At 41.9% G+C, this 48,598-nt stretch carries 53 protein-coding genes, 1 tRNA gene and 2 pseudogenes; 35 read left to right on the top strand and 21 right to left on the bottom strand.

Features of this window, described 5'->3' with window-relative positions:
• A partial coding sequence (locus NF859_RS00645; RefSeq protein WP_252742557.1) for an Ig-like domain-containing protein occupies positions 1-2,848 on the top strand: 2,848 nt, incomplete at its 5' end.
• Between the two features lie 81 nt (positions 2,849-2,929).
• Here the strand turns inward: NF859_RS00645 and NF859_RS00640 are convergent.
• Entirely contained in the window at positions 2,930-3,976 is a 1,047-nt protein-coding gene (locus tag NF859_RS00640) for a M42 family metallopeptidase (RefSeq protein WP_252742556.1), read from the bottom strand.
• An 84-nt stretch (positions 3,977-4,060) separates the two neighbouring features.
• Between NF859_RS00640 and sfsA the strand changes: the two genes are divergently transcribed.
• The 3 genes from sfsA to xerA all read left to right on the top strand — a co-directional run bounded on the left by sfsA (position 4,061) and on the right by xerA (position 6,527).
• Positions 4,061-4,753: a DNA/RNA nuclease SfsA gene (gene sfsA / locus NF859_RS00635; protein WP_252742555.1), complete on the top strand. Its 693-nt coding sequence runs from the start codon at positions 4,061-4,063 to the stop codon at positions 4,751-4,753.
• 66 nt (positions 4,754-4,819) lie between these two features.
• Positions 4,820-5,662: a toprim domain-containing protein gene (locus NF859_RS00630; protein ID WP_252742554.1), complete on the top strand. Its 843-nt coding sequence runs from the start codon at positions 4,820-4,822 to the stop codon at positions 5,660-5,662.
• Between the two features lie 28 nt (positions 5,663-5,690).
• Positions 5,691-6,527 (top strand): site-specific tyrosine recombinase/integron integrase, encoded by an 837-nt coding sequence (gene xerA / locus NF859_RS00625; protein WP_252742553.1) that lies wholly within the window; start codon positions 5,691-5,693, stop codon positions 6,525-6,527.
• A 3-nt stretch (positions 6,528-6,530) separates the two neighbouring features.
• On the opposite strand, the gene pfkC is transcribed toward xerA, so the two are convergent.
• Both pfkC and NF859_RS00615 read right to left on the bottom strand, forming a co-directional pair.
• Positions 6,531-7,910 (bottom strand): ADP-specific phosphofructokinase, encoded by a 1,380-nt coding sequence (gene pfkC, locus NF859_RS00620; protein ID WP_252742552.1) that lies wholly within the window; start codon positions 7,908-7,910, stop codon positions 6,531-6,533.
• A gap of 86 nt (positions 7,911-7,996) precedes the next feature.
• Entirely contained in the window at positions 7,997-8,710 is a 714-nt protein-coding gene (locus NF859_RS00615; protein WP_252742551.1) for a maleate cis-trans isomerase family protein, read from the bottom strand.
• A 95-nt stretch (positions 8,711-8,805) separates the two neighbouring features.
• Between NF859_RS00615 and NF859_RS00610 the strand changes: the two genes are divergently transcribed.
• From NF859_RS00610 to NF859_RS00540, 15 genes are all read left to right on the top strand, one after another.
• Entirely contained in the window at positions 8,806-9,684 is an 879-nt protein-coding gene (locus NF859_RS00610; protein ID WP_252742566.1) for an MEMO1 family protein, read from the top strand.
• 38 nt (positions 9,685-9,722) lie between these two features.
• Complete coding sequence (locus tag NF859_RS00605) at positions 9,723-10,145, top strand: hypothetical protein (RefSeq protein WP_252742550.1); 423 nt, start codon at positions 9,723-9,725, stop codon at positions 10,143-10,145.
• Between the two features lie 54 nt (positions 10,146-10,199).
• On the top strand, positions 10,200-10,364 hold the full coding sequence (locus tag NF859_RS10740) for a hypothetical protein (protein ID WP_435371993.1): 165 nt from the start codon (positions 10,200-10,202) through the stop codon (positions 10,362-10,364).
• A 1-nt stretch (position 10,365) separates the two neighbouring features.
• Positions 10,366-10,659 carry a nucleotidyltransferase family protein gene (locus NF859_RS00595; RefSeq protein WP_252742549.1) on the top strand — a complete coding sequence of 98 codons (294 nt, stop codon included), beginning with the start codon at positions 10,366-10,368 and terminating at the stop codon, positions 10,657-10,659.
• Positions 10,656-10,994: a HepT-like ribonuclease domain-containing protein gene (locus tag NF859_RS00590; protein ID WP_252742548.1), complete on the top strand. Its 339-nt coding sequence runs from the start codon at positions 10,656-10,658 to the stop codon at positions 10,992-10,994. Before NF859_RS00595 ends, NF859_RS00590 begins: the two co-directional genes overlap by 4 nt.
• A gap of 2 nt (positions 10,995-10,996) precedes the next feature.
• The gene (locus NF859_RS00585; protein WP_252742547.1) at positions 10,997-11,998 is read left to right on the top strand and encodes a mevalonate kinase; all 1,002 of its coding nucleotides are present in this window, start codon (positions 10,997-10,999) and stop codon (positions 11,996-11,998) included.
• Entirely contained in the window at positions 11,995-12,777 is a 783-nt protein-coding gene (locus NF859_RS00580) for an isopentenyl phosphate kinase (protein WP_252742546.1), read from the top strand. Before NF859_RS00585 ends, NF859_RS00580 begins: the two co-directional genes overlap by 4 nt.
• Positions 12,771-13,895, top strand: a complete 1,125-nt coding sequence (gene fni / locus NF859_RS00575; protein ID WP_252742545.1) for a type 2 isopentenyl-diphosphate Delta-isomerase — start codon at positions 12,771-12,773, stop codon at positions 13,893-13,895. The genes NF859_RS00580 and fni overlap by 7 nt, the downstream gene beginning before the upstream one ends.
• A gap of 152 nt (positions 13,896-14,047) precedes the next feature.
• Positions 14,048-17,740: a CARDB domain-containing protein gene (locus tag NF859_RS00570; RefSeq protein WP_252742544.1), complete on the top strand. Its 3,693-nt coding sequence runs from the start codon at positions 14,048-14,050 to the stop codon at positions 17,738-17,740.
• A gap of 204 nt (positions 17,741-17,944) precedes the next feature.
• The gene (locus NF859_RS00565) at positions 17,945-19,267 is read left to right on the top strand and encodes an RNase J family beta-CASP ribonuclease (RefSeq protein WP_252742543.1); all 1,323 of its coding nucleotides are present in this window, start codon (positions 17,945-17,947) and stop codon (positions 19,265-19,267) included.
• A gap of 4 nt (positions 19,268-19,271) precedes the next feature.
• A complete protein-coding gene (locus NF859_RS00560) occupies positions 19,272-20,297 on the top strand; it encodes a polyprenyl synthetase family protein (protein ID WP_252742542.1) in 1,026 nt (341 codons plus the stop codon).
• An 80-nt stretch (positions 20,298-20,377) separates the two neighbouring features.
• Positions 20,378-20,454, top strand: a tRNA-Thr gene (locus NF859_RS00555).
• A gap of 70 nt (positions 20,455-20,524) precedes the next feature.
• A complete protein-coding gene (locus NF859_RS00550) occupies positions 20,525-21,037 on the top strand; it encodes a winged helix-turn-helix transcriptional regulator (RefSeq protein WP_252742564.1) in 513 nt (170 codons plus the stop codon).
• Entirely contained in the window at positions 21,034-21,306 is a 273-nt protein-coding gene (locus NF859_RS00545) for a hypothetical protein (protein ID WP_252742541.1), read from the top strand. Before NF859_RS00550 ends, NF859_RS00545 begins: the two co-directional genes overlap by 4 nt.
• 1 nt (position 21,307) lies before the next feature.
• Complete coding sequence (locus tag NF859_RS00540) at positions 21,308-21,538, top strand: Lrp/AsnC family transcriptional regulator (RefSeq protein WP_252742540.1); 231 nt, start codon at positions 21,308-21,310, stop codon at positions 21,536-21,538.
• Here the strand turns inward: NF859_RS00540 and NF859_RS00535 are convergent.
• From NF859_RS00535 to NF859_RS00525, 3 genes are read right to left on the bottom strand one after another with little or no spacing between them, the layout of a single operon-like run.
• Positions 21,535-21,984: a universal stress protein gene (locus NF859_RS00535; RefSeq protein WP_252742539.1), complete on the bottom strand. Its 450-nt coding sequence runs from the start codon at positions 21,982-21,984 to the stop codon at positions 21,535-21,537. The two genes, NF859_RS00540 and NF859_RS00535, sit on opposite strands and share 4 nt — an antisense overlap.
• A gap of 3 nt (positions 21,985-21,987) precedes the next feature.
• A complete protein-coding gene (locus NF859_RS00530; protein ID WP_252742538.1) occupies positions 21,988-23,268 on the bottom strand; it encodes an ArsB/NhaD family transporter in 1,281 nt (426 codons plus the stop codon).
• Between the two features lie 11 nt (positions 23,269-23,279).
• Positions 23,280-23,822 (bottom strand): universal stress protein, encoded by a 543-nt coding sequence (locus NF859_RS00525; protein ID WP_252742537.1) that lies wholly within the window; start codon positions 23,820-23,822, stop codon positions 23,280-23,282.
• 126 nt (positions 23,823-23,948) lie between these two features.
• Between NF859_RS00525 and NF859_RS00520 the strand changes: the two genes are divergently transcribed.
• The 8 genes from NF859_RS00520 (at position 23,949) to NF859_RS00485 (ending at position 32,335) form a co-directional block, all read left to right on the top strand.
• Positions 23,949-25,853, top strand: a complete 1,905-nt coding sequence (locus NF859_RS00520; protein ID WP_252742536.1) for a S16 family serine protease — start codon at positions 23,949-23,951, stop codon at positions 25,851-25,853.
• A 56-nt stretch (positions 25,854-25,909) separates the two neighbouring features.
• Entirely contained in the window at positions 25,910-26,605 is a 696-nt protein-coding gene (locus tag NF859_RS00515) for a SagB/ThcOx family dehydrogenase (RefSeq protein ID WP_252742535.1), read from the top strand.
• 1 nt (position 26,606) lies between these two features.
• On the top strand, positions 26,607-26,786 hold the full coding sequence (locus tag NF859_RS00510) for a hypothetical protein (RefSeq protein WP_252742534.1): 180 nt from the start codon (positions 26,607-26,609) through the stop codon (positions 26,784-26,786).
• A gap of 40 nt (positions 26,787-26,826) precedes the next feature.
• Positions 26,827-27,198, top strand: a complete 372-nt coding sequence (locus NF859_RS00505; RefSeq protein ID WP_004069913.1) for a cupin domain-containing protein — start codon at positions 26,827-26,829, stop codon at positions 27,196-27,198.
• A 112-nt stretch (positions 27,199-27,310) separates the two neighbouring features.
• Positions 27,311-28,594 carry a uracil-xanthine permease family protein gene (locus NF859_RS00500; RefSeq protein WP_252742533.1) on the top strand — a complete coding sequence of 428 codons (1,284 nt, stop codon included), beginning with the start codon at positions 27,311-27,313 and terminating at the stop codon, positions 28,592-28,594.
• A 5-nt stretch (positions 28,595-28,599) separates the two neighbouring features.
• On the top strand, positions 28,600-29,298 hold the full coding sequence (upp, locus tag NF859_RS00495; RefSeq protein ID WP_004069915.1) for a uracil phosphoribosyltransferase: 699 nt from the start codon (positions 28,600-28,602) through the stop codon (positions 29,296-29,298).
• Positions 29,299-29,339: 41 nt separating this feature from the next.
• The gene (locus tag NF859_RS00490; protein WP_252742563.1) at positions 29,340-29,822 is read left to right on the top strand and encodes an Lrp/AsnC family transcriptional regulator; all 483 of its coding nucleotides are present in this window, start codon (positions 29,340-29,342) and stop codon (positions 29,820-29,822) included.
• A 5-nt stretch (positions 29,823-29,827) separates the two neighbouring features.
• The gene (locus NF859_RS00485) at positions 29,828-32,335 is read left to right on the top strand and encodes a DEAD/DEAH box helicase (RefSeq protein ID WP_252742532.1); all 2,508 of its coding nucleotides are present in this window, start codon (positions 29,828-29,830) and stop codon (positions 32,333-32,335) included.
• Between the two features lie 15 nt (positions 32,336-32,350).
• Here the strand turns inward: NF859_RS00485 and NF859_RS00480 are convergent, their stop codons facing one another.
• Positions 32,351-32,602, bottom strand: a complete 252-nt coding sequence (locus tag NF859_RS00480; protein ID WP_252742531.1) for a hypothetical protein — start codon at positions 32,600-32,602, stop codon at positions 32,351-32,353.
• Between the two features lie 33 nt (positions 32,603-32,635).
• The gene (locus tag NF859_RS00475) at positions 32,636-34,321 is read right to left on the bottom strand and encodes a M1 family aminopeptidase (protein ID WP_252742530.1); all 1,686 of its coding nucleotides are present in this window, start codon (positions 34,319-34,321) and stop codon (positions 32,636-32,638) included.
• 287 nt (positions 34,322-34,608) lie between these two features.
• Between NF859_RS00475 and NF859_RS10615 the strand changes: the two are divergent.
• A pseudogene (locus NF859_RS10615) lies at positions 34,609-35,637 on the top strand (ABC transporter ATP-binding protein).
• 7 nt (positions 35,638-35,644) lie between these two features.
• On the opposite strand, the gene NF859_RS00460 reads toward NF859_RS10615, so the two are convergent.
• The gene (locus tag NF859_RS00460) at positions 35,645-36,433 is read right to left on the bottom strand and encodes a DUF63 family protein (protein WP_252742529.1); all 789 of its coding nucleotides are present in this window, start codon (positions 36,431-36,433) and stop codon (positions 35,645-35,647) included.
• Positions 36,434-36,537: 104 nt separating this feature from the next.
• On the opposite strand from NF859_RS00460, the gene NF859_RS00455 reads away from it, so the two are divergent.
• Positions 36,538-36,912 (top strand): hypothetical protein, encoded by a 375-nt coding sequence (locus tag NF859_RS00455; protein WP_252742561.1) that lies wholly within the window; start codon positions 36,538-36,540, stop codon positions 36,910-36,912.
• Positions 36,913-36,941: 29 nt separating this feature from the next.
• On the opposite strand, the gene NF859_RS00450 is transcribed toward NF859_RS00455, so the two are convergent.
• The 8 genes from NF859_RS00450 to NF859_RS00415 form a co-directional block, all read right to left on the bottom strand.
• A complete protein-coding gene (locus NF859_RS00450) occupies positions 36,942-37,967 on the bottom strand; it encodes a DUF5305 family protein (RefSeq protein ID WP_252742528.1) in 1,026 nt (341 codons plus the stop codon).
• Positions 37,968-37,987: 20 nt separating this feature from the next.
• Complete coding sequence (locus NF859_RS00445; protein ID WP_252742527.1) at positions 37,988-38,932, bottom strand: hypothetical protein; 945 nt, start codon at positions 38,930-38,932, stop codon at positions 37,988-37,990.
• Positions 38,929-39,996, bottom strand: a complete 1,068-nt coding sequence (locus NF859_RS00440; protein WP_252742526.1) for a signal peptidase I — start codon at positions 39,994-39,996, stop codon at positions 38,929-38,931. Before NF859_RS00440 ends, NF859_RS00445 begins: the two co-directional genes overlap by 4 nt.
• Positions 39,993-40,499, bottom strand: a complete 507-nt coding sequence (locus NF859_RS00435; protein ID WP_252742525.1) for a DUF1102 domain-containing protein — start codon at positions 40,497-40,499, stop codon at positions 39,993-39,995. Before NF859_RS00435 ends, NF859_RS00440 begins: the two co-directional genes overlap by 4 nt.
• A gap of 93 nt (positions 40,500-40,592) precedes the next feature.
• A complete protein-coding gene (locus NF859_RS00430; protein ID WP_252742524.1) occupies positions 40,593-41,171 on the bottom strand; it encodes a DUF1102 domain-containing protein in 579 nt (192 codons plus the stop codon).
• A complete protein-coding gene (locus NF859_RS00425) occupies positions 41,168-41,770 on the bottom strand; it encodes a DUF1102 domain-containing protein (RefSeq protein ID WP_353936086.1) in 603 nt (200 codons plus the stop codon). Before NF859_RS00425 ends, NF859_RS00430 begins: the two co-directional genes overlap by 4 nt.
• Before the next feature lie 174 nt (positions 41,771-41,944).
• Positions 41,945-42,445: a DUF7344 domain-containing protein gene (locus tag NF859_RS00420; protein ID WP_252742522.1), complete on the bottom strand. Its 501-nt coding sequence runs from the start codon at positions 42,443-42,445 to the stop codon at positions 41,945-41,947.
• A complete protein-coding gene (locus NF859_RS00415; RefSeq protein ID WP_252742560.1) occupies positions 42,445-42,657 on the bottom strand; it encodes a hypothetical protein in 213 nt (70 codons plus the stop codon). The genes NF859_RS00420 and NF859_RS00415 overlap by 1 nt, the downstream gene beginning before the upstream one ends.
• Positions 42,658-43,098: 441 nt before the next feature.
• Between NF859_RS00415 and NF859_RS00410 the strand changes: the two genes are divergently transcribed.
• A complete protein-coding gene (locus NF859_RS00410; protein WP_252742521.1) occupies positions 43,099-43,749 on the top strand; it encodes a hypothetical protein in 651 nt (216 codons plus the stop codon).
• Here the strand turns inward: NF859_RS00410 and NF859_RS00405 are convergent.
• Complete coding sequence (locus NF859_RS00405) at positions 43,741-44,499, bottom strand: energy-coupling factor transporter transmembrane component T family protein (protein WP_252742520.1); 759 nt, start codon at positions 44,497-44,499, stop codon at positions 43,741-43,743. The genes NF859_RS00410 and NF859_RS00405 overlap by 9 nt on opposite strands.
• Entirely contained in the window at positions 44,496-45,284 is a 789-nt protein-coding gene (locus tag NF859_RS00400; protein ID WP_252742519.1) for an energy-coupling factor ABC transporter ATP-binding protein, read from the bottom strand. The genes NF859_RS00405 and NF859_RS00400 overlap by 4 nt, the downstream gene beginning before the upstream one ends.
• An 86-nt stretch (positions 45,285-45,370) precedes the next feature.
• Here NF859_RS00400 and NF859_RS00395 point away from each other — a divergent pair, with 86 nt between their 5' ends.
• Positions 45,371-45,886 carry a biotin transporter BioY gene (locus NF859_RS00395; RefSeq protein ID WP_252742518.1) on the top strand — a complete coding sequence of 172 codons (516 nt, stop codon included), beginning with the start codon at positions 45,371-45,373 and terminating at the stop codon, positions 45,884-45,886.
• On the opposite strand, the gene mobA is transcribed toward NF859_RS00395, so the two are convergent.
• Positions 45,883-46,476 (bottom strand): molybdenum cofactor guanylyltransferase, encoded by a 594-nt coding sequence (gene mobA, locus NF859_RS00390; protein WP_252742517.1) that lies wholly within the window; start codon positions 46,474-46,476, stop codon positions 45,883-45,885. The genes NF859_RS00395 and mobA overlap by 4 nt on opposite strands.
• Positions 46,477-46,534: 58 nt before the next feature.
• On the opposite strand from mobA, the gene NF859_RS00385 reads away from it, so the two are divergent.
• The 4 genes from NF859_RS00385 (at position 46,535) to NF859_RS00370 (ending at position 48,297) form a co-directional block, all read left to right on the top strand.
• Positions 46,535-47,176 carry a hypothetical protein gene (locus NF859_RS00385; protein ID WP_252742559.1) on the top strand — a complete coding sequence of 214 codons (642 nt, stop codon included), beginning with the start codon at positions 46,535-46,537 and terminating at the stop codon, positions 47,174-47,176.
• On the top strand, positions 47,160-47,528 hold the full coding sequence (locus tag NF859_RS00380; RefSeq protein WP_252742516.1) for a Mov34/MPN/PAD-1 family protein: 369 nt from the start codon (positions 47,160-47,162) through the stop codon (positions 47,526-47,528). Before NF859_RS00385 ends, NF859_RS00380 begins: the two co-directional genes overlap by 17 nt.
• A 63-nt stretch (positions 47,529-47,591) precedes the next feature.
• Entirely contained in the window at positions 47,592-47,969 is a 378-nt protein-coding gene (locus tag NF859_RS00375) for an ArsR/SmtB family transcription factor (RefSeq protein ID WP_004068631.1), read from the top strand.
• 25 nt (positions 47,970-47,994) lie between these two features.
• On the top strand, positions 47,995-48,297 hold the full coding sequence (locus NF859_RS00370) for a MazG nucleotide pyrophosphohydrolase domain-containing protein (protein ID WP_252742558.1): 303 nt from the start codon (positions 47,995-47,997) through the stop codon (positions 48,295-48,297).
• Positions 48,298-48,324: 27 nt separating this feature from the next.
• On the opposite strand, the pseudogene NF859_RS00365 reads toward NF859_RS00370, so the two are convergent.
• Positions 48,325-48,598, bottom strand: a pseudogene (locus NF859_RS00365) (IS6 family transposase); the annotation flags it as partial.

Genomic DNA, 48,598 nt, shown 5'->3' with positions numbered 1-48,598 from the left:
GGTTTCAACAGTAAACGTCAAGTGGCCAGATGATTATACAGCATGGTGGTATGCCAGCTGGTACGGATGGCTTCCATCAGCAGTTGGATGGGAAGTTCCAGAGGAAGAATTAATAACAGTAAAAGAACTTGTTGACGAGCTCGGCGGTCCAGAATCTGCAATAGCCTCACTACAATTGAAGTACTACAATACAACAGAAAAGCTGAGTGAACTGTACAACATGACTGTAGAGGAGATTACCAAGATTCTTGTCTTTGGTAGCATTGAGTTTAACGGCAAGACTTACGAGATGGAGGAAGGTAACGTTGACCAGTACTGGGACCTCCAGAAGATTTCAATGGCTTTAGGTGTAAGGGACTCACAAAAAGTATTCCTTACAGAAGTTCAAGAATTCTTTGCAACTAACAAAGAGAGAGTCCTTAACATTGCTGCAGATGTTTCCTCAGGATTGTGGACAAGATGGAGCCTAATCACAGCAGAAACCCCAGACAAAGTACTAAGAGTTGCTGAATATTCTTCCCAGAATACACTCTTTATGGATGCTTTTAATCCAATCGGTGGTATTAGCGACGTTTACAGTGCAGTAGTTTGGAGAGTAATTTACGACTCCCCCATGTATACTGATTTGACAACTGGAACATATATTCCGGTTAGGTGTGATTACACTGTCGAAAGGGGCAATATTACAGTGCCAAGTGATGCTGTTATTTACAACTCAACTATTGACCAGTGGGTTGCCGCTCATGCTGGAGAGCCCGTCAAGGCGAGAATAATTTACAACTGCAAACTCAGCAACTGGCATGATGGTCATCCAATGACAATGGCCGACGTTAAGTATGCCGCTGCCTTCACCTGGGAGTGGTCAACCAAGGATGGTGATAATGATCCATACTACGATGACAAGCTTGCATCTGCCGCAGAGAGCCTTGCAAAGATCAAGGGTATTGAGTGGGTTGACGAGGACACCTACGTTGTTTATACTGACCTAACACACCCAGTTGCTGATGACGTTACAGCTAACATGAACGTCTTCTGGGCTTCACAACCATGGCAACTCCTCTATGCAGAAAGCGAACTCGTTGCCAAGGGAGACGAATACGGCGCATCACAGAAATACTCCTTCAGCGAAGAAGCAGAAGGTGTCGCACAACTCGACCTTCTCGTGAAGGACCACGTTGCCGACTTGAAGAAGGTTCTTGAGGCCTTGAAGGCTAAGAATGCCGTTCCATCCGCAATTGCCGATGATGTAAGCGACCCAAGCGAGGGCTACACCAAGATAATTGACTGGATCAACAGCAAGGGACATGCGGTAATAAGCAATGGTCCATTTTATTTAGACTATTATGATCCTGACTCCATAGTTATCGAGCTTAGAGCCTTTAGAGATCCAACTTATCCCTTCACAATAGATGAAATTAAGCAGATGATTGGCCTTGGAGATTACAACCCACCAACAGTGCTTAACTTCGAAATTAACCCAACTACGGTGGAGGTGGGCAATACAACAACAATCTCCTGGGCAGTCGCTGATGAGAGCGAGGTAACAGAAGTCAGCCTTATAATAGACCAACCTAACGGAACTACAATCACGGAAACCTTTGACCCATCATTGGGCGTTTACTCCTACGAGTACACAGTTCTCGACACTGGCACTTACACTGCAACTGTTAGGGCAGTGGACAAGTGGGGCAATGTTAACGAAGTTTCAATGGAATTCTACGGAAAGAAGACCATCGTTGAAACCGTTACAGTGAATGAAACTACAAGCAACGTGACTGTCCAGGAAGAGGATTTAGAACTTGGTATTGACGTTAACGAGACTGCAGTTTCGAATGAGACGCAGATCATCATTAACGCTACAGTAACGACAAACGAAGAAGAAATCATACAGGAGAACGCTAGTAGCCTTGCCGTTGCTCCAGTAGTGAGCAACACGACTGATAACGAGACACAAGCCGTAGCTCCGATAAAATATGTGGTAGTTGACGTAACCACAGCAAACGAGAACACGACCGCTGAAGATGTAGTGGAGAAATACACTCTAAAGATAAAGTACGATGAGGCCGAACTTGGCACTATTGACGAGAGCACGCTGAGCCTCTACTACTGGAATGGAAGCGCCTGGATTAGAGTTGCCGATTACGTGAACAAAACGATTCCCAACGGGCCGTTCGTGTACGATGCTGGCGTTAATACTGTGGAGAACTACGTGTGGGCGGTTGTTAATCACTTCAGCGTCTACGCTCTTGGTGGGGTAAGCAAGCCCGTACTGACAATACTCTCCCCAGAGGATGGGGCAGAATTCTATACCAACACTACCGCAAATGTTACAGTAAAATGGACGGCTGAGGATGAGTTAGGCATTGATCATTATGAGGTTAAACTCAATGATGGCCCGTGGATAAAGACCGGTAATACTGAATATACGTTCTATGACCTGCCCGAAGGCGAGTATACTGTATATGTGAGAGCAGTGAACTTGGGCGGAGAATACAGTGAAGCAACAATCACATTCAAAGTTGTAAAGCCCGAACTCAATGGAGGAAGAGAAAAAGCTAAAGGAAGGAACCCAATTGTCATGTTCTGGCTTATGTATAAGATTCAGAGGCCTAAATTTGACCAGCTGTATGCGACTGCTGTAGATATGGGAGTTGATAATGAAACATTAAGCCAAGCAATGAATTACATTGAGACTGCAGACAAGTACTATGAAGAGGGCATGAAAATTGGACACCCCTTACAGAAATTCAGTCCCAAACAGTTGAGACCATTTAGACTAGCATACGTTAACCTATCAAAAGCCATAAAACTCTTAGAAAAAGCCATAAATGAGTTAGAAAAAAGTTAGTCTCCGGCTGCGCTCTTTTTCTTTTATTATTGTTAAAACACAAAAAATAAAGATGCCAAAGAAATTCTGAAAACTTTTCACTCAGATCTCAAGCTCGTGTATGTGCTCAAGGATCTTTACCATGAGCTTAACGCTTGCATCTACGTCCCTCTCATCAACGACTTCAGCGTTTGAGTGTATGTACCTTGAGGGAATGCTTATTGCCCCAGTTGGAACACCCGCCTTGTTGAGGTGTATTGCACCAGCATCAGTTCCTCCGCCGAGGAGGATGTCCCACTGGTAGGGTATCTCGTACTTCTTGGCAAGCTCTTCCATCCATCTGACTATCTTTGGATGGCATATGACTGAGCGATCCATTATCTTTATTGCCGTTCCCTTGCCGAGCTGAGTAACTTGCTTGTGTTCCGGAGTGCCCGGAACGTCAGCTGCTATTGTAACATCTATGGCAAATCCATAATCTGGATCGATGCCAAAGGCACTTGTCTTTGCTCCTCTAAGCCCCACTTCTTCCTGAACTGTTGCCACAAAGTATATGTCGGCGTTTGACTCTTTAAGCTGCCTTGCAGTCTCAACGAGAGTGTAGACAGCTATTCTGTCGTCAAATGCAATGCTAACAAAGCGGTGCTTGCCGAGCCTCTCGAGTCTTCCATCCCATGTAATCACGGTTCCGATTTTAACACCCATCTCTTCGGCTTCTTCCTTTGACTCAGCTCCTATGTCAATGAAAATTTGGTCCCAATCGGGGGCTTTTTTCCTATCCTCAGGCTTTTGAATGTGTGGAGGAACACTCCCACCAACCCCATAGATGAACTTGCCCTTGTCAATCCAGACTTTGAAGCGTTGGGCAATCAAAGTTCTCGGATCAATTCCTCCTACTGGAGCAACTCTCAAAAACCCGTTCTTCTCAATGTGCGTTACCATAAGACCAATTTGATCCATATGTCCAGCAATCATAACCTTTGGACCATCGCCCTTCTTATGGGCGATAACATTTCCGAGCTTGTCGACTTTGATCTCATCAACGTAATCCTTTAGCGCTTCAATAACAACGTCTCTAACTCCCATGAACTCATAGCCGGTAACTCCAGGAGCTTCGACTATCTTCTTTAACAGTTCATAGTCCACCATCACTACCACCTCGTTTAGATATTCATCTTAATGTAGGACGGGTAATATTTAAGGTTTTAGGTCAATAATCAACTGGGGAGCGGCGTGTTGCTAAAACTTCCGATAATCGAGTGCACGTTTATAAGGAGACTGAACAGATTTGTAGGATTGGTAGAGGTTAATGGAGAACTCAAAAAGGCGTTGATAACGAATACCGGCAGATTAGAAGAGTTCATGATTAAAGGAAAGAAAGCATTTTGCATTCCCAAACAAGGAGGGAAAACAGAGTTTGTTCTGATTGGATTTCTCGAAAAAAATGGGAGAGGAGCAATTATAGACACAAGAACTCAGGCAAGAGCCTTTGAAAGGGCTGTTGAGCTGGGACTGATCAGGTGGCTTAAAGGATGTAGGATCAAAAGGAGGGAAGTTAGAATCGGCAACTCTCGACTTGACTACCTCTTGGAGTGCAACGGGGAAGAGATCTGGGTGGAAATGAAAAGTGCCGTTTTGAGAGAGGGAGATTACGCAATGTACCCAGATTGTCCGAGTGTGAGGGGGCAGAAGCATATAAAAGAGCTGATACGCTTGAGGGAAAACGGCAAAAGGGCAATGATAATCTTTATAGGCGCTTTGCCGGGAGTTAGAAGGTTCAAACCCTACATCAAAGGCGACCCAAAAATTGCCGAGTTGTTAAAAGAAGCAAAGAAAAAGGGAGTAGAGATTAGAGGAATATCGATAAGCCTCCTCCCTAACGGGGAAGTAATTCTAGAAAACGAGGATCTTGTAGTTGAGGTGTAGCCCAAAGGCTTTTATAACGCTTACCCTATAAAAGCTCGGGGGTAACACCCCGCGGAGGTGTTGGGAATGACTATTGTTGATGTTAGAATTTTGGTGGAAGGAGCAAGTGATGTAGAAGTTGTAAGCAAGGCCCTTCAAGGCTTGGCTCTTGGTAGTGAGTACAACATAACAATCTCTGCAATAATTCCAACAACGAATCTGGAAATAGCTAAAAGTGCTGCAGCGGGGGCGGATTTACTAATAATAGCTACCGATGCAGATAGAGTTGGACGAGAACTGGCAGAGAGAATGTTTAGAGAGCTCAGCGAACTAGTTGGGCATGTAGAGAGAATGAAAATACCTCTGGGACATGATTTGGAGCACATAGACGTAGAACTTGTGAGAAAGGAAATCAAAAACACACTCGTAAGAGCAGGCCTAAAGAGTCTCCAGATTTTACCGGAATATATGGCACTGAGAAATCAGCTTCTTGACCTAAAAGGAAAATATGAGATGCTTATGCAGGAAAACGAGAAGCTCAAAAATGACTACCAAGAACTTGAGGGCAAGTATGGAGAGCTCCTTGAGGAATACAGCAAACTGGTTGAGGAGAACAACAAACTGAAAGAATCCTTAAAGAAAAGAGCCAATGTTTTTAAGATAAGTGAGATATGGAAAGAGCTCTTTGGAGAGACAGAGCCTCCAGAGGAGAAATACATAGCAGAGGCAGTTGAGAAACTCAACCTTGGCGGAAAAATCATTGTCGGGCAGGGGTACATATATTCAGATGATGAAGACCTAGTAATCGAGCTACTTAGAATAGTCCACTTAAGCCTTAGCATAGCAGAAAGCAAAGAGGAGAAAGCTGAAGAAAAGGAAGAAACTACAGAAAAATTAGAGGAACCCATAGCTGAATTCGAGAACTTCTGAACCTTTAAAATTTATTTTTGTGGTTTGTATGGACGTTATAGAAGAATTCAAAACGTATCTTGAACTCGAGGGAAAAAGTCCCCAGACCATCAGAATGTACACCTACTATGTAGACCGCTTCTTAAAAGAGACTAGAACTCCGAGCTACCGCTCTGCACTCCGGTTCTTGGCAAAACTTAAACAAAACGGGTACTCAAACAAAAGCCTCAACCTTGTGGTTCAAGCACTAAAGGCGTACTTTAGGTTTGAGGGGTTGGAAGAAGAAGCGGAGCGATTGAAATCCCCAAAAGTACCCCGGAGCTTGCCAAAGAGCCTAACAAGAGAAGACGTGAAGAAGCTCATAAAGGCCGTTCCACCCACAAGAAAGAGGGATAGGCTTATAATTCTGCTGCTTTATGGAACTGGATTACGGGTAAGCGAAGTGTGCAATCTTAAAATAGAGGATGTGGACTTCAAACGAGGGATTTTAATCGTAAGAGGTGGCAAGGGGGCTAAAGATAGAATTGTACCTATACCAGACTTCCTTTTAAAGGAAATTGAGGATTACCTAAAAACAAGGGAAGACGGGAGTGAATACCTCTTTGTTGAAGTTAGAAGAGCGAAGAAGGACAAGATTTCTCCAAAGACAGTTTGGTATCTCCTAAAAAAGTATGGAAGCAAAGCGGGAGTGAAGGTGACTCCACACATGCTCCGCCACAGTTTTGCAACTCATATGCTGGAAAAAGGAGTGGACATAAGGGTTATCCAAGAAATTCTTGGTCATTCAAACCTATCAACAACGCAGATATACACAAAAGTCACGGTGGAACACCTAAAGAAAGCGCAGGAAAAAGCAAAGCTTGTTGATGAGATAATGAAAGAGTAGTTTCTACTCCTTTCTTCTCAAAAGGCTTAAATAGCTTGCAAAAGCTCCAGCGGATATCGTGTCCCCTAACCCTACCGTGGATACGGGATTTCTGACAAGCCTTGTGGGGATAATAACTATCTTGTATTCCCTTGTTCTCATTTTGGCTTTTGCTTCTTCAAATCTCAGCTTTACGTATTCTCCTTTTTCGTTGAATGGAATGTTCAAGCCAACCTTAACATCTTCCGGCCTTTTGATGTCTCCAAGAAATGCCCTCGTAGCTGCAAGGGTTGTTCCCACCTCCAAGGACTTCATTAGCTCTTCCTCGGTGAGCGGATTGTCATTGTGGGTGATGTACATCAGGTAGTAAATCGTGTGCACTTGAAGAATTTCAAGATTTAGTTCATCAAGGAGAATTTTGGCCCCTAAAACAGCGTCCTCAATTCTATTGTATGTGAAAATTCTGTCGCTTAATTCTCTATATCCGAGAACACTTAATATATGCGCTATCTCAGCTTCGTCCATTCCCACACTGTCAACGAGGGGAAATATGTTGTAGATTACCTTCTTCCTGAGCTCTCTATCTTGAATGGAAGCAAATTCCACGTGGATCTTTATGTCCTTTTTCTTCTTTAGCAGTTTTATGTCTTCTTTAGCCTTCCTTAGATAGTAGTTTGCGTCCTTTCCGTCACTGTAATATCTTCTTAGCCCCTGATAACCTGAGAGAATAGCTCCATCGACCATCTCTCCTATTTCCGGTAGATAAGGCTTAAGTTCTGGGGAAGTTTCAATTCTAGCAAAATCTTCAAATCTGCAGGCAACTATAAACCTTCCAGAATAGGGAACTTCAATAGTTTCATCCCCAAGTTTGAATTTTGTGCCTGCTCTAAACTCAAAAATTCTATTGATTTTTACTGGATCATCCTCCCTGTAAGCTTCCAAGGGCTTCTTTAGGACAAGTTTTCCATTCTCAACAACCGGATAAAGGAGGTTATCCCTATTTACGAACATTTCAGCCTGTTTTCTTCCAAGAAGAGGGGAATATGCAATCACTTTATTAAAGTCCAAGTTGGCAAGAAGGTTCGCTATTATCCCTACCTGCCCCCCAATTCTTTCAAAATCGTATTTAAATCGAGAATTGAACCACTTATCGACCTCATAACTTACCAAAGGCACGGCTTGGGGTTTTCCAGTCTTGAGGGCGTGTATTAATCTCGCAACAAAGTCTAAAGGCTCGTTTATCTCTCTCGGATACTCATCGATTCTTTTTTTGATGTTTTCTGCTCCAAATTCCTTTATGAGGCTCTCTATGTGCTTTTCGTTCAAATATACTATCGCGTCAACGTTCACGTTGTAGGCCAGGTAGATGCCCATCTTCTGGAAGTCCTTGAGGAACTCCATCATGTTATCACCCTCAGTGAATACTTGGAGAAAAGTTTACAAGAGTACTTAAAAATATTTTTGTGGAGATTAAAAAAATGCCAAGAGAATCAAAACTCTGTAAAAAGCTTTCCAAGCCAAGGAATCTTTTCTCCCACATCGAGCTCTCTCAATGCAAGCCATAGAGAGGCTTGATTGCTTGTAACGACAGGAACTCCTAAGTCATCTTCGAGAGCCTCGATTATTTCAAAAGTTCTCAGGTTGGTACAGCTTATGAATATTGCGTCTGCTTCATCGGTAAAGAGTGCCTTAGCCATTCTGTAAGCCTCATAGGGCTCAAGTCTCCCTATTCTGGTGTTGTCAACTATTCCAAGCCCTCTAATGTCTATGACCTCAAACTCATTAGCCTCCAAAAACTCTCTCTCCCTCTGGTTTATCTCATCGGTGTAGGGAGTTATGACAAGAATCCTCTGGGAGTCAAGAATCTTAAGGGCTTCAACAACTGCAGTGCTAGTCGTTATAACTGGTAGCTTCACCTCGCTCTCGATTTTTTCTGCAAGCTCCTTGTCGAATTCTCCACCGCCTATAAAGGATCCGCTAGTACAGCCGTAGAGAATTAAGTCAACGTCGGCATCCTTCAATAGCTTTGCACTCTCCACTGCAAGCCCGCTCATCGCTACAAGCTCCTCTTCAGTAACGTTCTTCAAGGGCATCCTTGCTGTGTGAAGTGATACTCCCTCAGGCAAAGCTGAATGCAGTTCCATCTCCATTGTCGTGTTTGAGGACGGAACTATCAAGCCAATTCTACCTCTCCATCCGTACATATTTCCACCTAAAAGGAGCTTTAGCTCCCACCTATATTAAAGTTTTCCAAGAAACTCTAATAAACATCCAGTGCAAATAGAGTTTGGTGATGAAAATGATAAGATACCCCGCAGTTGCCGGGAGCTTTTATCCCTCTGGAGGAGAGCTAAAACTCATGCTTGATGAGTTTTTCAGTGATCTTGGAGAGCTTGGAGAAAAAAGAAAGATTACTGCAGGAGTTGCACCCCACGCTGGATACATCTTCTCCGGTTATACTGCCTCAAGAACGTACAAAGCAATCTATGAAGACGGCCTCCCGGAGACGTTTGTGATCATAGGGCCAAACCACACTGGTCTCGGCTCCCCCGTAGCAATTTACCCTAAAGGGGTCTGGAGGACTCCAATGGGAGACATTGAAGTTGATGCCGAGCTGGCAAAGACTATCGCGAAGCACTCCAGTTTGGCGGATTTAGACGAGTTTGCTCACAAATACGAACATTCTCTCGAAGTGCAGGTGCCCTTCATTCAGTACATCTCCGAAAAAGCAGAAAAAGAAGTAAAGATCGTCCCCATAGCACTTGGACTGCAAGATGAGGAGGTTGCTGAAGACCTGGGAAAAGCGATATTTGAAGCAAGCCAAGAGCTTGGGAGGGATGTAGTGGTTATAGCAAGCACGGACATGATGCACTATGGCTATGCCTACGGCTATGTGCCCTTTAGAGCAAGAGGGGATGATTTGCTGGGAAGAATTAGGGAATGGGACTTCAGGGTAATTCAAAAGATTATCGAATTTGATTATAAAGGAATGTTCGACGAGATAAGGAAAATGGATCACACAATGTGCGGTCCGGGAGGAGTTGCAACGGCAATAGTCTTCTCAAGACTCAGTGGAGCAGTTGAAGCGGAGGTTTTGCACTACACAACGAGCTTTGAGGTGAGTAGGTCAACAGATGCGATAGTTGGCTATGTGAGTATTGTCATGAGGAAGGCATGAACTGCTAGGAAGGCGTTTTGGAAATTGAGGGATGGAGAATGGAACAAGCAATTCAAAAGTTGATTCGACTTGTGGGAGTTTCCCTCTTTATCTTAGCTGCACTTTATTTAGGTGAGCTTTTGTTCAACTTAGATAATCCCCACTTTAACGACGCCGATACCATAGAACTCATTGTAAAGTCTGCCATGTTCTTTCTCCTGCTTGGAGGCGCATTGATAATATTTTCAGTGTTTTATCCTGAGGGCAGTAAAATGATAAAAACATTGGGTACAACAGGCCTATTAGCCTTAATAGCCTTGTTAGAATATGGGCTCAGTGTTGAAAACTTCACAAAATGCTCTTCCTCATGCGGTACATTTGAGATGCACTGGAGTGTAAACGTTCTTGGCTTAGTAACCTTCGTGCTCTCAATTTCCAGCATAGTCCTTGCATGGGTGCAGTTTCTAAAATCTGAAATTTAGAAGGATACAAGAACAACCAAAAGAAAAATAAATTTGGAGTGTATATCTTAGATCATGAAGATTGAAGGAGCAATATGTAGAATGCTCTCCCTTGACAAAGAAAAAAGATTTTTTATGGCTCACATGCAAGAGGACAGGCTCGAAAAGATAGTGACATCGATTTATGTATTTATTAATGCAAGAAGTATTACTACGATTATCTCGAACTGGAGGCAGTAGGATGAGAACTCTTGAAGAGATACAAAAGATACTTCAAACCCATAAAAAGGAGCTTTATGAAAAATTTGGAGTCAAGAAAATTGGTATCTTCGGCTCTTATTCAAGAGGAGAGCAAAAGGAAACAAGCGACGTTGACATTTTAGTTGAATTTCATAGGCCTATCGGGTTTATTGAGTTTATTAAGCTCCAAGAATATCTCGAAACTCTACTCGGAGTTAAAGTTGATTTAGTTACAAAAAAAGCATTGAAGAAACGAATTAGGAAGCAAATTCTCCAAGAGGTGAAATACGTATGAGGGATCCATATTTGTACATTGAGGATATTCTCAACTCAATTGAAAAAATAAAACGTTACACTGTTGGCATGGCATTTAGAGATTTCATAAGAGATGAAAAGACAATTGACGCAGTTTTAAGAAACTTGGAGGTTATAGGAGAAGCTGCCAAAAATATCCCCAAAGAGATTCAGCAAAAATACCCTCAAATCCCCTGGAAAGAAATTGCTGGAATGAGAGATAGACTTATTCATGCTTACTTTGGAGTTGATCTAGAGATCGTCTGGCACACCATAACCTCAGACTTACCGAAGTTAGAATCTGAGTTATCGAAAATTATCAAGAGGGAGGGCTAAAAATGAGAGTTCTTGCTTCTGCACCCGCTAAAATTATCCTCTTTGGAGAGCACAGCGTAGTTTATGGAAAACCTGCTATAGCTGCAGCCATTGATTTGAGGACATATGTAAAAGCGGAGTTTAACGAAAACGGGAGAATTAGAATAGAGGCTAAGGACATCAGAACTCCAGGCTTGACGGTATCATTCACCGAGGATCAAATTTATTTCGAGACCGACTATGGAAAAGCGGCTGAAGTTTTGAGTTATGTTAGGGAAGCAATAAATCTTGTAATGGAAGAAGCAGGAAAGCAGAAGGGAATAACTGTTTCAATAACCTCTCAAATTCCTGTAGGAGCAGGGTTGGGAAGTTCAGCTGCTGTTGCTGTGGCAACTATTGGGGCAGTGTCGAAGCTTCTCGGGCTGGAACTAAGCAAAGAAGAGATTGCTAAACTGGGGCATAAAGTGGAACTCCTCGTACAAGGTGCATCGAGCGGCATTGATCCAACGGTTTCAGCGGTTGGGGGCTTTCTCTACTACCAAAAGGGCTCTTTTGAGAGCCTGCCTGTGGTTGAATTGCCAATAGTTGTGGGCTACACCGGTTCAAGTGGCTCCACAAAAGAGCTCGTTGCTAAAGTTAGGAAGAACTATGAGGAGATGCCAGAAATAATTGAGCCGATTTTAAATTCAATGGGCAAGCTCGTGGAAAAAGCGAGAGAAGTTATCCTCGCAGAGTACGACAAGGAAATCAAGTTCCAGCTGCTTGGAAGGTTGATGAACATAAATCATGGCCTTCTCGATGCCCTTGGTGTCTCAACAAAAAGCCTGAGCGATTTAGTGTATGCTTCAAGAGAAGCTGGAGCTCTTGGGGCAAAGATAACAGGTGCCGGAGGGGGAGGATGTATGTACGCCTTGGCTCCAGGAAAGCAGAGCGAGGTGGCAACGGCCATAAAGATAGCGGGTGGAGTGCCAATGATAACAAAGATAAGCAGAGAGGGGCTAAGAATTGAGGAGGTCGAAGAATGATAGTCATCAAGCTCGGGGGAAGCGTGATAAGCGACAAAAATATCCCTTATTCATTTAACCGAGAAGTCCTCGAGAACATAGCGGAAGAAATCGCCCAGTTTTACCCTAAGGAGAGCTTTATCCTCGTACACGGCGGTGGAAGCTTTGGGCACCCAAATGCAAGGAAGTACAAAATCAGGGAAGGGCTAACCGGGGATGTAGAGCGTAAAAGGATTGGCTTCTCAAGGACTCACCAGGCAATGCTTAAGCTCAATGATTTGATAATTCAAACTTTCTTAGAGAAAGGCTTGCCCGCTTATTCCATCTCTTCCTCTTCGATTTTCCTCATTGAGAAGGGGGAAATTGTTTATGGTGAGCTTGAGGTTCTTAGAAAGCTTTTGGAAAAAGGCTTCATCCCGGTGCTCTTTGGAGATACTGCAGTTGCCCTTGATAAGGGAATAGACATCCTCTCTGGAGACCAGATAGTGGGCTATTTAGCAAAGATGTTCAAGCCAAGCAAGGTGGTCTTTTTGATGGACGTTGATGGGATTTATACCAAAAATCCAAAAGAAGAGGGAGCAGAGCTTATTAAAGAGCTTACCAAAGAAGGAATCGAACACCTATTGGAAAGCTCAGAATCAGCGGGAATAGACGTAACTGGTGGCATCGGAAACAAGCTCAAAAAAGCCCTTGAGATAGCCCACTATTCGGAAGTTTACTTCACAAACGGAAAGGTTAAAGGAAACCTCATGAAAGCCCTCCAAGGGAAAAATCCCGGAACTGCTATTAAGAGGTGGTAAATGTGGATAAAGAAGAGCTTACTGTTATTAGGAAATTTGAGCACATAGAGCACTGCTTAAAGAAACAGGTCGAAGCTCACGTAACTACTCAATTTGAGAACATCCACTTCGTTCACCGTTCTCTGCCCGAAATAGACAAGGACGAAATTGACCTTAGCGTAGAGTTCCTCGGGAGGAAGTTTGACTACCCAATAATGATCGCTGGAATGACAGGAGGAACTAAAGGCTCCCAGCTCGCTGGGAAAATAAATAAAACCCTTGCCAAAGCCGCGCAGGAGCTTAATATTCCAATGGGAGTTGGAAGCCAGAGGGCAATGATAAGGAATCCCGAAACGTGGGAGAGCTATTACGTTAGAGATGTAGCTCCAGATGTCTTTTTGGTCGGCAACTTAGGTGCCCCTCAGTTTGCCGAGACGATGCCAAACCGCTATGGGATTAAGGAAGCTCTAAAAGCCGTTGAAACAATTCAAGCTGATGCTTTGGCTATCCACATGAACCCTCTACAGGAGAGCGTCCAGCCTGAAGGAGATACTCAGTACAGAGGTGTTTTGAAAGCTTTGGCTGAACTTAAGAGTGAGTTCCCTTACCCAATAATAGCCAAGGAAACCGGCGCGGGAGTTTCAATGGAAGTCGCGATAAGGTTAGAAAGCATCGGCGTAGATGCGATAGACGTCGGTGGGCTTGGTGGTACGAGCTGGAGCGGTGTTGAGTATTACAGGGCAAAGGATGAAAGAAGTAAAAACTTAGCCCTAAAGTTCTGGGACTGGGGAATTCCAACGGCTTTAAGCGTGGCTGAAGTTCGCTATGCAACAAAGCTACCAATAATCGCCACTGGTGGGATAAGGGACGGCATAATGATAGCAAAGGCTTTGGCACTTGGAGCAAATTTAGCGGGAGTCGCTTTGCCCTTGCTCAAACCAGCGGTAAAGGGAGACGTTGAAGGAGTAATCAAAATCCTCCAGCGCTACATAGATGAGCTGAGGAACGCTATGTTCCTCGTGGGGGCAAGAAACGTTGAGGAACTTAGGAAAGTTCCCCTTGTGATTACAGGCTTTGCAAGAGAGTGGCTCGAGCAGAGGATTGATTTGTGGGATTTTTTGAGGAATAGAACATCTTAAAAAGTTTTCATTTTTAACCTTTGACAATGAGGTGTAACATGATATTGTATTTTTGCCAAAAACAACAGGGTATCATTAAACTAAATATCTGAACAATTGGTAGTAAAGAATATTAATTCTATATTATGCATTTTTTACTTGGTGATCCAGCTATGCTGACAATCAAAAAAAGTAATATAATAGCTCTCGTTCTGACTCTGCTTCTACTGGGGAGCATGCCAGTAATGGCACATATAGAAGTGGAGTACAACAAAGAAACCGGGGTGCAGGTTTTCGGTGGTACTTTTAGGGATCAGATTGTAAAGGGACAAAACATCACCTTGTTTGCATTGATCTGGAGGCCCTACGAAGGGCCAGTTCCAAATGTTCAAGTTAAATTTACTGTAATGAAATACGGAGAAACAGTGTTTACAGATATCGTGACGACTAACAAATACGGTATCGCAAATACTACTTTCACACCAGAAGAAGTAGGATGGTACAACGTGGAGATATCCTACAATAGCACTACTTTTTGGACATCCTTTGAAGTAATTGAGATACAGCCTTATTACTTTGTCGAAAAGAACATTCTCGCAAAAGTTGGCGAAAACATTACACTTAGATGGGCGCTTATAGAACCATTCACCAGAAAGCCCTATACCAACCCAGTAAACATTGCAATAATCAAAAGAGAAGGAAACCCCCTAATAAATACCACAATAACTCCCGTAAATGGAATACTAGAATACACTGTTCAGTTTAACACTACGGGAGAGTATTATGTATACCTCGATGGACAGGAAGCTGGAGCCGTTAAAGTAACAAACATTCCCTTGGAAGTTGCAGTAGTAGCTTCTGAGAATGTCAGAGAAGGTAAAGAATTCACAGTACATGTATTTGCCAAAGATGTGACTACAGGCATGCCATATAGTGGAGACTTGATTTTAAAAGCAATTTATTTTAGGAAAGAAGACATTACTGAAAGCACCTACAATGTAACTCTTACAAATGGATACGGCCACATAACCCTCTCTGTACCACTTGATGCAGAAGGCATTGCTATCGAGCTATACGATGGGAAAGACAGTTATATCCCCTTGGGTTCAGAATGGATAGGAGTTTCAAAAGAACAAGTACCTGAAGAGAATTTAAATAGCGAAGAAGAGGCCATCATGGCGGAAGAAACTTTAGACAAATATTTAGATGCTGTTATAACTCCCCAAGAGGTAATAGCAACTCCTGGAGAATTCCTGTCATTTGAAGTAACGTCTTCAACTGCATTACCTGGATATAACTATACCTTAGAAATTATATGGTACCCTTGGACTGGAAAAGATTCTCTAACTCTTGAGTTAGCAAGCGTTAACAGAACATACGTACAGTTCGACGAAACAGGGAAGCTAACTTTAACAGGAATAAAAGTGCCGGAAGATGCCTACTTTGGAGTGATAAAAATTGGAAACGCGGAAGCGTATGTATATGTCTATCGCCCTTATATATCCTCTGCTTGGGATTATGCATACTATGTTTATAATCCAGAAAACCACGAGATTGTTCTAGATGAGAGTATTAGTATAACAGGATTGTTAGAAAATGCTACTTATGAATCAAAGTTCACAAAACCGTTACCAAATGAACCGCTATATATCTATACGCCGACTGGAGTGCACGAAGTTAAAACTGACGAAGAAGGCTCAATAAATACCACGATATCCTTCCCAAGAAACCCATATGCACCGATAGGATTTGGAGAGGACATTAACAAAGTGTGGGCACTCCTTATCCATGACTCCGGAACTTATGGAATAAGCTCTCTAGAAGTCGCAAAGATAAAAACATACCTAGAACTGAACACAACAAGACCACCAGCGCTACTCTCCGCGTTCAAATATTATGAGAACGAAACTCCTACATCAATTCCAATAGTTCTTGAGTTTGCCCCACTAATTGGAAACTCTTGGAATGGCTTTGTTCTAGAACCTCAGGTATATTACTGGAACACCACTGAACTCAAAATTCCTATTGTTGAGCCTGGAAAATATTTAGTAACTCTCCTTCCAACTGGTTGGGTATGCAGAACTTACGAGGAATACTCCATGACAGAATGCTCCTCAAGCAATGGATGGGAACATGAAGCGCAGTTCCTCATTTTACCAGAAGATCTTGAAATTCCGAAATACTACGAAATTGAAAGCACTAAAGAGAAAGAATACATAGAAATTCCGATAAAACTACCCGGCAAAGGCTACTTCTACTACAAGACATGGGACTATACATATGTTGGAGTTACAGATGAGCAAGGCAACGGAATACTTAAGCTCAAAAAGCCTAATCAACTAACTCCTTGGGGGGATATATACTACTGGGGCAAATTTGGATTTGTAACGGAAGAGTTCTCGTTACTAGACATAGAATGGAGCATTACAATTCATGTACTTTCTGATGAAATTCCTCCAACAGTAGATATTAGAGTTAACCCCACCTCACAACAAGTTGGCAAAAATGTCACAATAACATATGAAGCATCTGATAATAAGGCATTAAAAGAGATCAGCATCGTGATAGCTAACAGGACAGACACAATCCTCAATATGACCATTGACACTTCAACGTGTGGGACTGATTGTAAAGGGTCATTTAATTTCACAGTCCCTGCTGTAGAAGAATATACAGTAAAAATCATAGCAACAGATGAAGCAGGATTAACAGCTCAAAAGTTCGTGAACTTCTATGGAAAAGTGGTCAAAATAGAGGCTCTTGACTTCACTAATAACAAAACAACGAAGATTAGTGTAGAAAAACAAACTGAAATCTATATTTCAGCGAACGAAACTGAACCAGTATATGCCCTGGTTATTGCCAGTGGAGGACTCGAGAATGAGGATATGAAATCTGAGCTTATAAAAGAGGGAGCTGAAGACTTTAGATATATTAAAGTTGAAACCAATAAGCAGGTAAACTATGAGTGGGTGATACTTAACGTTACATATGACGAAGAAGAACTTAAAGCAGCGGGGGTTCCAGAAATCGCTGTTACAATATTCTATTGGAACGGTAGCGAGTGGATAGATCTCAGCAAGTATGTTGGGAAATCAATACCCGATAATTCCCCATATGGCAACCTAACAGTTTATGACTTTGGAGTGGATACTAAGAACAACTACGTATGGGCAAATGTTAGCCACTTGAGTGACTATACCTTTGGACTAGAACTTCCTGATTTAAAAGTTGTCTCATTGTCCCCCTCTGAAATTGAGCTAGTAGAAGGAGAGCAAAATAGCATAGTAGTAACTATAAAGAATGATGGAGCTAGCACTAATAAAAATATTGCAATAACTCTTTACGCCAATGATACTCTAATAGGAACAAAAACAATTCCCGGACTTGGCAAAGAGGAGTCAACAACGATAGAGTTCCCATGGATACCAGAACATGAAGGAAAATACACACTAAAAGCAATAGTTGATCCGGAAAACACAGTAGTAGAAAGCAATGAAGATAACAACGAGATAAGCATTTCTGTTTTAGTTTCACAATCATTTAACACAAAGACTTCCCAAGAACAAACAAAAGATAAATCAGAAATAGCTAACTTAGCACTATTCTATTACTATGGTTATCTCCGGTACAACGAGACATACAGTAAATTGTACAACGAATCTGTAAACTCCAATGTCAGTGAGGACGTTCTTAGACTTGCAAAGTCCTACTACGAAAATGCAACAAAAGCATATGCCAACGCGGAAAGATCAGGACCAATATATCAGAACTTAGGAGATATTCGTGTCTTCATATACATTAGAAGGGCATACTTGAACATTAAAAACGCAGTGAATATATTGAAATCTGCAGTTTTAGATTAAAAGTCCACTTCACTTCTGTTTTTCTTTCTTTTTGTAACTCGTGAATTACTAAATTTTACGGCATACTCTTAGAGAATTCCACATTCTTTTTAAACCCTCCAAACAACTATACCATAACCCGGTGGAGTTCCGCTCCACCACTCAAAGGGCCGAGGCCGACAATAAGTCCGCCTCCGCAGTAAAATAGTTAGTGGAGGAACTAAAATGATAAAAGTTTACACACTAGGTGGTTACGAGGAAGTAGGAAAAAACATGACTGCCGTTGAATATGAAGGAGAAGTTGTGATTATTGATATGGGAATCAGGCTTGATAGGGTTCTTATCCATGAGGATGTTAACTTTCAGCAGATGAGCTCGAGAGATTTAAGAAAGTTGGGTGCAATCCCCGATGATTCCTCTCTCAAAAACAAAAAAGTCGTTGCCATTGCACTTTCTCACGGTCATCTCGATCACATAGGAGCTATAGCAAAGCTTGCTCCTCACTATCCAAACGTTCCAATCTACGGAACTCCTTACACAATAAAGCTGGCAAAAGGAGAGGTGAGAAGCGAGCAATATTTTGAGGTTACAAACCCAATGTATGAGACCCAGTATGGGGAGATCGTTCAGGTTAGTGAAAATTTGGCTATAGAGTTTGTTCAGATTACTCACTCAATCCCGCACTCCTCAATGGTGGTTATCCATACGCCCGAAGGTGCGGTAGTTTATGCATGTGATTATAAGTTTGACAACCACAATCCCCTTGGAGAGAAGCCAGATTACAAGAGGCTCAAGGAGATAGGCCAAGAAGGAGTAAAAATTTTGATACCAGAATCAACGAGGGCAGCTGAAGAAACAAAGACGCCAAGTGAAGCCTCTGCGAAGCTCCTCTTGGAAGACTTTTTCTACTATGAAGGGATGGAAGAGAAAGGACTAATAACCACGACCTTCGCCTCCCACATAGCCCGTCTGCAAGAGCTGATAGAGATAGCAAACAATATGGGGAGGCAAGCGGTTTTGGTAGGTAGATCTCTAGCAAAGTACACAGGCATAGCAAAACAGCTCGGTCTAATAAAAATGAAAGGGGCAAAAGCGGTGAGAAGCCCAAATGCTGTTCAGAAAACACTTAGAGAGGTTTCTCAAGCTAGAGAGAACTATCTCCTAATAGTCACGGGTCACCAAGGTGAACCAGGAGCAGTGCTTACAAGGATGGCTAATGGGGAACTCTATGACATCGGAAAAGAGGACACTGTTGTGTTTTCGGCTGGAGTCATCCCAAATCCCCTAAACATAGCCCAACGCTATGCCCTTGAAACAAAGCTCAGAATGAGAGGAGTGAGAATGGTTAAAGATTTACACGTCTCAGGTCATGCAAGCAGGGAAGATCACAGATATTTGATTAAGCTTTTAAATCCAGAGAATATAATCCCCGCTCATGGAGAGTTTAGGATGCTCACCCATTATGCTGAGCTTGCCGAAGAAGAGGGGTATCTCATCGGAAGGGACGTGTTTGTATCAAGAAACGGTTACAAAGTCGATGTGAGGTGATAAAATGAAGTTTGATCCGCTATTTAAAGCATTAAAAGAAAAGGCCAAGGTCGTCGATGAGGCTATTTTTGAGCTTATACCTGAAAAGGAGCCCAAAGTTCTTTATGATGCTGCAAGACATTATCCCCTCGCAGGAGGGAAGAGGGTTAGGCCGTTCATAGTCTTAACCTCTACTGAAGCTGTTGGTGGAAACCCAGAGAAGGCCGTTTACGCTGCAGCGGCTGTAGAGCTGCTTCACAACTATTCCCTTGTTCATGATGACATAATGGACATGGACGAAAAAAGAAGGGGCAGGCCGACAGTTCATAAAATTTGGGGAATAAACATGGCAATTTTAGCTGGGGATTTGCTCTTTTCGAAGGTTTTTGAGGCTGTGGCAAGGATACCTGTCGAGGCTGAGAAGGTTGTAAGGGTTCTGGATGTCATTGCAAAGACTTCAAATGAGCTTTGCGAAGGGCAGGCAATGGACTTGGAGTTTGAGAACAAAGAAACAGTCACTATAGAGGAATACATGAAAATGATAAGCGGAAAAACTGGAGCGCTTATAGATGCCTCAGCTACAATAGGTGGAATCATAGGAACAGAAAACGAGGAGTACATTAAGGCGCTGTCAAAATATGGAAGGAACATAGGTATAGCGTTCCAAATATGGGATGATGTTCTCGATTTGATAGCAGACGAAGAGAAACTCGGAAAGCCAGTGGGGAGTGACATAAGAAAGGGCAAGAAAACGCTCATAGTAGCACACTTCCTTGAAAACGCAAGTGAAGAAGACAAAGCAGAGTTTTTCAAGATATTTGGAAAATACGCCGGTGATGTAAAGGGAGAGGGAATAATAGAGGAGAACGTCCAAGAAGAGATCAAAGGAGCAATTGAACTCCTCAAAAAGTATGGAAGCATAGACTACGCTGCAAAAGTTGCAAGGGAACTGGCAGATGAGGCAAAGAAAGCACTAAAAATACTCCCAGAAAGCGAGGCAAGAAAACAACTAGAACTTTTAGCAGACTTCATAGTGGAGAGAGAATATTAGCCTTCCATCTATGTCTTTTTAATTTGAGAACTGATTGAGCGAAAAGTTTATATATGCAATTTTGGCTTCTTTCTTTCGGTGCCCCGGTGGCTCAGCCTGGTGGAGCGGCCGCTTGGTAAGCGGCAGGTCGCGGGTTCAAACCCCGCCCGGGGCTCCAATAGAATACTCTTTTGAGAACCGTACCACAAAGAGTTAAAACACTCGAATTATATTTTGGTTTGATATTCATGAGCACCAGAGAAAGAATTTTGGACTATGTCACAAAGAATCCGGGAATAACTTTTCGCAAATTAGCTCAAGAACTCAACATAGGGATAGGAAACCTACAATATCACCTACGGCATCTTGAAAAAGAGGGAAAAATCATATCAAAACGGCTTGGAGGGAAAAAATACTTCTTCCCCGCAGGTTTTGAAGAGGAGTACAGGCGTCTTATGATAGCTATTTCAAACGAAAGCCAAAGAAAAATACTCCTTTTACTTGCGGAAGGGGACAAAAACCAAAGCGAAATTGCAGAAAAGCTCAACTTGACCCCCTCTACTATAGTTTATCATACAAAACGGCTCGAGAGATTGGGGATTATTACAAAGATAAAAGACGGAAAAAACACCGTTTATTCCCTTAACTGTGATGTTGAGGTTTTAGTTCGCATAATCAGAGAGTATAAACCAAAAATCTGGGATAAACTGGCAGATAAATTGATTGATTTAACGTTAGCGTTCAGGGGGGAGGGAGAGTGATTGACATTTTGAGATATCTCCTCGATGGAGTTGTAATTATTTTAGGGGGCATGCTGTCAGTAGCAGCATGGAAAGCATACAGAAAAAGTGGAATGAAAAGTATTTTGCTTCTTTTTTTGGCATTTCTAATGTTCGTTGCCAAAAAGATCATTGACAACTTTCATCTAATCAAAACCTCATTGTCTTCAGAAATTCTTGAGGTGACCTCAACTACATTCGAACTTTTAATATTGGTATTGTTTTTTATAGCCCTGATAAGAAGGGATTGAAATGCCGTTTGCAATATACCTACTAAGGGTAAAACCTGGAAAAGAGAAGGAAATCAAAGAAAAACTGCTAAACGAAATGAACTTTGACGAAGTTTATGTAGTCACAGGACCGTTTGACATAATAGGGAAAGTTCATATACCTCTCACCAGAAGAGCGTTAATCAGCCTAAAAGAAGAACTAGAAAAGCTAGAAGGAGTCATAGAGGTTAAATATCTCGAAGCTAGAGACTAGCGCACTATCAAGAGTGGAGGCTTCACGTTGCCAGCTATCTCTTCCAATAAGCTCCCTATCCTCGTTTTTCCGCTCTTTCCATAAGCTCCCATTATTACAAGTGAGTACTCCCCGCTGTTTGCTTCTTCAAGGATTTTGTCCTTTGCAATCCCTTCAACGATCTTTATGGAACAGTTCACTCCCTCCTCTTGACAGAACTTTAGCATTTCGCTCATAACATCTTGAATGTCTCTTTTCATGTTGTTCCAGATTTCCTCTTCAAAACTGCGCACTTTCTCAAAGTCTCCTTGTCTTGCTCCCAGGTTGAATGCAACTGCCTTAGCTTCTCTCCTATCCAAAACAGAAAACAGCACCAATTTTGCGTTCTTTTTCTTGGCAACTGCAACTCCATGAAGAGCTGCCTTTTGACTCCACTTCGAGCCGTCTATCAATACGAGTATTTTCATTGTTCACCACCACACATACCTAAGCCATAATATCCCAACGCCAGCACCTACAGTTAAGACCATTATGAGCATGCCTATTTTGAGGAAGTCCATAAATGTTATCCTTATGTCTTCCCTTGCTGCTATCCCTATAACAACAACGTTTGCCGATGCTCCAATAGCGGTTCCGTTTCCACCTAAGCACGCCCCTAAACTTAAAGCCCACCAAAGAGGATACGTATTGAGAGATGTCTCCATTGCCTTTATTAGGGGTATCATCGTAGCCGTGAAGGGGATGTTGTCTATAACAGCTGAAGCAAGTGCTGAAAACCACGCTATAACCAGCATAGCTTCTCCCTCGGTATGGACATGGGAGGTTACCCACTGAGCTATCTGCCCTATAAACCCGGTCTCAACCAAACTCCCTACAATGAGGAACAAACCTCCGAAAAAGAACAGCGTTGCCCACTCGACTTTCTCTAGGATTCCCTCAGGATTTTCCCTACTCCAGAAAAGGAGCAAAGATGCCCCAAATAATGCAACCACAGCAGGCTCTATCCCAAGCTTGTCATGAACAAAAAAGAATAGCACCACAATGACGATTGTTACAATAGACTTCCTAAAAAGAGGCAGATCCCTAATCGCAGCTCTTTCATCCAGACCCTCAAGTGTCCTTAAGATTCTCTCCTTTTTTTCAGGGCTGATCTTAAGGGTCCCCCTATAAGCTAAGTACACTACAAAAACCATGAGTATTAAATCAAGAAATGCTATTGGGCCCATATTGACGAGAAATTCGTTAAAACTAAGCCCCGCAGCGGAGCCTATCATTATGTTAGGTGGGTCACCTATGAGCGTTGCTGTTCCACCGATGTTAGAAGCAAAGATCTCGGAGAGAAGGAAGGGGAGAGGGTTAACTTCCATAAGTCTTGAAATGTAGATAAGCATCGGAGTGAGCAGAAGAACCGTGGTCACGTTATCAAGAAAGGCACTTATGAGGGCTGTCACAACTGAGAAAAGGAGCAAAACTCTAATAGGCTCTCCTTTTGCAAGTTTGGCTGTTTTTATTGCGATATATTCGAAGAGACCACTTAATCTTGTTGTATTGACAATTATCATCATTCCAGCAAGAAGAAGTATAGTGTCAAGGTCAAGATAAAGGGGAACTTTTTCCCAAGGAACTATGTTGGCTAGAAGCACCAAAGAGCCTCCGGCCATTGCGGCAACGGTTCTGTGTATTCGCTCGCTTATTATAAGAGCATATGTAAAGATAAACACTGCAAGGGCAAATATCTCCAATGGTGTCATCTGAACACCTCCTAATAGACTATCACCGGAATCTCCAAATGCTGGATTATCTTAAGAACCAAAGGACTGATAGGGGATGTTTTTGTGATCTCCGAGCCATAGTTCTTCGAGATTGCGAGCATGTCGTAGTTCTCAGCCATTCTTATCACATCATCGCTCTTGTTTCCAAAGAACATGCGCCTCTGCACTTTCAGACCATAACTTTCAAGCTTCTTCGCCACGTTGTTGAGCAGCTCTTCCCCCATTACCTCCTCTTTTCGCCTGAATTCTTCACTTGCTTCCGGGCTAAGTGTTTGACGTACAAGCTCAAATACCTGAGAATCCAAAATATAAACAAGCAAAATTCTCGCTTCATAGGCACTTATAGTCTCATATACCTCTTCGGGGACATTCTTAACGTATCTGTCAAGCGGCATCAATATAGAATTAATCTCCGGGATCTGTCTTTCTTCTTCAGTTAGAAGAAACTCCCTGTAGTGCTTTATTATGTCCTCATATTTCTTCCCAGCTATGTGTTTAAACTTTCGACCGATGAAAGAGGAATACAGTCCCATATTACTCCCCCTAACCGTTTTGATATGAGGTTTAAAAAGACTTTGGTTCAGACTTTCAATTTTTGGAGTTATGAACCACAAGAGATATTAAAGAACACAAGGAACTAAATCACTGGAGGTGAGAAGATGAAGAAAATACTATCAATGCTAGCGTTGATTCTTTTGCTCTTACCATTAGCGAATGCTCAATGTCCAGAAAAAGGGAACACCGTTGTGTTAAAAGCCCCAGCAGTGTCTAGAACCTCGAGCGGCGAGCTGATAGGAGTAGCAACGGACTTTGTAATCACAGTTGCTCCTGGAAATGGGCACGTTTACGTTGAGACTTGGCCATTGGCAGAGGTAGACATGCAGGCATCGGCGAGGTTGGCAGCTCAAGTCGCTGGAAAAGTTCTTGGGGTTGATATGAGCAAGTACGACGTTTTTATTCAAGTAAAGTCAGATGCTCCAATTATTGGAGGTCCTTCTGCCGGAGGTACTATGACCGTCGGTATAATAGCCGCTTTAGAGGGATGGAAAGTAAGAAACGACGTAATGATGACAGGTATGATAAATCCCGATGGGAGCATTGGACCAGTAGGAGGGATTTTAGAGAAAGCTTCGGCTGCCCACAGCGTAGGAGCAAAGCTCTTCTTAATTCCAGAAGGACAGAGAATACAGGTAGTCCAAAAAACCGAACAAAAGCAAATCGGCCCAATAGTGCAGATAACAAGTAAGTCCGAAAAAGTTGACGTAGTTGAATACGCAAAGGAGAGATGGGGCTTAGAGGTTAAAGAGATTAGGGATATATACGAGGCAGTTTACTATTTCACTGGGAAGAAGATAGAGAAGCCATCCGTGCCAGGGGAGTTGAGAGTTGATACCTCTTTTCTAAAGGACGATGCACTCAAGGACTACGATGAGACCCTAAACTACTATAAGCAGGTTGAGAACAAGCTCAAAAACAGTGACGTCAGCTACACCACTTATTCCTACCTCAAAAATGCACTAGATGATGCCAAAGCTAAGTTAGACGAGGCCAAGAAGGACTTAGACGAAGGAATGTATTACACAGCTCTGAGCCTTGATTTTCAGGCGAGGATTGCGATAAGGCACGTGGATTGGTATTTGGATGTGAAAACCGACAGTGACTTAGAGAATCTGCTGAAAGAGGTCGATAACGAGATAAAGAGCACCGAGAGCTATGTCTCAAATCTCACAATAAAAGGGATAACAATGCTCCAAGCGGTTGCCGCAAGTGAGGAAAGAGTTGAAGAAGCAAAATCCCTCCTGAAAGATGCTTGGTCGTCTTATTACGATGGTAATTACTGGGATGCAATAAGCAATGCTGCCTTTGCATACGAGAGGATACAAACAGCAAAGTTCTGGGCATCCCTAGGGGAGAGATACGCAAAGGGAGATGTAATTGAAAGGGATGCCATAAAAGATACCGCAAGGGAATACTTGGACAATTCGAGGCTTATCATAACTTATATAACCTCAATGTTTGGGGAAACAAACCTTCAGGATTTGGTAAACTTAATGAACGAGGGAGAGGAATATTACCAAGATGGCAAATATTCAGCGGCTATCTTCTCCGCAATGGAAGCCAGGATAAGGGCCGAGATAATCTTAGATACCCTTGGAATCGACAACGAGACCGTACTTATGGATAAGCTTCAGAGAATGAAAGAAGATGCTAAAGTAGCTATTGCAATAGCTCAGAAAGAAGGCATATATCCAGTCTTAAGTCTTGCATATTATGAGTTTGCCCAGAGCTATGAAAAGCAGGGAGGGTTAGAGAGTATTCAGACCGCAATGGTGTTCTACCAATACGCAAAGGAAACTTCAACGGTATTCTTAAGCACAACAACTCCGCCAAAGATAACAGAAGAACCCCTCATTCCTCTCACCACGCCGCTTACAAACCAAACGACACCTCAAAACACCACTTCCCCAGCTCAAAAGGAAACTAGCGGATACTCAATACCCCTAATAGCTGGCACCCTTGTAATTGGCCTCCTTCTAGGATTTATAGCCGGAAGGAAGGCTTAAACATTTTCTCTTTTTTCTTAGAAACGCTAAAATATCATGAAAACCTAACAACACATATGAACTATCAAAAGGTTGCAGCCCTTGTTATGGTTCTTGTAATAGCCTCATCAATAGCTTTATTCTTAAAACCCTATTTTCCGCGAGGAAGGGAGACTACATACTCCGGAGAGAAGATCCTTCTGCCAGAACCAAGATTAAAAGGAGATATGAGCGTGGAAGAGGCGATTGCCAAAAGAAAAAGCATCAGAACATACAAAAATCAACCTATCAGCATAGAAGAGCTTGCTCAACTCTTATGGGCCTGCCAAGGGATAACCCACGAGGACAAAAGAGCCGCTCCAAGTGCTGGAGCAACTTACCCCTTTGAGATTTTCGTAGTAGTCGGGAATGTAGAGGATTTAAGACCGGGAATATATCACTATGACCCCTTTGAACACAGCCTAACAATGATTAAAGAAGGAGACTTTAGAAAAGATCTCCAAAAAGCAGCATTGAACCAGAAGTGGGTAGGAGATGCAGCAGTGGACATTGTACTTGTGGCTTTCTATGAAAGAACCACCAAGATTTATGGAGAGAGGGGAATCAGGTACGTACATATGGAAGCAGGCCACATAGGACAAAACATATACCTCCAAGCAACAGCTTTAGGACTAGGCACAGTTGCCGTTGGGGCGTTTTATGATGATGAGGTTGCAAATATAATAGGCACTGAGGGTGCCCCGTTGTACATATTCCCTGTTGGGAGGGTCTAATATGGTAGTTTTAGATCACTACACCCTCGGATATATAACCTTTGGGCTTATGAGTCTCTCAATGCTCAGCGGTGCTTTCATACTTCTCTCCAAAAAGAGGCAGTTCTGGATAAAGGTACACATCCTCGTGAGCGTGCTCGCTTACCTCTTTATGGTGTGGACAATATGGGTGGTCAGATAAGCTTATTAATATGCCTTCCCTACATTTTACGGTGATAAAAATGTTCGTTGGACACTACAAAGACGTAGAAGAAAAAGAAGTTACAATAGAGGGAGTTGAGAATACAACAATAAGATGGCTCATCTCCCCAAAGATAGGGGCTAAAAACTTTGCAATGAGATATTTTGTTATTAGGAAAGGCGGAAAAATACCAATACACCAGCACGACTGGGAACATGAGATATTCGTTGTAAAGGGAGAGGGCTATATAACAAACGGAAGAAAAACTGTGAAAGTTATACCGGGCAGCTTTTTGTATATCCCTCCAAATGAGCCGCACGGATACGAAAATCCCGACTCAGAGACCCTCGAATTCCTATGCTTAATCCCAGTAAAAGAGGGTAGCATACCTCCCGAAGAAAGGGGTGAGTGATTTTTCATTTTTATGTCTAATTTTTGTTATTTCTGTTTCAATATTGCCATGAAACTATCACTTAAACCGAAAATTTTTTAAATTCATCACGACATACCTTGAGCGGGCTTTAATGGCAAACGGAATTAAAGTTGGAATAGAAGAAAAAGTTGAATCAAAGCAAGCTGTTCTTTTGGGCTTTCAGCACGTTCTTGCAATGTTTGGAGCAACAGTTACAGTGCCCCTTGTCGTGGGGACGGCAATTGGGCTTGAGCAGAGGGAGATAGCGCTCCTAATCCAGGTGGTTCTCCTAGCAATGGGAATAGCGACCCTTCTTCAAACCACGATAGGGTCAAGATACCCAATAGTTCAAGGCTCAAGCTTCGCCTTTATTCCGGGGCTTATCAGTATAGGGAAAAGCTTGGGATTAGCTGCTGTAGAAGGAGCTCTAATCGTAGGCGGGTTAATCGAGGCGGCAATAGGTGCATTCGGGATCGTCGGGAAGGTCAAAAGGCTCTTTTCCCCTATAGTTACTGGGGTCACAATAATGCTCATAGGGTTCTCCTTAGCCCATGTAGCGGTCAAGTACACCTTCAACTTCTTTGCCGATCCGAGCGGTTCAACAATACCGAAGGCTTTCTTTATCGCACTTGTGACATTCTCAACAACGGTCTACGTCGCACTTAAAGGAAAAGGGGCTTTAAGGGCAATGCCCGTAATAGTGGGAGCGTTAATAGGATACGTCGTCAGCATTCCCCTTGGAATGGCAGATCTCAGCTTGGTTAAAGAGTTACCATTAGTAAATGCTCCAAAACCTCTACCATGGGGCACTCCAGTATTTGAAGCCTCTGCAATAATAACCCTGCTGTTTGCATTCGTCGTGAGCATAATAGAAAGCGTTGGAGATTACCACGCAATTTCCGCTATCTCTGAGGCACCAATAACGAACACAAACATCAATAGGGGAATAATGAGCGAAGGGCTTGCATGTTCAATTGCAGGGATTCTCGGAGCTTGTGGGACAACAAGCTACTCTGAAAACATAGGATTGGTTGCTCTAACTAAGGTTGCAAGCAGGCAAGTGGTGCAGATGGGAGGGGTGATACTAATCCTCTTAGCCATGATTCCAAAGTTTTCCGGTGTTTTGGCTTCCCTTCCTCAGCCCGTACTTGGAGGACTCACGATAGCGCTCTATGGTATGATAAGCGTTACTGGGCTTAGGTTAATAAAGGAGAAGGTAGAGCTAAACGATAGAAACATGCTCATAATCGCAAGTGCTCTGATTGTGGGACTTGGAGCTCCTCAATTGCCGCCGGAATTCCTAGAACACTTTCCAAGAATTGTGGGGAGTATTTTAGAATCAGGTATGGCTGTAGGAGCCTTAACGGCCATTTTGCTTGATCAACTGTTGAGGTGATTGAGATGATAGAGGATAAAAGGTGGAAAGGTGTTTACTCCTTTGATGACTCTCCCTATCTAATGGAAGTATTAACAGAGCTTAGGGATAAAGAGACAGACTCCATAGCCTTTAGAAAAGGGCTTGTAAAGCTTGGAAGGTTTATGGGTTATGAGATAATCAAGACAATGGAGACAGAGAAAGTAAAAGTTGAGACACCTTTGGAAGAAACTGAAGGGATAATAGTAAAAGACAGGAGAAATGTAGTCATAGTAACTGTTCTCAGAGCCGCAGTGCCCCTTATGGAAGGCCTTGTAAAGGTCTTTGAGCATGCAAGGATAGGAATAGTCTCAGCATCGAGAGGAAAAGCCCCAAAGTTTGAGATAGAGATGAACTACATCAAAATCCCCCAGATAACGCCCGAAGATACGGTAATCATAGCCGATCCAATGATAGCTACTGGTTCAACTCTGCTGAGAGTAATAGAAGAGGTCAAAAAGTACGGCACTCCAAAGAGAATAATCGTGTTGGGAGTTCTTGCAGCTCCTGAAGGAATAACCAGAATAAAAGAAAAATTCCCAGAGGTTGAAATATTCGTAACAAAGATAGACAGGGAGCTCAACGATAAAGGCTATATTCTCCCCGGCCTTGGGGATGCAGGAGACAGGGCATTTGGGGCACCAATAAAGCTTTCAACCCTGCCGCAGGTGCACACAATAGAGTAGCGAAAGCTTAAATATCTTCTCTTCAATATTTTTTGATTGATATGGTGGACATAGACGAAATCGACAAAAAAATCCTAGTGGAGCTTAGAAAGAACGGTAGGATTACCTTCACAGACCTTAGTAAAAAGCTTGGGTTATCTGTAGCAAGCATAAAAAACAGGGTCGATAAACTTGAAAGGCTCGGCGCGATAAAGGGTTATTCCGCTCTTGTGGAGCCCGCTTTTCTTGAGGAGTATTTGCAGGCTTTAATCGAGCTTGAACTCCTTGCCGATGATCCCCGGGCTGAAATAGTTTTGCAAGAGATAGGAAAGCTCGAAAACGTCTTGGGCATCTATAAAAAAACTGGGGAATTTCAGGTGATGATAAGGGCTAACTTCAGGAACATGGACGAGCTGAAAAGCTTTTTAAGACTTCTTTCTCAAAGATATCTGCGTAAAAACCTCCGACGGTGGAGGGTCACCATAATCCTCGATGTCATAAAGGACAACGGAGTTCAGATCTCCAAGGGCTCCCAAAGGAGATGATAGGGATGCTCTTTGTAATCAGAAAGGGAAAAAAGAGCAGTGAGCTTGAAGCATTTTATATTGAAAATGAACCCGAAAAGCTTTCCCAAATCCAGAATTTAAAAGCGGAGAGAATTTTCAGGCTGATAATGAGGGGTAACAGACTTTTCAAGGTTCTGGAAGGAAGCAACTATCAAAATCCAAAAGAGATTGAAAAAATGCTGAAAGCTACGAGAATTGTCTTAACCTCCGATGCCGCAGAATGGGAAGAGTATTTTAGGGTAAGGCTCCAAAACAAGAGGGTTGAGAAAGCAGAGCTGTGCAGACTATGTCTTTTAAATGGGAAAATAACCGTGCTGACAGAAGGAAATAGGATAAAATATCACCATGAATTTATCTGTGAGAACTGTGCCGAGGAAGAACTCAAAAATGAGCTCCGCTACAGGTTTAGGAGCCTTGGAATGCTTGACCAAGCAAAAAAACTTCTTGAGAGATTTAAAGATCTAAATAAAGTTCTGGCTGTCTTTGATCCCCGTTTTGACCCAACAAAAAATCCAGAGGTTACGAAATGGGATGAGCTGGAGCCAAAACATGTTAAGGTTAAGGAACTCTCCGTTGATGAGATAACTATCCCTGAAAAGTTCAAGCAGGTTTTAAAGAGTGAAGGCATCTCCAAACTACTCCCCGTTCAGAGTTTGGCAATTCAGCATGGCCTCCTAAAAGGAGAGAATCTTCTCGTTGTTTCTGCAACGGCAAGTGGAAAAACACTCATTGGGGAATTAGCAGGCATTCCTAAGGCTCTCAAAGGTAAAAAATTCCTCTTTTTAGTTCCCCTTGTGGCTCTGGCAAACCAAAAGTACGAGGACTTCAAGAGGAGGTACTCAAAGCTTGGCCTTAAAGTTGCCATAAGAGTGGGAATGAGCAGGATAAAGACCAAAGATGAGCTCGTTGTCGTTGACACCGGCATAGATGCGGATATAATCGTTGGAACCTACGAGGGAATTGACTACTTATTGAGAGCTGGAAGGAAAATAGGGAATGTCGGAACAATAGTCATAGATGAGATTCATATGCTTGACGACGAAGAAAGGGGAGCGAGGCTTGATGGCCTTATTGCGAGGCTTAGAAAGCTCTATCCAAATGCCCAGTTCATAGGGCTGAGTGCAACAATTGGGAATCCTCAAGAGCTTGCGAAAGAGCTTGGGTTGAAGCTTGTTCTTTACGATGAGAGACCGGTTGCACTTGAGAGGCACGTGATAATAGCTAGAAATGAAAGCGAAAAGTGGCGCTACGTGGCTCAGCTGTGCAAAGCCGAAACAATGAGAAAGTCTCCTCAGGGTTTTAAGGGACAGACCATAGTGTTCACATTCTCAAGAAAGAGGTGTCACGAACTTGCGGCGTTTTTAACGAGCAGAGGTTTGAAGGCAAAGCCCTACCACAGCGGTTTGCCCTATCACCAAAGGAAGCTCACTGAAATGGAGTTTCAAGCCCAGATGTTGGATGTTGTTGTAACAACCGCTGCCCTAGGAGCGGGAGTTGATTTTCCAGCCTCTCAAGTAATCTTCGAAAGCCTCGCAATGGGCAACAAATGGCTTACCGTTAGAGAGTTCCACCAAATGCTTGGAAGGGCTGGTAGGCCTTTGTATCATGAAAAGGGTAAGGTTTATCTTATAGTAGAGCCCGGTAGAAAGTATTCTGCTCAGATGGAAGGAAGTGAAGATGAGGTGGCGTTTAAGCTTTTGACTGCACCAATTGAACCTGTTCACGTTGAATGGAGTGATGAGCTGGAGCAGGATCAGGTTCTGGCTCATTCTTGTGTTTTCTCTTACCTTGACGATATCGAGGAGGTGCAGTCTCTCTGCCTCGGAGCAAATCAAAATGCCGAGAAAGTTCTTGAAAAGCTTGAAGAATTCGACTTTGTAAAACTGAGGGGTAAGATCGTAAACGTTACCCCATACGGAAGGGCTGTAAGCATGAGCTTTCTCCTTCCAAAGGAGGCTCAGTTTATAAGGGAAAGCCTCTTCAAGAGACACCCAAGGGAGATAGCAATTAAGCTTCTGCCATTTGAGAACGTTTATCTCACTGGAACGCTCCAGAGAGAGCTTGAAAGTGCCGTGAGAGGAAGACTGAGCAGCAACATTTTTTCCCCAAGCTTTGCCTCTATTCTAGAGGAGCTCGAAAAAGTTCTGCCGGAGGTCAGTCCAAACGTGCAGGACAAGCTGTTTCTGATTTACCAAGATTTCTTTATGTGCGAGGAAGAAGAATGTACGGAATATGCCATGGAGCGGGTTTCATACACAATAATCGAGCTCAGAAGACAAGGAAAGCATCCAACACAGATTGCAGACTACTTCAGAAGGCAGTACTCCCTTGTGCTCTATCCTGGGGATATCTTTACATGGCTTGATGGCATAATCAGGAAGCTTGAGGCAATCGAAAGGATAGCCAAGGTATTTAGAGCAAAAGATGCAGAGTTTGAGGCAAGAACTCTGAGAAGGGAACTGGAGGAAGGAAGAAAGCTAAGAAATGAGTGATTAAAAATTGAAGAACTAAGGCAATCCTGTGCTTGTTGTCAAATTTTGGAAGAGTTCTTTAACTGGTTTTCCTGAGTTCTTTTCTAATATTGCTACAAAATCGTTTAAATCTCCTTCTTTGAGTCTGTATTTTTCAAAGAACTCTCTAAGAGACTGGAAAAATATCTCCCTGCTTGTGTGTTCTTCAAGCTTTTCGAGAACCAGGGCTCCCTTATACGCATCAACAACATAGTAGAGGTTAATGTCTGTTCTCCATACTTTCCACATGGGAAAACTTATGTTGTGAAGACAGTGTGATTGTTATTCCACTGTTATTTTTATTCCTTCTGTGGTGTATTCTTTATTCTCATTCACCATCCATTCATTTGGGTCAAGGATTATCTTTAGGGGCTTATCATTTAGTTCAAAACTTACTCTGGCTTTCCCTTTAATCCAGACTTTTTTAACGAGCTTTTCTTTTGAAGTTATCACCTCAACCTCGAGGGGCATTGTAAAATTATTTTTATCTATAACCTCAAAGGTTAAAAGATACTTCCCATTCTTCTCTTCTAAACTTAGGCTTCTTACATCATAATCCGGCACTTTTGAAGAGTAAAACCATTCTTTGAAGAACCAATCTAAATCTTGTCCACTGACTTTTTCGAAAACATTTTGAACATCCGTTAAATTGCATTCTTTACCATGACACTCTCTCAAAAGCTCTCTTAAGCCATTAAAGAAAGTCTCGTTACCAAGAACAAACTGCAGAGAACGGAAAACAAAGGCACCTTTATAGTACAGAGCATTTTGGTAGTCAGGTACATTTTTCGTTATTTCTGCTAAAGGCACTTTTCCACTGTTTAATGCTTTATTCTCTGCAAAGGGATATGTATCCTCCCCGAATTTGTTCTCAACATAAAGGTCAGAAAATGTTGCAAGTGCTTCATCAAGCAACCCAAAGTTCGCATAACCTCCAAACCAAGAATGAGCAAGTTCATGGGCTATTAGTCTCTTATTTAGCCTATCAATTAGTCTTCCTCTTGCGCTCCATCTCCCAACAATTATCCCATTTATAAACCCATTCCCATTGGCTTCTCCACTATTCCAGTTTATTATATAGTACTCTTTTGAGGGAAGTATGGAGTAAGTAGAGACGTATGTTGAAATAACTTTTTTACTCCAGTTAAGGACTTCCTGAGGAGAAATTTCAAAAGGCTCATCTGAGGGGTAATATATCTTTATTTTTGTTCCATTCATTGCACTACCTTCAATCTCTCCGAACCTTCCAGCAAATAACAGAAATTGATTATCTTGAGGTGTTGGTACAATTTTCTCTTTTCCAACAATCAGGGAGGTTAAAGTTTGATTTACAAGCAGAAATGCTTTTGTATCTTCCCACGGAGCCTTAAAGAGTAAAAATGAAACTTCCCCGCTAGTTGCTGCAGAATTTATCCCTATAAAAGTCAGACCAAGAGGTAATGCAACTTTTTCATTCCCAAAAAACTTATAGGAAGGGTCATTAAAAGGCACATTGCTATTTTGATCGATAAGTTTAAAGGAGTAGGCAAAGATTAAACTTCCATTTTCTGAGAGAGGATTAAATAAAAGCAGACATCTCTCCTTGTAACAAAAGATCTCTCTAGGTTCAATGTGTGAGTAATAAATTGGGTGGAAATGAATCTTGTCTGGTATATGAACCTCGATCCAGATTGGTTTGCTGGAGGTTAACCCTCTAAAAGAAATTCGCTCGATCATGGTCCCTTTAAAACCTAAAACTGCTTTTTCAATGGAAAAATTGAAAAGGACTGAAATGTTGTAATTGGAATAATTATATTTAGACACAGTTTGAGTTTTTAGCATACTGTATTCCATCTGTGAGGACAGTATTTTAGCATCTAAATTTAGAGATTCGTTTATTGAATTCGATTCTGCAATAATTAATACAAGAAGAAAAAGCATTATAATACCTAAAACCACAAAAAAGGTTCTAACCTTTAGGAACTTCATAAAAGTTAATCCCCTCCACTTTAGTTAAATATTTTTTGATTAACAAAGCCCATCGCAGTTATTCCCCCCACTTGGTTCAAACCCATTTAATTCCAATATCTCAAACTCCATCCTCTGTTCACCGCCGCCAAGTTTTTCATCTATATTTTCGGTGAAACAATAAATAAGTTTTACTGTAACTGATTTATAAACTCGTGAAACTTTTTTATAAATATTATGAAACTATCTACAAAGAAAAAAAGAGCAATGCTTATAAGTAATTTCATCAAAGGAATTAAGGGAGCAAAATGATTGAGTCCGTCAACTTAACTAAATATTATCCACCCCCAATAAAATCACTCTTTGACCTGAAGAGTTTGAGAGACTTTCTTGGAAAGCCTAGAGAAAAAATCCCAGCTTTGATTGATTTAAATTTCAGAGTTAGAGAGGGTGAGATTTTTGGTCTTTTGGGTCCTAATGGTGCTGGAAAGACAACTTTTTGTAAGATTGCCAATGCTCTCGTAATCCCCACGAGGGGGAATCTTTATATTAACGGGTACGATTCGGTAAAGGAGCATGATAAAATCAAGGGCAAAATTTTCACGATTTTTGGTGGTGAGAGAGATTTATTCGGGCTCTTTCAATGGCGTGTAAGGGTGGAGAAGAACTTGAGATTTATTGCAGAACTCTGAGGAATTCCCAAAGTTGAAGCTGAAAAGAGGATTAACTATGCTTTGGAACTTTTAAATCTCAAAGATAAGAAAAACGAGTGGTATCAAAAACTCTCTGCTGGGATGAGGCAAAAGGTTTACCTAGCCTTATCTTTGATAATTCAGCCTGAAGTTCTCATTTTAGATGAGCCAACGGTTTATTTGGATGTGTTCACTAAGAGGGAAATATGGGATGCTATTTTAGAACTCTCCAAGGAATTCGGGACAACAATAATACTAACAACACACAACTTGAACGAGACTGAAGCTCTATGTGATAGGGTTCTCTTTTTCAATAAGCGGAAAATCGCCGAAGGCAAACCAAAAGAACTCATCGAAAAATTCCAAGCTTTAAAAGCGGAGAGAAAACTTATAATTAAAGTTACGGGAGATGTTAAAACTAAGGATTTTGACGGAATCGCAGAAAGGATTAACGTTTATATCCAAAACGGTTTAACTTACTTGGAACTCTACATTAAACGAAATAATCTGAAGGACATTTTCTCTGTTCTAACAAATTATAATGTCGTTGATATTCAAAACGAGACAGTAACCCTCGAAGACGTATTTACCCATATATGCTCATTTGATTCCTGTGTTAACTCAAAAGTTGAGGAGAAAAGTTAAGAAAAGACTAACCAATTTGTAAAATCATCTGGGCTGGATCCCTTATAGCTGGACCCAGTCCAAGTATGTAAACTGCCAAATACCAAAATCTCCTCTCTTCCTCGTCGGGCACCAAATATTTTAGACCATAATAAACCGCTATAAGGATAAGCACTATCCATGGATAATACACAAAAGCTCCGAACTTTTGAACGAGAATGTTCTCAATCCAGTGAACCTCCCGGTAGCCGTAGTAGTGGATAGCCACAACTGTGGATCCTATGTCAAAGATATGGGCAAAAACAGGGAACAAATAGAGCTTTTCAAAAGGTCTGAATTTGTAATAGACCAAAATTGGCAGGAGAAATATTAGTGTATAGAATATCGTCAGCTCATATGGTCTCCAGCTCTTAACGTTTGTGATCAATAGATAGTTGGCATACAAAGCTAAAACCGTTCCCCATGCTACCGTAATTTTTGGGTACGTTTTTAGCCTTGAGTCCGCGAGAATAGCGGGTAAAATCAACAAGAATGCCGTGAAAAATATTCCCGGAGTCAAAATAAGGGGATGGGGCTTCAAAACTCCTCCATCGACAAGGGCTCTAACGGTTGCACCGAACACAACCATCGGAGTAACGGCATAGAAAAGCTTTTCATCAACCTTTATTTTGAGAGGCTTTATTATCCACCTGTACGTGTAAATAATTGCTAATCCCAGAATGACTGCATAAACAAGGGTGTTGTATGGATTGTAGCCCTCTCTTGTGTACATAGGTCTTATGAAGTACTCCCATATAAACTTCTCTACTGATTCCATCTCACATCCCCAGAAGGCTTTTCTTTGCTTCCTTAAAGCTTTTTCTCATTCAAAATGAAAAGTTTAAATAAAAATGAAAGATAATAATTTCCGAGGTGATTGAAATGCCGATGGGACCTCCGTTTGTTCCTGGACTTATGGCAGCCATGGGACTCATGGCAGTGTTGGTGATCTTAATAGCCCTAATAATTGCAGGATTTTTCCTGATGCTCGGAGCGAAGTTTGCAGGGATAGAGGAAGCAACTCTCGGAAAGTCCATGATAGCTGTCGTTGGTGGTGGAATCCTAGCTCTGCTTATAGGCTGGATACCGGTCATAGGATGGATATTAGGGATAATAGCATACATCTGGGTCATAAAAACGGTCTTCAATACAGACTGGATAAAAGCAACAATAGCATGGCTAATGACAATTATTGTAGAGATACTAGTGGTGTTTGTTTTTGCATTAATCTTGGGTATAGGTGCCGCTCTATTTTGATTTTTAAATTTTAAAAAAGAAGAGGAAAATCAGTTGTTTTCTCTTTTTCTATATTCATACGCTATGTTGCCGTCAATTATCGTATAAACGTCCTCTTCGCCATCCTTGTAATGAAGGATTGGCTTGTCTAAGAGATCAAAGGCTTTCTTCAAGTCTTCTTTCGTGGCCAGAATTACCCTTTTCTCCACATGAATTGGGGCTCCCTCCGTTATGTAAGGAGATAAGTCCTTAAATTCGTTCTTGGGCCTTTGGGCTCTTATCGTGTAAACTCCGCCCAATAGAGGAGTTAAGAACAGCAAAGCCAATATAGGAGCCACTTTCTTTGCAGTATCTGCGTAGAAAGGCAAGCCAGCAATCGTTACTACAGTTTTCTTCGCTCCTTTTTCTACCACCGTTTTCTGCATGCTTTCTTTTTCGTTGGTGAAGTAGTAAAGGCCAGCGCTTGAGTCCTTAACTAAATACGAGCTATGTTCAAAGCTCTCAGTTATTTCCCTTCCGTAAACACTTCCCTTAACGTTAACTCTAGTAACAAACATTATGTTTCGGTTTAACCTCTTCAAGCCGAGCTGCTCCATTATCTCATTTGTCCTGTTTGCGAGTTTGGTCAGATTAAGCTCGTACTGTACAGCAAATTTACCATCCTTCAGCTCCCCAGACTTTTCAAAAAGCTTTTCCTCCCACAGAACTACTACTTCACTACCTTTGTTCACTGTATATTGCACTATTCCCTGAGTGTTGTAAGTTCCCCTTATTGAAGTCATTGGAGTAAAGCGATAACTATATGTCACTACAAAGCTCTCTACTAGGGGAATGGGATATTCTTCCCTACTGAGCCTTTCTCCATAAAGCGTGTTGTTCTTTAACAAAGCCACATGAACTAGCTCTCCCTTTTGAGTGTATTTGCCAAGTGTCTGCTGTGTGGTTACAACAGAGCTAACTCCCATCAGCTTTATTGAATAGAATCCAAAAAACAAGAAGAGAACTAGCGACACTGCAAGAACTTCCCTTCTAGTTACCAGTTTTTTCAGTTTTTCTTTTATATTATCTCTATCCATACAAATTTCCTCCCAATAAATCAACCTCTCCCATGAGAGTTTCCATTCTCCTCATCGTCTTCACAATCAACGTTCGCCTCTACTGTGAGCTTGTTGCTAACTATTCCATACCCAACTATCTCTGCACCTTCGTTTAGGTCGTAGGTGTCACAACTTGTAAACGCATAGAATTTCCCTGAAGGACTTAATCTTGTTGCTATTGTCACATTTAGGTGTGCGCTCTCTCCTGCCCCCAGTTCAACGTCCCATTCAAGTTTTGTTGCAGGTGATTGTCCACCCCCTGCTGGAGCATACGTAGCATTCCCTGCGCTTTCCGACACAGAAAGTACATCAAATTCCGCTGGTATTGTATCTTTTATAGTCAAGTTCCTCGGCGTTCCTGAATTGTTAACCTCTATCTGGAACACCCATTCTTGATAGGTCTTCAACGGAATGTTAGTTGTGTTGCCACTCAAGAGGATCTTCCTTATCTTCGGTCCGCTCAGGATTATCACCTTTATCGGGCAGGTTTCTACTACAGCGTCTCCGCCGTCCCAAGTGGCATAGAGGGTTATGGGAACTTCATAAGTTCCCGGGTCTGCATTCCCAACACTGATGTTGCCCCAGAAGGTGTAGTAGTCCTGAGAAGCAATTGGTTTTGTTATGCCATCCTCACTCTCTATCCACATCTCCGCTCCACTTGGAAGGTTAGAGTAATCCGGATCCAGCCAGATATCAACCGTTTCGAGTTCGTTTAAGTAGTTGCCAACGGTTAGTGCATCAAAAGTAAGTTCGCTGTTCTGGTCAACTATTACCGTTGCTGCATAGCCATCGTAACACGTAAAGCTCAGATACTCTTCATCGTGATCGACAACCGCAACTTTCACTTCCCTTTCTGCATTAAAGTATACAAAAGTCCCGCTTGAACCAATGACTATCAGTGATGAGAGAAGCAACAAAAGTATAACTGGGATAAGTTTTCTCATCTTCCAAACACCTCCATTTTGATTTGCCTTAATAAGCTCGATCTCCTATTTCTGATTTTCAAAACATCTTCATTCCCGATTCCTGAAATGAGGTAAAGAACTCCCAGAAAAACTGAAGTCTCAAAGAGTATTGCAAAGACAGGCAACACTGGATTTGCTCTATATAGAAAACCTATAAGCGATTCGGGTAACAGTGGGATGTAGGCGTTTACCCTAACCTTATCCGTGAATAAAGAAGTCTCTTCGGGCGCGTTTATTGTAACTTTAACCGTCTCTTCCTCTTGAGGCCCTAATTCAAGCTGGGTTTTTGATAAGCTTGAAATTCCTCCAGTCTGAGGCTCGAGGTAGTAGATCATTGGATAGAAGTTCCCGTTTTTGATTGTGATTTCTCTCTCAAATGTGGAACCCGGCAAAACCCAGCCTTCTCTCTGCCCCCCTGCGGATGTTACTGCGTACTCTATTGGAAACACTTGCCATGAAACGAAAATCGATGCCGAGAGCATTATTAAGAGAAAGGCCGAAGTTAAGATGTAAAGCGTTTTAAACTTAACTTTAATGAACTTTGCCCTCTTTCTTTTGTGCTTTGATTCTCCGGTAAATGCAAGGGCACCGACGATTATCATCAAAGCAGCGAGGAGCATTTTGTTTCTTCCAGAGATTCCCTTTTGAATGTATGTACCTAATTGAGGGATTTTAAGGGGGGAATTACCAATAGTAACGACTTTTCCCGCTATTTTATCTTTTGAAACTGGACTTGCTCTCCCTTCTTGCTGATCAGTCGCAACGTTGTTGTCGCCTTTGGTAATGTAGCCATCTTCAACAATAGCCACAACTCTGTGCACAGTCCAGCTACCCCTTAAGTTGAAAACAATTATATCTCCTACATCGGCGCTCCTTGAAATGGGATTTATGAAAAACAAATCCCCCCTATTCAAAGTAGGGGTCATGCTATCAGAGGAAACATAAGACATGAAAACAGGCCTATCAAGAAGAGCCCCAACGATAGACCCGACAACAAACACGGAAACCGCGAGAATCAGAAAGTATTCAAGGAGCTTCTTCATTCGCAAGAACCTCCAAATGCCTGTATTGTAATGTTTTGGTTGTAATCTCCCAAGGATAAGCCGGTGGTATCAAACCGCATTCCAACTTGAACACTCTGGTTTGCGGGAACTTCAAACTCTATACTCTGACTCCAGGTGCCTGTGTAGGGGCTTACAAAAAGGCCAACAACTTGCGTTGGCGAGCTTATAGTCACACATATAACAGATTCCCCGGTTTCAGTTTCGTTGTTGTATATCTCAAAAACGTCGTTGAAGATGTAAACAGTATCGGGTGAAAGACCTTCCCCAAAGCCCGGATAAAGGGGGCTCTGGTTGCTTATGTCAATCTTCAAGTGACCATTGCTTAGATAAGCGTAAGGTGGAAGGGGGTTTTCCATAGGAACTGAAACGTTATCATCAACAGCAAGAACAACTGGAATCGGTCTCACAACAAAAATACCCCACGCAAAGAAGGTTATGACCAACATAATCGGCAGAACAGTTAATTTGATTAGTTTTCTCACTTTTCTCTCCCCCTAAAATTTAGATAAAAGGAGCAAAGGCTCCAAGATGGAAAGGGTAATCAACCTAGACTAACTCCTAAACCTAAATAATTACTAAATAATTATGGGACATTCACCATTCTCTGCTGTAACTTTAATATTTCCGTCAATGCTTTGTCCCTCTACCAAGCCACTACTATCAAGTACCATTCCAACTTTTACGGCTTCTCCGTGAGGTACTGTAAATTTCAAACTTGTTTGTCCTGCACCTTCAACATAGTCACCCGTAAAGAACAATATTCCTCCATCTCCATCGTAAGTGATCTCGACACAGATGTCTACGTTTTCCCAAAGGTGGTTGCTAACTTCAAAGACTTCTTCGAAGACATAAATGCTGTCTGGGCTTACACCAGTCCCATATTGCATCTCAGCCCAAGTTGAGTTGTAATTCGGGTTTGAAGTATGGCCTGGCCAGTTGGTGTTTGCTATTGATAGCTGTAGAACCATTTCACCGTTACTGTTAATGTAGGCATAGGGTTGCAAAGGATTCAAGTCTATGAGTTCATTATCATCTGGAACTACGGTGACAGTAACATTTCTTGTGGCCTCAAAGTAAGCAAAGTTTGCACTACTTGCACTGACCGCTATGACTATTCCTGCAATCAAAATTAAGATTCCTAGTATTTTTCTCATTGTGGTGCACCTCCTATGTTAGGGCACGGGTAGTCTTCTTCAGGCCATGCGTACACGGTTATAGTGGAGTTGTACGTTCCTAGAGCTCCTCCAGCAAACTCCATTGAAATACCGAGCTCGGTTCCAGGCTCTAACACAAAGCATATGTCGGTTATTGCCTCATCCGATTCACTTGGGGTTTCTCCGGTAGTTGTACCAAATACCACTCCACCTACTACTTTATCATTATCAGGGTGGAAGAACGCTACGTTATCACTGCTTGAGATTATTCTCACGGTAATGTTCTTGTTCTCCCAAAGGTGGTTGCTCACGTAGAAAACATGGTCAAAGTTGTAGTTTGAGCCAACACTGATACCAATTCCCATTTCCTCTGTCCAATTAGGGTCGTAATACTCTGAATCTGGGTTCCCCGGCCAGTTTGGATTATTCTTTGATATTTCAATTACTAGCTTGCCATCGTCATCGATATATGCATACGGCTGCCCTGGGCGTAAGTCAATAAGCTCGTTGTCATCTGCTACTACGCTAATGTGAGTACTTCTTGAAACCTCGAAGTCTCTGAACGTTGCACTAGTGCCAAGGGCCATTGCGAAGGCCACTAACAGGCCTAACATTCCAAGTGCTAAAACTTTCTTCAAATCTTTCGCCTCCAATTTTTTCGAAGGGTGCCCCATTGACATGAGGCACTCATTGTTCCCTTACCTCTTTGAGTATATAGTTAATTCCGACTTACCATCGGGTAATCTGTCGTTACTTTATAAACTCCATGTACTTTATTGGTCACTGGATCTACTGATAACCCTGTAAGTCTTGAAGTGCTGAATGATTGACAAAGTAAAGTATATCGCTGAGATTATCACAAGGGGTATGTTGTTGAGCCACACACCTAAGAGAGCAAAGAGGACAGAAACTCCTGAGTAAAAGGTGCTCCAGCTTACGTCGTGCTTTGAAACCACTTCCATGTAAACGTCGACATCTTCCGGAACCTTAAGCAAGGTCACTGTGTTGTGGTCAAATTTTATTATCCCTGCTCTTTCCATTTTCGGGATATGGGTTTGGAGCAGACTTACATAGACACTCTTTCTGTGCTTTCTATCGTTTTGTCCTTCGTTTTCAGCTATAAAATCCACAATCTCCCTTAATTCGGCCTTCCCATTATTGTTCTGGAGGAACCTTAGGAGAAGCAATCTCCTGTCATTCCCTAGAATCATTGAGGAGGGGCTCATCGTGTCATTTTCTCCATTTACTCCAGCCCCTCTTGGGATACTGCTCATTACCTCACCAGCCGATAGTGTCTTCTGTGGTTTCCATTTCTATAAAAGAACTCAACTTTTCCGGCTTGTGATAGGTCTCTTAAAGTTCTTTCGACCTTCTGCCTAGTACATTCAACACCCCTCTCATTGAGAAAGCGGGTTAGGAACGAAACCGTTAGCTCTCCTTTTTCCTTAAGAAGCTGAAGGATCTCTTTTTCAATGTTAACATTCATTTCTTCCACAATATCATCTCCTGACGAATGTTAAGTTAAACAGATTGATTTAAAAACAGTTCAAATTACAACAACCGCTTAGAACTTGTAGGTGCTAGTAATATATAAACGTTTGGGAAAAGTTCGATTTTCAATTTTTTTAAAATTTCATCCTTTAAAACAGTCTGCACAGTTTTATATAGTTTTAAAAATACGGAAAGGGAGATAGTAGGGTTTAATAAATTTTGGAAAGAATTTAATAATCATATAATATTTTGAGATTTTTTCATTTTATTGGATTTTATACACTTCCTTTCAATCAAAATGCCATAATGAATCCATTTTTAGCTATACTCTCAACTTACTCTAAAGGAACTTAACAAAAAGAGTTGGAAAATATCCAGTAGTTCTAACTCCGGTTCATTCAAAAAATATAAATATTAGGACGTCAAAGTTTTATTGATGTCGATGTTCTTCAGGCCGAGTGATACCCCAAAGAATATCATTGAGATGCTCGAAGAGCTTACCCCGTTAGTTGGTGGGTTAGAAAACAGCAGCATGGCAGGAGTTATAACCACCGATGCCTTTGCCCAAACCCTGATCCAATACTCTTCAATTGCAAACGCCCTAAATTTGGAAATTCCAACCTACTATCTTGAGCCCACCAACGGGTTTTCACTAAAGATGCTCAGCAAGTTCTCAGAGAAAAGTGAGAACATCTTAATGGGCAAGGTTTACACCCTAGGGGAGCTTCTGGATGCACTTGAGATGGTTCATGATGACTCCTTTGTCTTTGTCTCGAACTTTGGGATTCTTGAAGAGATAGATAAAAAGGGCATGCTGGAATTGAGAAAAATCGTCGATAGGAAGGGCATATTTCTAATACTCTCCCACAATGCCCTTGAGATAAACGAACTTAATTTGATATCCGAGTTTAGGAGGCTCTTCTTCATCCCTGAGCTTTTTGAACATCTTTTGGTCATGAGGATCAGCGGCTATAGGGGGCACTATAGGTTAAATCTAACAGTCCTTAAAGCTCCCCCAGAGTTTGTAAAAAACACGGGAGAGCATAGCATACCCATAGACTCAAAGATAAAGCTGATTTTAGAATAGTTTAACGTACCCAACCCCAAGAAAGTATCTCGCATAAACTGCGAGGAAGAATAGGGCAAAAGTTATTCCGAGCGCTATGTAGTCCTTTACCTCCATCTTGATGTTATGGAGAAAAGTCCTTCTTTTGCTTGCTCCAAATGCCCTGCTTTCCAAGGCTATGCTGAGCTCGTGGGCGGTTTTTATTGATGCGACTATCAGAGGGATTAAAATGGGAACCGTATTTTTAGCCCTCTGGATGAAGTTGCCCCTTTCAAGCTCAAGTCCTCTTGACTTTTGAGCATCCATTATCGTCTGAGCTAGCATGTAGAGAGTTGGGATGTATCTAAGGGCTATGGTCAAGGTAAGGCCAATTTCATAGGGCATTCCCATTTTAATGAAGCCAAGGATAAGATCCCTTTGGGGCGTTGTCATTATCAGACCCAAAGTAAGCAGGGCAACTGAAAGGAGCCTTATTCCATAGCCAAAACCTATAAAGAGACCAAAATACCACGGCTTTAGAATAAACGGCCATATAATCATTGCAACTATGGAGATCGGGATTAGTGGTTTGAGAACGTTAAAGATTTCTCTAATGGTTATCTTGCCTAGGATGCCAAGGGTAAGGACTATCAGGAGGAAAAGGAGGGTTAGAAGTATAGGAGAGTTAAAGAGGATTAAAGCTATTATGCCAAAAAGAGAGCCAATTATCTTCACCCTCGGATCAAGACGGTGAAGGAGGGAGTCCCTTTCAAGGTATAACGTGTACATCATGTTCTCATCTCCAAGACTTTTACAAACTCCTCAACACTCCTGAAGAATCCCAAACCTATCTCCTCACTTATTGTGAGAAGCCTTGGCCTGTCTAAGTCGTATTTTCTTAAATCAAGCTCGAAAAACTCTTTAACGTCCCCATCAAAAACCTTTTTTCCTTGGTATAGAAGTACAACCCTCTCTGCCAGCTCAAGAACCAAATCCATTTCATGGGTTATTAGGAGTATCCCATGGCCTTCTCTGTAAAGTTTTCTGATTATCTTCTTTATGCTTTCGGCATTTTTTTCATCTAGTCCTGTTGTGGGTTCGTCGAGGATTAGGTATTTGGGCTTCATAGCCAAAATGCATGCTATTGCTAAGCGCTGCTTTTCCCCACCACTGAGAGAATAAGGTGAGCGATCCTCATAGCCCTCGAGATTAACCTCTCTTAACGCCCATTTGACCCTCTCCTCAATCTCCTCCTCTGAGAGACCGAGATTTTTAGGACCAAAGGCAACCTCTCTAAATACGTTCTCCTCAAAAAACATGTGCTCTGGATTCTGAAAAACGTAGCCAACAACTCTCGCAAGCTCGGCAACGCTGTGTTTTCTCGTGTCCATGCCATCCACTATAACTTCACCTTTTGTCGGCTTCAAAAGTCCATTCAAATGCTTTGCAAGAGTTGTTTTCCCAGAACCATTAGGGCCAACTAGGGCTATAATCTCGTTTCCGAAAGTTAGACTAACTCCCCTAAGGGCTTCTTTCTTCCCCTCGTAGATATGCCACAGATCCCTTACCTCTATCATCTTTCAAGAGTTTGAGGTGATGCTTTAAAAAATTGCCTCTGCATAAAATTTTAAAGCTAGTAGAAGTTTCATAAGTGGGTGGTAAAATGAAGGCCAAGGAAGTATCTTACGTAGCACTCTTTGCGGCTTTAACGGCAATTGGGGCTCAAATAGCGATTCCAATTGGTACTGTGCCAATAACGCTTCAAATTCTATTTGTTTTGTTAAGTGGTTTAATCCTGGGAGCAAAACTGGGGTTCCTAAGTCAGCTAGTGTATCTCTTTATGGGTGCTATAGGACTTCCCGTTTTTGCGAACTTCAGTGGAGGTTTTGGACATATATACGGCCCTACTGGTGGCTATCTCCTATCGTTCCCAATTGCAGCGTTTTTAGCAGGATTGATAAGCGAAAGAGGGAGAAGAATAAAGGACTATACCATAGGCTCTGCGATAGGGATTCTAGCAATCTACTTGCTGGGCTGGTTGAGATTGGGGCTTTTTATGGGAGGAGATTTTGAAAAGGCCTTTTTGCTGGGGGTTGCCCCCTTTATTCCAATAGATGCCCTAAAAGGAGGGCTTGCTGTTCTAATTGCCGATAGGGTTCATAAAACCATTAAAATTTAGAGCCCCTTTCTAATATTTTCTTCCACAAATTTAATGTCAAGGGAATTCTTTACTCTAAAGAAGCTCAGCGAAACCTTTGGATTTCTCTTGATAAGCTCCTCTATACTTACCTTTTCGTAGTCAATGTGCTTTGCGATGCAACTTAGTCTTCTCTCGTTTTCGCTTAAGCACGTCTCAATGGCTTTTCTTAGCGCTCTTGCATTGTAGAAAGCGTGGGTAATTTCAAGGCTCCCATCTGCCCACACTGGGATTAAAGCATCGGCATATGATTCGTAAAATAGCGTTGAAAGATAATTCACCAAAAACGGCATCACCAAGGGCATGTTGCCCTCTACAAAGAAGATATCTCCCGAAAAGGGCAACGCTTTGTGAAGGGCTTCAAGCTTGTTTCTTGCACTCACACCGATAGGATTCGAAACATGGAGTGAGAACTTTTTTAGTTTGTCTTTTCTGACTACTGTAAAGACCTTATCAATTCTCTTTGTGTTTAAAAGCCTTTTCTCTACTATCTTTACCATAGGCTCTTCAAGTATTGGAGTCAGATAGCTCTCCCACTTCCTTTCCGGAAAGGCAAGTATATATGCCTGCATGGGTAGAGGTAAGGCGGGAGGTTTAAAAGTCTTCTTGGGATAGGTTTATAGTATTGTGATGAGCATTATATATCTGGGGAAGAACATGGAGGAACTCAGCCCAGCCCTTGTTGTGCTATTATTCCTCGAAGATTTTGCGAGGGAAAACCCTTCAATTAGGAAAGGTGCCAAGTATTTCCAGTGGCAGAAGAGATATGACGGTTATGATGTTGCCTATTCCATTGTAGGGGCTACACTAGCTGAACTTGTTCACGAAGGATACATAGAGCTTGAATCCAAGAAGAAATTATTCAGGAAGAGCATTATATTCACCAGAAAGAGGCTGATCCCGAAGAAATACGGAGTCTTGGGAAGAGGGTTAAATTCAATAAGTGAATATACCCCAACAGCGCTTCATTCCGCTCTGTTCCTTGTGTTTCCTGTGTCTAGATTTCCTGCTGCATTCCTAGGGACATATATAATTGAAAAGGAGCTAAAAGATGAAGAACCAGAAAAATTAAGAAGTGACCCAGAAGTTGTGAAGTACAAAGAGAAACTCAAAGCATTACTGGAAGAGTTTAAAGAAGGTAATCCAGAGCTATGGGATGGAATTAAAAAAGAAGTAGACAAGGCATGTCAGCTGGTAAGGGGAAAACAGGGATACACTCTTTACTCCCCTCTAGATATGCTGGAGGAAAGAAAGAATGAAGGTAAAAATTAGGAAAGAACTTTTGGAGTATCTCCTACAACTAGCGAGAGATTTTTATCCCAACGAATTTGGGGGATTTCTAAGAGAAAAGGATGGAATCTTTGAGGAAGTCCTTATAATTCCAAAGGGCTACTTCGGGAAAAGCTCCGTTTATTTCGACACATGGCTATTGCCCCACGATGAAAACATAAAGGGAACAGTTCACTCGCATCCAGTTCCTTCCTCAAGGCCTTCTCGAGCAGACGTGAGCTTTTTCTCCAAATTCGGAGGAGTTCATATAATAATTGCGTATCCTTTCAAGGAAGAGAGCGTAAAAGCCTATAACAGCGAAGGGAGAGAAATCGAAATAGAGATAATTGAGTGACGTTAGAATTCATATGAAAATTTTTATAAATGCTAATTTTCTTAAATACTGTGGTGACTCTCCATGAAGGTTAGGGAACTTCTTGAAGGGTTAAACGAAAAGCAGAGAAGAACCGTGCAAAAATGCTTAGCTTCGTGTGAGATACTCGATTTGGAAGAGGAGGTCGAAACTGAGCTTTCCAAGGATTTAATAGAGTTCGTGAAAGTCCTATCAAACCCAATAAGAGCGGGGATACTAAAAATGCTCAAAAACAGATGGATGTGCGTTTGCTTGATAGCAAAGGCATTGAACCAAGATCAGACTCTCATAAGCCATCATCTCAGAACCCTTAAAGGAATGAATCTTCTACACGAGAGAAGGGAAGGAAAGCTTAGATTCTACAGGACAAACCTTGAGGAACTTAAGAAATACGTTGATATGCTGGAAAAGGAGCTTCTTTAAAACTTTATTTTATTTGGTGAGGAGCATGGAACGGCTTCAAAGAGAAGTAGATAGAGTGATAAAAAGTTTTGGCGGATACTGGGAGCCTTTTGAAATGCTTGGTGCGGTTGTTGAAGAGCTCGGAGAGTTATCGAGAGAAATGTTAAAATTTGAGGGGATAAAAAAGGATGAAGGGAACTCTAGAATCGAAGAAGAGCTTGGAGATGTTTTATTCGCCCTTATATGTATTGCTAACTACTACAACATTAATTTAGAAAAAGCTCTTGACAAAACAATTTCAAAATATTCATTTCGAGACAAAGAAAGATGGAGATCTTCTACCTTATAAACTTTAAAATACATAACGTTGATATTGTCAGGATAACTGGGGCATTACCTCCTGAAGCCATTCAGCAAAATCACCAGGCGGACCACCAAACCCAGAATGAATTCTGACAAAATTATACCAGAAGGCAAACAGAAAAACAAACTTATGAACTCTTTTCCAATCCTCACTCCTGAAATTATTCCAAAAACGCTTCGTCCGCTCCTTCAACGTCCTAAACCAGCGCTCAACACTGTTCCTCGGCCCGAAAGTCACATGCAGATAACCCAACCCCAGACTCTTAAAAGCAGACTTATACCAGCTC

The sequence above is a fragment of the Thermococcus alcaliphilus genome (genome assembly GCF_024054535.1).
Lineage (GTDB): Archaea > Methanobacteriota_B > Thermococci > Thermococcales > Thermococcaceae > Thermococcus_A > Thermococcus_A alcaliphilus.
This window is presented reverse-complemented; position numbering and strand designations above follow the sequence as displayed.

Bases quoted from the DNA above. Each gene is read 5' to 3' on its own strand.
- NF859_RS00640 (WP_252742556.1), bottom strand. From the start codon at position 3,976: ATGGTGGACTATGAACTGTTAAAGAAGATAGTCGAAGCTCCTGGAGTT.
- NF859_RS00630 (WP_252742554.1), top strand. From the start codon at position 4,820: ATGACTATTGTTGATGTTAGAATTTTGGTGGAAGGAGCAAGTGATGTA.
- xerA (WP_252742553.1), top strand. From the start codon at position 5,691: ATGGACGTTATAGAAGAATTCAAAACGTATCTTGAACTCGAGGGAAAA.
- pfkC (WP_252742552.1), bottom strand. From the start codon at position 7,910: ATGATGGAGTTCCTCAAGGACTTCCAGAAGATGGGCATCTACCTGGCC.
- NF859_RS00615 (WP_252742551.1), bottom strand. From the start codon at position 8,710: ATGTACGGATGGAGAGGTAGAATTGGCTTGATAGTTCCGTCCTCAAAC.
- NF859_RS00610 (WP_252742566.1), top strand. From the start codon at position 8,806: ATGATAAGATACCCCGCAGTTGCCGGGAGCTTTTATCCCTCTGGAGGA.
- NF859_RS00605 (WP_252742550.1), top strand. From the start codon at position 9,723: ATGGAACAAGCAATTCAAAAGTTGATTCGACTTGTGGGAGTTTCCCTC.
- NF859_RS10740 (WP_435371993.1), top strand. From the start codon at position 10,200: ATGAAGATTGAAGGAGCAATATGTAGAATGCTCTCCCTTGACAAAGAA.
- NF859_RS00595 (WP_252742549.1), top strand. From the start codon at position 10,366: ATGAGAACTCTTGAAGAGATACAAAAGATACTTCAAACCCATAAAAAG.
- NF859_RS00590 (WP_252742548.1), top strand. From the start codon at position 10,656: ATGAGGGATCCATATTTGTACATTGAGGATATTCTCAACTCAATTGAA.
- NF859_RS00585 (WP_252742547.1), top strand. From the start codon at position 10,997: ATGAGAGTTCTTGCTTCTGCACCCGCTAAAATTATCCTCTTTGGAGAG.
- NF859_RS00580 (WP_252742546.1), top strand. From the start codon at position 11,995: ATGATAGTCATCAAGCTCGGGGGAAGCGTGATAAGCGACAAAAATATC.
- NF859_RS00570 (WP_252742544.1), top strand. From the start codon at position 14,048: ATGCTGACAATCAAAAAAAGTAATATAATAGCTCTCGTTCTGACTCTG.
- NF859_RS00565 (WP_252742543.1), top strand. From the start codon at position 17,945: ATGATAAAAGTTTACACACTAGGTGGTTACGAGGAAGTAGGAAAAAAC.
- NF859_RS00560 (WP_252742542.1), top strand. From the start codon at position 19,272: ATGAAGTTTGATCCGCTATTTAAAGCATTAAAAGAAAAGGCCAAGGTC.
- NF859_RS00550 (WP_252742564.1), top strand. From the start codon at position 20,525: ATGAGCACCAGAGAAAGAATTTTGGACTATGTCACAAAGAATCCGGGA.
- NF859_RS00540 (WP_252742540.1), top strand. From the start codon at position 21,308: ATGCCGTTTGCAATATACCTACTAAGGGTAAAACCTGGAAAAGAGAAG.
- NF859_RS00535 (WP_252742539.1), bottom strand. From the start codon at position 21,984: ATGAAAATACTCGTATTGATAGACGGCTCGAAGTGGAGTCAAAAGGCA.
- NF859_RS00530 (WP_252742538.1), bottom strand. From the start codon at position 23,268: ATGACACCATTGGAGATATTTGCCCTTGCAGTGTTTATCTTTACATAT.
- NF859_RS00525 (WP_252742537.1), bottom strand. From the start codon at position 23,822: ATGGGACTGTATTCCTCTTTCATCGGTCGAAAGTTTAAACACATAGCT.
- NF859_RS00520 (WP_252742536.1), top strand. From the start codon at position 23,949: ATGAAGAAAATACTATCAATGCTAGCGTTGATTCTTTTGCTCTTACCA.
- NF859_RS00515 (WP_252742535.1), top strand. From the start codon at position 25,910: ATGAACTATCAAAAGGTTGCAGCCCTTGTTATGGTTCTTGTAATAGCC.
- NF859_RS00510 (WP_252742534.1), top strand. From the start codon at position 26,607: ATGGTAGTTTTAGATCACTACACCCTCGGATATATAACCTTTGGGCTT.
- NF859_RS00505 (WP_004069913.1), top strand. From the start codon at position 26,827: ATGTTCGTTGGACACTACAAAGACGTAGAAGAAAAAGAAGTTACAATA.
- NF859_RS00500 (WP_252742533.1), top strand. From the start codon at position 27,311: ATGGCAAACGGAATTAAAGTTGGAATAGAAGAAAAAGTTGAATCAAAG.
- upp (WP_004069915.1), top strand. From the start codon at position 28,600: ATGATAGAGGATAAAAGGTGGAAAGGTGTTTACTCCTTTGATGACTCT.
- NF859_RS00490 (WP_252742563.1), top strand. From the start codon at position 29,340: ATGGTGGACATAGACGAAATCGACAAAAAAATCCTAGTGGAGCTTAGA.
- NF859_RS00485 (WP_252742532.1), top strand. From the start codon at position 29,828: ATGCTCTTTGTAATCAGAAAGGGAAAAAAGAGCAGTGAGCTTGAAGCA.
- NF859_RS00480 (WP_252742531.1), bottom strand. From the start codon at position 32,602: ATGTGGAAAGTATGGAGAACAGACATTAACCTCTACTATGTTGTTGAT.
- NF859_RS00475 (WP_252742530.1), bottom strand. From the start codon at position 34,321: ATGAAGTTCCTAAAGGTTAGAACCTTTTTTGTGGTTTTAGGTATTATA.
- NF859_RS00460 (WP_252742529.1), bottom strand. From the start codon at position 36,433: ATGGAATCAGTAGAGAAGTTTATATGGGAGTACTTCATAAGACCTATG.
- NF859_RS00455 (WP_252742561.1), top strand. From the start codon at position 36,538: ATGCCGATGGGACCTCCGTTTGTTCCTGGACTTATGGCAGCCATGGGA.
- NF859_RS00450 (WP_252742528.1), bottom strand. From the start codon at position 37,967: ATGGATAGAGATAATATAAAAGAAAAACTGAAAAAACTGGTAACTAGA.
- NF859_RS00445 (WP_252742527.1), bottom strand. From the start codon at position 38,932: ATGAGAAAACTTATCCCAGTTATACTTTTGTTGCTTCTCTCATCACTG.
- NF859_RS00440 (WP_252742526.1), bottom strand. From the start codon at position 39,996: ATGAAGAAGCTCCTTGAATACTTTCTGATTCTCGCGGTTTCCGTGTTT.
- NF859_RS00430 (WP_252742524.1), bottom strand. From the start codon at position 41,171: ATGAGAAAAATACTAGGAATCTTAATTTTGATTGCAGGAATAGTCATA.
- NF859_RS00420 (WP_252742522.1), bottom strand. From the start codon at position 42,445: ATGAGCAGTATCCCAAGAGGGGCTGGAGTAAATGGAGAAAATGACACG.
- NF859_RS00415 (WP_252742560.1), bottom strand. From the start codon at position 42,657: ATGAATGTTAACATTGAAAAAGAGATCCTTCAGCTTCTTAAGGAAAAA.
- NF859_RS00410 (WP_252742521.1), top strand. From the start codon at position 43,099: ATGTCGATGTTCTTCAGGCCGAGTGATACCCCAAAGAATATCATTGAG.
- NF859_RS00405 (WP_252742520.1), bottom strand. From the start codon at position 44,499: ATGATGTACACGTTATACCTTGAAAGGGACTCCCTCCTTCACCGTCTT.
- NF859_RS00400 (WP_252742519.1), bottom strand. From the start codon at position 45,284: ATGATAGAGGTAAGGGATCTGTGGCATATCTACGAGGGGAAGAAAGAA.
- NF859_RS00395 (WP_252742518.1), top strand. From the start codon at position 45,371: ATGAAGGCCAAGGAAGTATCTTACGTAGCACTCTTTGCGGCTTTAACG.
- mobA (WP_252742517.1), bottom strand. From the start codon at position 46,476: ATGCAGGCATATATACTTGCCTTTCCGGAAAGGAAGTGGGAGAGCTAT.
- NF859_RS00385 (WP_252742559.1), top strand. From the start codon at position 46,535: ATGAGCATTATATATCTGGGGAAGAACATGGAGGAACTCAGCCCAGCC.
- NF859_RS00380 (WP_252742516.1), top strand. From the start codon at position 47,160: ATGAAGGTAAAAATTAGGAAAGAACTTTTGGAGTATCTCCTACAACTA.
- NF859_RS00375 (WP_004068631.1), top strand. From the start codon at position 47,592: ATGAAGGTTAGGGAACTTCTTGAAGGGTTAAACGAAAAGCAGAGAAGA.
- NF859_RS00370 (WP_252742558.1), top strand. From the start codon at position 47,995: ATGGAACGGCTTCAAAGAGAAGTAGATAGAGTGATAAAAAGTTTTGGC.